Genomic DNA, 57,671 nt, shown 5'->3' with positions numbered 1-57,671 from the left:
GACTCGATGATCAATTTAATGTCATCTTCTTTAATGGCATCAATGAAGATAACAAAGCTGCTTTTATCGCCGCTCTTGCTGACGCGGAAGGCTTAATTGGCACCAGCACCAAAATGAGCTCAGAGCTATTGAGCCTTGCACCCAAGCTAAAAGCCGCATCAACAATTTCCGTCGGCACAGATCTTTATGATTTAAATTATCTCACCGAACGTGGCATTCCCTTAATGCATACACCAGGCGTACTAAACGAAACCACCGCCGACACCATGTTTACTCTAATAATGTGCACAGCTAGACGCGCTGTTGAACTATCGAACATGGTGCGAGAAGGTCGCTGGACCAGCAATATAGGTGAAAACTTATACGGTACAGATATTCATGGTAAAACCCTTGGCATTATTGGCATGGGACGCATTGGTTATGCGATTGCTAAGCGTGGGCATTTTGGTTTTGATATGAAGATTCAGTACAGCAACCGAAGCCGCAAACTAGACGCCGAACAAGACTTAAATGCCACCTATATGGAGATGGAAGAACTGCTGAAAACATCCGACTTCGTCTGTGTAATGACGCCGCTAACCGCGGAAACCGAACGTTTGATTGGTGCAAAAGAATTCGCCATGATGAAGAAAAGCGCCATTTTCATTAATGGTTCCCGTGGCAAAGTGATTGACGAAGCGGCTCTTGTCGACGCCTTAAACAATGGCACTATTCGCGCGGCGGGTTTAGACGTCTTTGAAGTCGAGCCACTACCTGGTGACTCACCGCTTTGTAAACTCGACAATGCAGTCTTGTTTCCGCACATCGGCTCAGCAACGGCAGAAACACGCCTTGCTATGATTACTTGTGCTGTGGACAACCTGATCAATGCGCTTAATGGTGATATCTCGCAGAACTGCGCCAATCTACATTTGTTAGACAGATAGCCTTTTGGCTATCTGTTCTCTACTTCTATATTAGTCTGCTCGCTTCTTTTAATAACAATATATTGATCCAAATCAGCTGCCATAAAAATGGCTAATGCTACTCTTTCATTTATGGAAACCACTAAAGTCGAGAGGGATAGCATGTCTAAATCACCTGTTTTTAAAAACGAAAAAAATAACCTTTATTTGCCATTTATGAGCAGCTTCTACAATGCCTTTGCTCAACCATTTGGCTGGGTACTGTTTCGTATTGTTATCGGCGGAATGCTTGTTGTTGAGGGCTGGCCAAAGATCATAGCTCCCTTTGCTCAAGTCGGCTTTGTTGAAAACTTAGGCTTCTATCCAGGTTGGCTTTGGTCACCAATGTTGGCGGGGATGCAATTTTTTGGCGGTATGTTCATTGCGGTGGGTTTACTAACTCGACCAATCGCTCTGGCAAATGCTGTCATGTTAGCCATCACATTATGGTTCCATTTCGCTCATCCTTATGGCGATGCTTTATTAACTCAAGCAGGCATAGATGCGCTGAACTCTGGTAGTGATTTCTTTACTCCAAATGGCATAAAACGCTTAGCAGATGGCGGTGGCGCTTTTCTTACTTCAGTACAACTAAAAGCAGAACTGGCTTCTATTTTCTGGACTGCAGGCGCATTTTTAATCGCTGCGTTCGGTGGGGCTCATTTTTCACTAGATCGTCTACTTAAAAAACAGTTCTAACGTTTTATGCCATTTAAAAAAGGAAGAGATTTACGCCATCTCTTCCTTTCATTAATTCTTATTCTATCTTTCTAAATAAAAACTACAGTACAACCATTTTGGCTTTTAGTTCAGAAAAGCCTAGCTCATCTAAGCTATTGGATACATGATTAAAGAACGCCGATTTTTTATCTCCTTCCTCGCACTGATGTAACATCACTAAAGTACGATTAACCACCGTTATCAAGTTCTCCTTAAATACCTCGATTATGGATTTACTCAATGTCATATCCGTATCAAGCGCGCGGACCAAAAGGTCGTATTTATTCAACCAACGTTCTACATACGGTTTACAAAGGTCCCAACGTTCAGCATCAATGAGAAGCTCATCCAGTGAAGAAAATACCATCGCAGCCAATGGCTTGTCGGCTTGAGAATAGCGCTCGAATGTTGAAATAACATCATCGCAATCTAGCGCTCGGCAAATGGAGACATAATCGCGGAAATAATCAAGGCTCTTTGTTTCTTCGAACAAGCTTAGCGCTTTGCCTCTCCTCACTTCTAAATGTATTTTGGCCTCTGGCAGTTTCTCTCCGAGAGCTGCCCATTCAGACAAACAATAAGATGCACGAACACCACTTAATGAAACATCTTCAGCTAAGGCATGATCAAAAAAATACTCATACTGAGCCAACGCTTCTGGGTATTTTTCACTTTTAGCTGATTCTCTTGCTTGAATAAAAACATCCCAAATATTACCACTCATTTGATTTCCTTATTTTTAGATTCAAATTTTTTTATTTAAATCTATTACTGCTTAATCTTATTACCAATTCGACTAAACTCTTTTGAAAGCCAAATATAGGTGACTATACCAATCACATCAGATTCAGGAACAGTGCCCCAATAACGGCTGTCGTTACTATTGTCTCGCCAATCACCCAACACAAATACTTGGCCTTCTGGCACAACTCTTTCTGGCATAGAAATAGAGACATCACTGCGTCTGAAACTCTCATCAACTGAAGCAGCAAATTCAGGCTTACCGTTTAACATAACTTGACCATCTTTAATCGAGACCTTGTCATTCCCTAAGGCAACGATTCTCTTCGTAAATAACACTTGTCTATTATTGGGATAAGGCAATACCACCACATCGCCAACATTTAAAGACTGATCTTGTGTGTCAACGGCAATGTAATCACCAGGCTGAAGCGTCGGCATCATAGAGCGAGAGGGGACGTTATAGAGTTCGAAGCCCAACCAAGAGCCACGATAAGACATCAGAGTTTGACCAAGCGCTAGTACTAAAGCACAAATAGCCAGATACCAATACCAACGGTTATAAGGTTTCAATTCGTAGGCTTTATTAGCTAAAGCGAGTCGCACAGCACTGAACATGGCGTACAAATACAGGCACAGCAAAAATAGAATCAAAAGCCAAATGCCATAAGCTGTCGATAGCCAACCAAGCTTTCCAAATACAAAAAGTCCACTGATTTGCAGAAAAAACAGGCATAAACCTTTTTTAAGATCGCCTGCGTACACATGACCAAAGCCCGGCGATAGGATTGATAATGGTAATGCCACAATAGGCTTTCTTTTCTTAATCACGTATTGATTCCCTTCAATTATTACTGTTTGCCTGCAATCAACTTAACTGCGTATCATAAACCCACACGAAACCGAGAAAAACGCGCAGCATCAATGATAGACCAGAGATGAAATACCGCTCCAATCAACCACATGAAAAATAAAATAACGGTCGCGCCCAAGGCATAACTCACAGCAGTTGCCACAAAAAAGAACAATGCCATAAAGATTCGGCCTTGGACCAATTGACCTAATCCAGGAATAAAAACATTACAAAGTGCAGCAATTACATTGCCGCCAGAACCTTGACCAGACATAAGAGCTCCCATCATAAAACCACTAAAAAATTAAGAATAAGGACAAAACAGATAAATGAAAAGCACCTTCTATAAACGACCTTTTAAAAATATTCTTTCTTATCCTGATACGCCTGCTTTATATGCTCTATTAATAACCTCAGTTTTTCTGGCAGGTATTTAGTAAAAGGATAAATGGCGTAAACCCCCAGTCGGCGCGGTTGATAATCAGGTAAAATGGTGACTAGCTTGCCTTGTTGCAAATCTTCATACACACAACAGCGCGGCACATAAACAATGCCGAAGCCTGCCAAAGCGGCTTTGCGTAAAGCTTGGGCGTTATTCGTGGCGAAACTACCGCTGATGCGCACACTTTCTTCGATGTTACTTCGAGTAAAGCGCCAATCAAAAGAGCCTTGTGCTTGGTAGGTATAAGCCAAGCAATTATGGTCTCTCAGGGCCTCTAGGTCACTGACTTCACCATATCGCTCGATATAACTTGGCGAGCAACAAACCACCCAATTTGATTGAATCAAAGGCTTAGCAATCAGGCTTGAATCTTCGAGCTTGCCAGTACGAATCGCCAGATCCAATCCTTCACCAACCAGATCGACAAAGTCATTTTCAAGGCGCATATCCACGGTAATATTCGGATATTTTTGACAAAAATCCGCCACTGCTTCAGCCAATAGCAACTCCCCAGAAATCGTCGGTACAGACATTTTTATCGTGCCCGTTAAGCCTTGGCTAAATGCCGACACAGAAGCAATGGCATCGCTCACTTGGCCTTCAATATTTTTGGCGTGAACGTATAAGCTCTCCCCCGCTTCGGTCAGACTGAGTCGTCTCGTAGTACGATGAATTAGCTGCGCACCAAGATCTTGTTCAAGCTTACTAATGCGCTTACTTAAGGCTGGTGTCGACAACCCTGCTTGCTGCGCCGCTTTATTAAACGAGCCGGCATCGGCTACATTCACAAAAAGCGTTAAATCGGCTGCATTCAATATCCACCCCCTTTTTTATTAAGACGTTTTAAGAAAGAGTTTATTAGTTTATGTCGTATTTATTATAAATAGAACACAGTCTATAGTTAATAAAAAATAAAAGGAGCTGAATCCATGCGTCTCAAAGACTGCCATAACTTCCAAGACTTTCGCACCCTAGCCAAGAAACGCCTACCAAGCCCGATCTTCAATTACATTGATGGTGGTGCCGACGACGAGACAACTTACCGCCGCAACACGGCCGCATTTGAAACTTGTGACCTAGTGCCCAGCGTCCTGACTGGCGTAAAAGACGTAGATTTGTCCGTTACCGTCATGGGACAAAAACTCGCCCTGCCAATCTACTGTTCGCCGACTGCCTTACAACGATTATTTCATCACGACGGTGAAAGAGCTGTTGCCAATGCCGCCGAAAAGTACGGCACCATGTTTGGCGTGTCGTCCCTTGGAACGGTGAGCATGGAAGAAATTGCCAAGCAAACCACCACACCTCAGGTCTATCAATTTTACTTTCATAAAGACCGCGAACTGAATCGCGCCATGATGCAACGCGCCAAAGATGCAGGCGTGCAAGTCATGATGTTAACGGTCGATTCCATTACTGGCGGCAACCGAGAACGCGACCTTCGCACAGGATTCGCCATTCCTTTTAAATTAAACCTAAAAGGCATGCTGCAATTTGTTCTTAAACCCATGTGGGGCATTAACTACGTCACCCACGAGAAATTTCGTTTGCCGCAGCTTGAAGAACACATAGACATGGGCTCAGGCGCCACTTCGATTGGTGACTATTTTACCAACATGCTCGACCCATCAATGAACTGGGACGACGTGGCAGAAATGGTGAAATTCTGGGATGGAGAGTTCTGCTTAAAAGGCATCATGAGCCGAGAAGACGCTCGAAAAGCGGTAGAAATTGGCTGCACTGGCGTGATCATTTCCAACCATGGCGGACGCCAACTTGACGGCTCCCGCAGCTCTTTCGATCAGCTAGCGGAAATAGTCGATGAAGTGGGTGATGAAATCGATGTCATCTTTGACAGCGGCGTACAGCGCGGCACCCACGTACTCAAAGCCTTATCCCTCGGCGCAAAAGCCGTCGGCATAGGCCGCATGTACTTGTATCCACTCGCTGCCGCAGGACAGCCTGGCGTAGAACGCGCACTCGGTCTAATGAAAGCCGAACTCGAACGAGACATGAAACTCATGGGCAAAACATCAATTGATCAACTAACAAAAGAGAACTTGCGGTTTAGGTCTTAGCTTTCCGTTTTAAAAAGAGCAGTCTCCTCCCCTTATGTCTTCCAAGGGGGGGTTAGGGAGGGGTTAATTTGTACTGGTAACACCTAAATCCCTAAACTTTTCTTCGCTTCCTCAAGTGAAACCGTATTACCATCACGAGCTTCTTCCAAACCTTGATAAACATCACGAATAAAGCCAAGTTTTTCCGCAGTTTTTTCGTAGTCTTCTAAGCTTTGAATGACCGCAACGTCACGACCTCGTGGTGAAATTAGGCCTTAATCACTTATTGTCTTAATATCTACCGACAAAAGTGGAAAGGAAAACGGAGAAATGGATAAAAAATCATCTACAAAACAGACAGTAGCTAAACACATCATTGATTTCCTTCTTTGTGAAGGGCTGACTCTAATGACAGGTGCTGCACTCGGAGCAATAATTTCACTTGCTCTAACTTGGGAAGATGCAACAAATTTTTGGAGCATGATAGGAGCACTTCTTGCCGGACTAGGCACTATCGGTCTGCTTACTTTTGGTTGGATAAAAGGCAATGAGTGGCTAATAGATCTTAAACATCAAAAAAGACTTGAGCTTTCAATTGATTCAGGAAATAGATTACTTAGTTTTTGTCACGATTTAATTGAATATACAACCACAGAGTTCAAATATCAGCTCTTCAATCTCATGGATGATTATGAAAAATTTGGCCACTATACAGTTAAAGAAAAAAAAGAATATGAAGATCAAGAAGTACAAAAAATCCTAAAAAAACTAGAATTTGAAAAACTCAAACTTTTAAACATCCTGATTTATAAATTTAGTAAGATTGACCTTGAGCTTGAAACATTTTCAATACTAATAGATAACGATGAAGTTGAAAATGAATGCTATTCTTTATATGCAGCATCAATAAACATAAATCAGAAAATTAAAGACAGCGTAAAAGTATTATTTTGCTCTCAAAATGCAGTCGAAGCATCTAAACTACTTGAAGATGATATAGGTGATTTTTGCAACAAGCTAAAGGATCTCCACAGAATAACATTCAAGAACCTTCTCTTAAAAAATTAAAAATGCTCAATATCTAGGAAACTGATTATTACTTTGAAAGCACATCTAGCGTTTGTTCCAACTCTTGAGCGTTTTGCTACCGCTCTGGGTAAGAAACTCGAAATTCGTTTGGTGTAACTTTTCCATCTACAAAACTATAGAAAACCACTAACAACACCTAATAAATTGTTCTTGTCAGTATCAGAATAAGACTTTGTTAGTGGTTTTTTAATTTGAATATAAGCCTACAACTCTCCCACCAAGTCCCGCCATTGCTGACGATAAAGGTTGAGCAGAGGTTTTATTTGTGCGTCACACATGGCGAGGCTGAGGCGGCCTTTCTTTTTATTCAACAAGCACCAAAAGTCTTTCACTTCGCCACACTCTAATCAGCGTTATAAATTCATCCTGATATTGATAAACAATTCTAAATGGTGGATAAACGAGTTCACGAATCGTAGACTGGTTAAATTCTGGCACAATACGACCAGAGTATGGGTGTGCTTTTACTATTTCGAATCTCTCTATAATCGACGAGACATATTCGATACCAACTTGAGGAACATCCTGTTCCAAATAATATTGCTTAATAGTCTGCAAATCAGCAAGTGCAGACTTAGCGATTCTCACTTCCATGTTAATTAAATCCCTAAACTTTTCTTCGCGTCCTCAAGTGAAACCGTATTACCATCACGAGCTTCTTCCAAACCTTGATAAACAGCACGAAGAAAACCAAGTTCTTCTGCGGCTTTTTCATACTCTTCTAAGCTCTGAACAACGGCAACACCACGACCTCGGCTTGTTAACAAGATAGGCCTGTGTGTTTCTTTCGTCCTGCTAACTACTTTCCCAGGATTTATCTTGAGATCAGAAAGAGGCACCACATCTTCGGAAAATTTCATTAAATCACCACATATTAAAAATCAACATAGCATTATTAGCACTAGTTTAAAGCACCTGTCAACAACACCTTATTGTTCTTACTCAAAGAAGTATAGGTTGAAAAATAGGAAATATATATTCGCGCCAGTGTCAAAGTGAGACATTGTTTGTAGCCTTTTGTCACACAGCTAAAACTACAACTCCCCCACTAAATCCCGCCATTGCTGACGATAAAGATTAAGCAAAGGTTTTATGTTTGCATCACACAGGGCGAGACTGAGGCGGCCTTTTAGTTTTAGGCTTTTGTTAGAAAGCAATGCAGCGCCGCCGGAGGTGCCGGTAACATCCCGAGAGGCGTAGATTTCATTTTGGCTGCGCATGCAGGCCAATAAGGTAAGGAAGTTGATGTTATTGCTAAACGCGCCTTCGACAATCACGGTGTCGCTGCTGTCCATCAGGTCTAAACAATAATCCGTCATCAAAGCCACATACACATCGGCCAAAGCTGACTGCTGAGCGGGCGTTAATTCCAAACCACGGTTAATAATACGCCCTTCGCAGCGGGCAAAGGGCCCGCCGCCTTTGGCAAAGGCAGGAATCGCCAAAATACCGTGTTCTAAAATAAAGCTCACATCGCTCAAGGTGGCTTTGCTGTCGCTGCGCAGTTGTTCCCATTCTCGTCCACCCATGAAGCGAATTGTCGGTGTGGCGCGACCGAGAGCGTCCACATTGGCGAGCATGTCTTTGTCTTCTTGTAATGAATCCAGCTTGCCATTAATAGTGGCGATGACCGTCCAAGTGCCACTAGACACCACGGTAAGCTTTTCCATCGGCTGTCCGATATAAGGCACCAGCGAGGCGTTGGAATCATGGATACCATTGAAAATAACACAGCTCGCAGGCAAGCCTATTTCTTTCGCTAAGTCTGGCAAGATAGCCCCCAGTTTCGCGCCTGTCTCTATGACTTCAGGAAAGCGCTCTGCCCATTTTTGCTGTTCACAAAAGCTAGAAAACTGGCAGCTATTAGGATTCCAAAGATCGGTATGACACCCTAACGAAGTCACTTCGGCTGCTTTGTTACCGCTCAATTTGAAGCCCCAATATTGCGGATACAAAAGTAATGAGTCGACTGTTGCAAACTCATCTGTAAAGCGTTTTTGTTGCCAAAATAACTGCGCGCCTAAGTTCAAACCTTGGGGCAATCTTGGGCTAAAAGATTCACTAAAATCTGGGCGTGCAGCGTCGTATTCTTCTTTTAACTCAGACACACCATCGTATTCATAATCCAGAATGGGCAAGGCGAGTTCATCGCCTTTCATACAGGCAATAGTCGCCCCATGCGTGGTAATCGCAATGCTGGCAATAAAGTAGCGCTGGACTAAATCGGCAAGGGTGTCTTTGATCCATTGCCATATTGAATCCACATCCACATGTGGATATGGCGGCGTATCAACCACACCATTAACGCGTTTTTCAATATGCAATAAGGCGCCAGTTTGTCCATCCATCAAGCAAATTTTAATATTGGTTTTGCCGATATCTAAAACCGCCACCACGCGAGTTTTATCAGGCTGCAACACATTAAAGCGAAACACCTCTTCCAAAGCATCGGCAACAGGCTCAAACGATGGTGTTTTGGTTTCCATAATGTCAGCCATGTACTCCCACCAGCGCTGCATAATCGGATGATCAGCCAAGGCTTCCGAGTCCAGATCGTCCGCATCAAAGGTGGCGTAAAGTCGGTTTGCGTTTCGGTCACTCTCATTAGCATCCAAATGAATATAATAATTGCGAATGCCATGCTGTTTAAGGTGCTCAGCAAGCTCTGGCCAGAGTTCATCATGACGCTTCTTGTATTCTTCTTCACCGCCTTTGTGTAAATACATCACTGAGGCATATCTCATAACGCTTTTGCCTCTTTTCGTTTAAGGGAAGTTTTATACATAGTAATCAGTACCGGCAAACTCACAACCGTAATCAACATCACGCCGACGATAATCGTCATCACAATGCCAGGAATGTTCAGCAGGCCCATGCCAAAGGTGACCAAGCCCATTAGAATCACCGCCAACACCACGCCAGCAATAGTACCGCTGCCGCCAAGAATGCTCACGCCCCCTAAAACCACCATGGTAATAATGCTGAGTTCCCACCCCATTGCGATACTCGGACGCGTACTGCCCAAACGAGACGTTAACAGCACCGACGCCACTCCGGACATCACACCGACCAAGGTAAACAGGATCAAACGATGCTTATCGACCTTGATACCCGAGTAATAAGACGCCGTCGGATTATTGCCAATCGCGTAGGTGTAACGGCCAAATGTGGTGCGATGTAACAACCAATAAAACACTAAGGCAAAGAAGGCAAACAACACTAGCTCGAACGAAAACACCCAGTAAACATAGCCTTGGCCAAAAAACTCAAAGCCATCAGGGTAATCTCGCACGACTTGGTCACCCAACAAGATATAGCTGATACCACGAAATAAACTCATGGTACCGATTGTCACCACAATAGACGGAATCTTGAAATGCGTCACCAGGACGCCGTTAAACAGACCACAAGCCGCACCCGCTAAAATACCAACAAATGCGACCGCATAAACGGGTGCGCCCATTTGTGCGACTAACCCCATCAAGGTACTGGAAAGCGAGATGATCGCAGCCACGGAAATATCAATTTCTTTAGCAATAATCAGCATCGCCATGGGCAAAGCGATTAGGGCTTTTTCAGTAAAATTAAAGGTTGCGTCAGATAAATTCCAAGGGTCTAAAAAGTAAGGCGATAAATACGAATTCATCACACAGACCAAAACGACAATCAGAATCAAAAAGCTTTCCCAGCGAAAAAACTTTTGTAATCTACCGGTTAATAAAGCATCTGGCGTGGCTGATTTTTTTATTGCTGTGTCCATAAAAGCCTCTTTCTCTTAATGTGATTGTGGCTGAGCCGAATCAATAGATTTATCTGGTTTACGTAGGATGATTCGCGCTTTGTCTTTATCGGACGAGGCATTAGCGATAACCGCGATAATGATCACCAAACCTGAAATGGCCATTTGCCAAAAAGGCGATACACCAATAATAGGCAAGGCGTTATTCACCACGCCAATAAACAAGGCGCCAATCACACAACCCACCACGGTTCCCAAACCACCGACGATACTGACGCCGCCGATTACGCAGGCTGCAATCACTTGCAGTTCAAAGCCATTTGCTACATCCACATACGCCACAGCGAAGCGCGACACCCACAAATACCCGCACAAACCAGATAGCGTGCCGGACACTAGAAAAGCGTAAAACTGCACCTTACCGACGTTCACACCAGAATAAAAAGCGGCCATTGGATTACCGCCAGCAGAATAGAAATTACGTCCCCAAACACTGAATTTCATCGCCCAAAACGCCAGAATAATCACCACGACCGCCATCCAACCCAACACGGGCATAGAGAGGATTTCAAAACGAGGCAGTGCAATAAAAGACTCACTCATTTGGTGAGAGTTTACCCAAGCGCCATCCGATAATAAAAAAGTCGCACCACGGTAAATACTCATGGTGCCGAGCGTAATGACGATAGAAGGTACTTTTAATAACCAAACAAACAAGCCATTAATAGCGCCTAACAAGGCACCTATCAGCAAGGATAATAAAATCAACAACACCATGCTGATCTCAGGAAAATACTGATTCACCATAGCCACAAACATGCCAGTAAACGCCACATTGGCTGCAACCGAGAGATCAATACAACGAGTTAAAATCACCAACATTTGGCCTAACGCCAGCATGATCAAAATCGACGTATCGTTAAAAATACTGATGCTGTTAGACAAGCTGATAAAATCTGGACTGATCACTCCAACCCCGAAAAACATCACCAATACAATAATGCTCAGCACACCTTCGCGGGAGTAAACAAAACGTTTTAACATGTCACACTTCCTCCCGTCGCAAGCGAAACCACCTTCTCTGGCGTCGCGTCAGCACGTGATAATTCACCGACAATTAGACCTTCGTTCATCACCAAAATACGATCTGACATGCCGAGAATTTCCGGTAACTCCGACGACACCATAATCACAGCCAAACCTGAATCCACCAGTTCAGACATAAATTCATGTACTGCCGCTTTCGACCCTATGTCGATGCCTTTGGTTGGCTCATCTAAAATGATGACTTTCGGGTTGGTGGCGAGCCATTTAGCAATAACGACTTTTTGCTGATTGCCGCCCGAGAGGTTCATCACCTTCTCGTCCCAACAAGACGCCTTCACTTGCAAGCGCTCACAATATTGACGAGCCAGCGCCATTTCACTTTCTTGATCGATTTGTCCGTGTTTCGCTAAACGTTCCATTTGCGGTAAGCTAACGTTTTGATAAATAGGCAATTCCAACACGATACCTTGTTTTTGACGCTCTTCTGGAACATACACAATGCCGTTATCGATAGCTTCTTTCGGTGAGTGAATGATCACTTCTTGACCATTCATTTTGACCGTGCCAGTCACATGATCCGTCGTGCCAAACAAGGCTTGCATGACCTCGGTTCGACCAGAACCCACCAAGCCATAGACGCCAAGAATCTCGCCCTTTTTCAAACTAAAACTAATATTGGCGAACTCGGTTGTGTGACATAAGTTACTCACTTCTAATAGTGTCTCGCCAATTTCTACGTCTTTTTTCGGATAAGTGGCTTCGATACTTCGCGCCACCATCATCTCCACCAGCTGCGCTTCGTTGGTGTCTTTAATAAAACCTTCACCTACGTAACAACCATCACGAAACACGGTGTAGCGATCAGCCAAAGTAAAAATCTCATCGAACTTGTGGGTAATAAATAGAATCGCCTTATCTTGGCTTTTTAAGGTATTTACCAGCTCATAGAGCTCGTGAATTTCATGATGAGACAAGGCCGCTGTTGGCTCATCTAAAATCACCACTTTGGCATCAACAGACAAAGCGCGAGCGATACCGACCATGTGTTTTTGGCCAATACTTAATTCGCGTAAGATTTGATTAGGGTTCATGTGAGCATTGATTGACGACAGAATTTCTTGTGACCTCGTCTCCATCGCAGCCCAATCTATTGAAAAGCGTTTAGTCAGCGGATAGTTCCCTAGGAAAATGTTTTCCGCCACCGTCAAATCGTCAAACAACACGGTTTCCTGATGAATCGCAGTGATGCCTAAAGCATGAGAATCGTGAGGGGAATGAAACTGCACAGGCTTACCGTTAAAAATAATCTCCCCACCGTCCGGCTGATAAATGCCAGTCATGGTTTTTACCAGCGTCGATTTACCTGCACCGTTTTCACCGACCAAAGCAGTCACTTGGCCAGGATAAAGATGAAGGTCGACACCATCCAACGCTTTCACACCTGGGAAAACCTTACTCACCTTTTTTAGACTGAAAATTGCATTGTTCATAACGGCAGCTCTTATTGTTATTGGTTCATTATGAAATTATTGAACGAGTCCCCCCATCCTAGCCCTCCCTTCATAAGTAGAAAGAACAAAAGCTCTTAGCTCCTCCCCCTGCTAAGGGGGAGGTTGGGAGGGGGTCAATAGCCACTAGAAAATAGAAGAGAATTCATCAACGTTTGAAGCATCGTAGATAAAGGGCTTCGCCATTGCGCCGTCGCCATTTTTATCTACTTCAAGCGTACCCATACGACCCATTGGAATCTCGGTTTTCGTACCTTTGCCTTTCACAAGGTTGTACGCCAGCATGGTTGCTGAATAACCAAGATCGATTGGGTTCCAGATTGCAAAGCTATGAATCGCACCGCTGTGCACATGACCTGCTAATTCAGAAGGTAAGCCCAAACCTGTCACATAGACTTTGCCCGTTAAGCCCATGTCGCTAACAGCTTGCGCTGCGGCCAAAATACCAACGGTAGTTGGTGCCACGATGACATCTAGATCTGGGTGATTTTTGATCAAGGCTGTTGCTTCACGGAAACTCTTATCCGCTAAGTCATCACCGTAAACGGTATCAACAAGTTTTAAGTTAGGGAATTTACTGAGAGATTTTTTCATCTCACCAATCCAAATATTTTGGTTGGTCGAGGTTGGCGTTGCGCTCAGGATGGCAAAAGTACCGGACTTTTTGTCTTTGGCTTTAATGGCGTCAGCCGCAAGCTGTACGTTCATTTCGCCAATTAGGCTATTACTGGAAGGATTTAAGTGAATTTGGCGTCCCTCTTTGCCTACGCCTGAATCCCAAGAGATGACTTTAATGCCACGTTGTTGAGCTTTTTTCAAGGAAGGAACCAAGGCATCCGCATCGTTTGCAGACACGGCAATCGCATCAACACGCTGCGCGATCAGTGAGTTGATGATTTCAATCTGGCCTTCCGCTGTGGTCGAAGTTGGCCCAGTGTAAATAACCTCCACATCGCCTAACTCTTTCTTGGCTTCTTCTGCACCGCGGTACGCCGCTTCGAAAAAGCCAATACCTAACGCCTTCACTAACAACGCCACTCGAACCTGATCCGCTGCATACGTACCAGAAGCAAATAAAGTTGCAGAAGCCAACACACATGCCGTGATGAGTTTGTTTTTCATAATTATCTCCAAGAGCGCGCTCATCGTCACACAACAAGAAGTTGTCGTATCCGAGACGCGGTTTATTGTTTTTGTTTTTCTACTATGATCAAACGACAGCCTGCCGCTTTGATCACTTCTTTACTCTTGTTATCTATTCCATCGTCCGTGATGACGATATCTATCTGTGAAAGAGGACAAATGATCATACTTGATCGGTTTTGAAATTTTGTACTATCAACCAAAAGCACCCGCTGATCTGCTCGATTTATCAATTTCATTACCGCTTGTACGATTTGTGGATCTGTCTCCATCACACCGTGAGAATTAATGCCATATGCACCGATAAAAAGAACATCAGCGTAGGTGTGGTTGGAAATATCATCTGGAAACGGACTCAAAATAATATTCTGTTCCCGATGGATTTTTCCGCTCGGCACGGTAACGCTGCACTTACTCTTTTTAATCAACTGATCAGCAATGGAAAACGAATTGGTCAGCACTTGCAGCTTTAAGCCACGCATAAACTCAGACATAGCCGCTGTCGTTGTGCCGCCGCTGATCATTATTGACATATTGTCCGATAATAAATCCACCGCCGCTTTCGCAATACAACGCTTTATGTCCATGTTAATCGTTTGACTAACCGAGTAAGGCCTTCCCAATAAACTCACATCAGAAGGAGGATTAATGGCTTCCGCCCCTCCTCGCACCCGACGTAGTTTCTTTTGCTTGTCTAAAAAGCTGATATCTCTTCGAACCGTTGCTTCTGAAGCGCCTAGCACGTCGGCTAGGTGCGCTACCGTCACAATAGGTCGAGCTTCAACTTCAGACAAGATCACTCTATGCCTTTCAATTTCGTGCATCGATTAAATCCTCGATAATCAATATAATTTATTTTCAATCATTATCAAGCACTATCGATCAAAATATATGTAAAAAGATAAAAAATGCTTGAAAATGATTATTTTTGTTCTAGTATGAACGCTATCGATCATTCTAACCCGCTGATTGTGCATAACAAAAATAAATTTAAAGTCTTTGATTAATAGCCATAAAACAACGCTTTAGGCCATTAAAAAGACGGAACTTGAGGTTAAACGATGTCTACTAACTTACTACCCAATCTTTGGAACGATGCTGACGCGTCCCTTCTGACTGAACCCGAATTATTGCAATATCGATCAAACTTGCTTGGTTCTGACATGCGCGTGACCAATTATGGTGGCGGTAATACCTCAGCAAAGCTGCAAATGGACGACCCTCTTACTGGAGAAAAGACCACCGTATTATGGGTAAAAGGTTCTGGCGGCGATATTGGTTCTATGGGGTTAGATGGTTTTTCAACGCTTTATATGGATAAGCTAAACCAACTTTTACCTCTTTATCGCGGGCTTGAGTTTGAAGATGAGATGGTCGCTTACCTTCCGCATTGTACTTACAACCTAAACTCCCGCGCCGCCAGTATAGATACACCACTTCATGCGTATTTACCTTACCTCCATGTGGATCACCTTCACCCAGATGCCGTGATTGCTATTGCGGCAAGTAAAAACAGCAAACAACTTACAGAAGAGATTTTTAACGGTGAGATTGGCTGGCTTCCTTGGCGCCGTCCAGGTTTTCAGCTGGGCATGGATTTACACAAAATCGCCACCGAAAACCCACACCTAAAAGGTGTCGTACTAGAAAGTCACGGCTTATTTACTTGGTCAAATGGCAACAAAGATTGCTACCTAAACTCGCTGAACATTATTAACAAAGCACAAACATGGCTGGAACAACAAAGCGCAGGCAAAGCGGCCTTTAGTGGCGAGTTATTTAAAACCTTGCCTGATGAAAAACGCCAACAAGTGGTTTCTAGCTTAATGCCATTGATTCGTGGAAAAACCAGCGAAAAACAACGTCAAATCGGTCACTTTAATGCCTCCGACGAAGTTTTACAGTTCGTCAATTCGAAAGACTTAGACCGTCTTGCCAAGCTTGGCACCTCTTGCCCAGACCATTTCTTACGCACAAAAATTCGTCCATTTGTGGTCAATTACAATCCAGAAACTGACAACCTTGATGAAGTGATCGAGTCACTAGACCAGAGTCTTGCTGACTACCGTGAAGATTACGCGGGTTACTACAACCGCTGCAAACGCGATAACAGCCCTGCTATGCGCGATCCTAACCCAGTGATTTATTTGATTCCTGGCGTTGGCATGTTGTCTTTCGCCAAAGACAAAGCTACAGCACGAATCGCAGGGGAATTCTACGTTAACGCCATTAATGTCATGCGCGGTGCAGACAGTGTGAGCGAATATGTTGGCTTGCCAGAACAAGAAGCTTTCGACATTGAATATTGGCTATTAGAAGAAGCCAAACTGCAACGCATGCCAAAACCCAAGTCCTTGGCTGGTCATATTTCTTTGGTCACAGGTGCGGCTGGCGGTATTGGCCTTGCGACAGCAAAACGTCTCGCCAAAGAAGGCGCTAATATCGTACTGATGGACATAGACGAAGACGCTCTGAAGACCGCCCAGGCGAATATGAACAGCGAATTTAGCAAAGATTGCGCGTCTAGTATCAAGATGGATGTGACTAACGAAGACGATGTTATCCGTGCGGTAAAACATTGCGCTGTGGCATTTGGCGGCTTGGACATTGTTGTTTCCAACGCAGGTATTGCGTCTTCTGCACCATTAGAAGAAACCACCCTTGCTCTATGGAATAAAAACCAAAGCATCTTATCAACAGGTTACTTCTTAGTTGCTCGTGAAGCCTTTAGTCTGCTAAAACAACAGAATATGGGCGGCAACATGGTGTTTATCGCCAGTAAAAATGGTTTGGTTGCCAGTGCAAATGCCAGCGCTTATTGCGTTGCCAAAGCCGCTGAGATTCAGCTTGCCCGCTGTGTTGCTCTAGAAGGTGCACCGCTTGGTATTCGCTCCAATGTGGTCAACCCAGATGCGGTTTTGCGTGGTTCAAAAATCTGGACAGGCAAATGGAAGGAAGAAAGAGCCAGCGCTTATAAACTGTCTACCGATGATTTAGAAGAACATTATCGACAACGCAGCATGTTAAAGCTCAATGTTTTTCCTGAAGATATTGCCGAAGCCATTTACTTCTTTGCGTCTGATGCGTCGTCGAAATCGACGGGGAATATTCTTAATGTCGATGCGGGTCACGCACCGTCGTTTACTCGCTAGAGCATTGATTAAAAAGAACAATAAAAAGGATTACTCATGAAACAGTTAATTGATCAAAACTTGCTGCAAGAACACAACGCGAAGCAAGAAGCCGCAGTTACTAGCGACTACAGTGCGCTGGCAGAAAAGCTGGATCGTTCCGGCGTTAAAATCGATACTATTCTGCAACAAGCTAAGCAATTTACCGTCGCTGTTCCATCTTGGGGGGTAGGCACAGGTGGCACGCGTTTCGCCCGTTTTCCGGGCTTAGGCGAACCACGCAATATATTTGAAAAGCTCGATGACTGTTCGGTTATCCAATTGCTATCACAAGCCACACCTGCGGTGTCTCTGCATATTCCTTGGGACAGACCAAAAGATCCAAAGGAACTTCGTCAGTACGCAGAACAATACGGTTTGCATTTTGACGCGATGAATTCCAATACCTTCCAAGATCAAATTGGTCAGGAAGAGTCGTACAAATTCGGCAGTTTGACGCATACCAACAAAGCAGTGCGCGAACAAGCCATTGCTCACAACATCGATGTGGTGGAATTAGGCCAAAAGCTCGGTTCTAAAGCACTAACCGTTTGGGTGGGCGATGGCTCCAACTTCCCCGGCCAACAACACTTTAAAAACAGCTTCACGCATTATTTAGAAAGCATCAAAGAGGTCTACAACAGCCTGCCAGACGACTGGAATATGCTGTTGGAACATAAAATTTTTGAGCCTGCATTCTACTCGACCGTGATTCAGGATTGGGGCAGCAGCTACCTTGCCGCGAAAGAAACCGGCGAGCGTTGTTTGTCTCTGGTGGATTTGGGCCACCATGCGCCGAACGTCAACATCGAGATGATCGTCAGTCGTCTTGCGCAATTCGGCAAGCTAGGCGGCTTCCATTTCAACGACAGCAAATATGGCGACGATGATTTGGACAGCGGTTCTATAAATCCTTATCAATTGTTTTTGATCTTCAATGAACTAACAGACATCCGCAGCCAAGATCCTGCGTACAGCCCATTTTACATGCTGGATCAATCACACAACGTGACCGATCCAGTCGAAAGTTTGATGTACAGCGCTGCCGAAGTGCAACGGGCTTTTGTGAAGAGTTTGCTCGTCGATCGTAAGGCGTTAACCCATTATCAAAACGAAAACGACGCCATGATGGCGCAAGCCACACTCAAACAGGCTTATAACTTGGATGTGGAAGTAATTTTGCAAATGGCGCGTTTACAAGCTGGCGGCGCCATCGACCCTGTCGGCTGTTATCGTGCTAGCGGCTATCGCGCAGCAATCGCAAAAGCTCGTCCATCGGATCCGAATAAAACTGGCTCAGGGATTGTGTAGTAAAACAGATAAAAAGAGCGAGCGATTAAAAAATATAGCTTTCAAATGAGGCTATATTTTTTTGATCAAATATATTTTAGAAACAATGTTTTATTAAAATATTTTAAATAGGAAATAAAATAAAATCATTCGTTTCAAGATAATGCTTTGTCGCTTATATTGAGTTAGCAGATGACAAAGTACAAAAATAAGAAAAGGATTGAAAATGCATGAATTACTAAGTCAAAAGAAGCATGTTGTTTCACGCAATCAAGTCATAGAGACAATCGATCTTTTGACTCAAAACCTCATCAACATTGAAGACACCACAGGTGACTTTTTGCTACGCCTTGAAGATGGCCGAGTGATCGACACCAAAGGCTGGGCAGGCTGGGAATGGACCCATGGTATTGGCTTGTATGGCTTGTTCAAATATTGGCAAATTACCAATAACCCAGACACTCTCAAAATTATTCACGATTGGTTCGATCAGCGCCTTAGTGAAGGCACGCCAACTAAAAATATCAACACGGTTGCACCCTTTTTAACACTGGCTTGTTTGCATGAACGTACGCCAAAAGAGTCTTGGGTTCCTTATCTAGAAGAATGGGCAGAATGGGTCATGTACGAAATGCCGCGCGTACAAGAAGGCGGTCTTCAGCACATTGTTTATAACAGCGTGAACCACAACCAAATGTGGGACGACACCTTAATGATGAGTGTTTTACCGCTCGCTAAAATCGGTAAATTGCTCAACAAACCGGATTACGTGGAAGAAGCAAAATACCAGTTTCTGACTCATATCCAATATCTGATGGATACCAAAAGCGGCCTGTGGTTCCACGGCTGGACCTTCGAAGGCAACCACAACTTCGCCGAAGCCTTGTGGGCCCGCGGTAATAGCTGGATCACTATCGTCATTCCAGAATTCATCGAATTATTAGATTTAGCTGAGAACGATCCAATTCGCCGTTTCTTACTTTCAACTTTAGAACGTCAAGTGAAAGCACTGAGCGAGCTACAACACAGCGATGGCCTCTGGCACACCTTACTAGACGATAGCAGCACTTATCTAGAAGCCTCTGCCTCCGCGGGATTTGCCTATGGCATTTTAAAAGCCGTTCGCAAACGCTATCTCTCTAGTGACTACTTACCTGTTGCCGAAAAAGCAATTAAAGCGGTCTATGGCAACATTGACGCGCAAGGCGAGCTGCAAAATACCTCATTTGGTACCGCCATGGGCGACGATTTAGAGTATTACAAAAACATCAAAATCACCTCTATGCCTTACGGGCAAGCGATGGCGATTTTATGCCTTAGTGAATATTTACGTCGCTATATCTAGCTGAGGTTAAAGGAAACTCAGCTATCAATTTCTTAAGAAAAAAATAAACATAAGAAGGATAAGAAAATGAAAATCAAACTACTTACTACAGCATTAGCACTTATTGGCTTGGGCGTGGCATCCGCGTCAGCTTACGCAGAAAACTTGCGTTTCGGTTATGCCAGTAATGCCACACCAACCGTAGAAGCGATGAAAAAATTTGCTGAATTGGTCGATCAAAAAACCAAAGGCGATGTCACCGTCACCTTTTTCCCTGATAGCCAACTAGGTGGCGAACGGGAAATGGTCGAACTACTACAAGCAGGCCTACTGGACATGACCAAAGTCAGTGGCGGCCTAATGGAAAGCTTCTCGCCTGTGTATGGCGTATTTTCTATGCCTTACTTGTTTGATAGCCAAGCGCATTTTTATAAGGTAATGGATAACCCTAAAATCACCACGCCGATTTATGAATCTTCAAAAGGCCAAGGTATTTTAGGTCTAACGTATTACGACAGCGGTGCTCGTAGCTTCTACACCTCAGAAAAGGTTATCCGAAATGTGAGTGATCTAAAGGGCCTAAAAATTCGCGTCATGCAAAGCCCAACCTCTATCAAGATGGTAAAAATGCTCGGTGGCTCGCCTATCGCGATGGGACAAGCTGATGTGTACTCGTCCATTCAGCAAGGCGTATTAGATGGTGCGGAAAACAACGAGTTCGCTTTGACCATTGCTCGTCATGCAGAAGTGGCGAAAAACTATTCCTACGATGTGCACTCTCGTGTGCCTGACATCGTTTTGATCTCTAAAGCGACAATGGATCGACTAACTCCAACGCAGCGCAAAGCCGTTCAAGAAGCCGCGAAAGAATCCACAGAGTTCCAAAAGCAAGCGTGGGCACAAGCGGTCAATGAAGCGAAAGCAACAAGTGAAAAACAATTTGGCGTCACCTTCTATTACCCAGATGTAGCGGAGTTCCAAGCGGCCGTTCAGCCGATGTATGACGAGCTAAAATCAGATCCGGAAAAATATAAGGTTTATCAGGCAATTCGCCAGCAAGCGGAGTCAAAGTAATGCCAAAAATAAGACGTTTCCTAGATATTTTTTTAGGGACAACCTGCTCACTCTTATTGATCAGTATGGTCGGAGTGTTGTGCTGGCAAGTCATTAGTCGCTATGTATTCAACGACCCTTCGACCTATACCGAAGAGATTTTGCGACTAGGATTGGTTTGGTTGTCTCTACTAGGAGCCGCTTATTCTGCTGGCCGTGGCTCGCACATGGCCATTGACTTACTGCGCGATATTGCGCGCGATAAGTTCCGCAAATTTCTTAAGCTGCTGGTTCCTATCAGTTTTATTATTTTTAGTATTTATGTACTGATTTTAGGCGGTTTACATAGCATGCAAATTGCCTCTAAACAGCTTACGGCTGTGCTGCAACTTCCAATGGGAAGTTACTACGCAGCGTTACCAGCCTGCGGTGTCTTGCTAATTTTGTATGCCATTTTGAACTTGATTGATGTTTTAAAAGAACCGACAAACGATGTGCCGGTGACAGACATTGATAAATCACTAAGCATGGGAGAATAAACATGGCTGGTGAAGCGAGTCTTGTACTTATCATTACCTTTTCTGTGTTGGCGTTATTGGGCTTGCCTCTTGCGATTGCCCTAGTCGCTTCTTCCTTAGCCGCTGTTACCATGATGGTGCCTGTGGATATGGCGCTTTTTACTTCCGCGCAAAAAATGGTTGCCAGCTTAGACAGTTTTTCTCTGTTAGCCGTACCATTTTTCATTCTCTCTGGTGTCATTATGAACTCCGGCGGCATTGCCATTCGCTTGGTTAATTTCGCCAAACTGCTCGCGGGACGCATTCCTGGCTCTTTAGCGCAAACTAACATCGCGGGTAACGTATTATTTGGCTGTATTTCAGGCTCTGCCATTGCGGCGTCGACTTCAATTGGTAGCGTCATGGTGCCGATTCAAGCCAAAGAAGGCTATGACAGATCCTTTGCAGCAGCAGTGAATATTGCCTCTGCCCCAACAGGCATGTTGGTGCCACCTACCACAGCCTTTATCATTTACTCATTAATTTCCGGTGGTACGTCTGTCGCAGCCTTGTTTTTAGGCGGCGCTGTAGCAGGTGTTATTTGGGCGTTGGGCTTGGTGCTAGTCACCGTTATTATTGCCAAAAAGCGCAAGTACCCATTGTCAGATCGAGTACCCTTTAAAGAAGCCATTAAGATAACTCTTGATGCCATTCCTAGTTTGTTTCTCATCGTGTTTATTATTGGTGGGATTGTTATGGGTGTAGTGACGCCTGTAGAAGCTTCAGGTATTGCAGTCATTTACACCATGATTTTGGCGTTCTTCATCCATAAAACCACACCGCTTCGCGCTTTGCCTAAGTTCTTAATCGAAACATCGCACATTACTGGCACCATCATGTTGCTTTTAGCAGCATCTGCCACCTTATCCTTTGCCATGGCATTCACAGGTATTCCGGCAGCGATATCCGCTTTGATCCTAGGGATTTCTAACGACCCAGTCATGGTCATGCTGATCATTAATATCTTATTACTGGTTATTGGCTGCTTTATGGATATTGGGCCGGCGATTTTGATCTTCACGCCGATCTTGCTACCGATTGCCATGAAAGTTGGCTACGATCCTGTGCACTTCGGCGTTGTCATGGTGTTCAACCTAGCCATCGGTACCATCACCCCGCCTGTCGGAACTGGCTTATTCGTCGGGGCTACTGTTGCCAAGGTAAAAGTCGAAAAAGTCATCGTCGCCCTCGCGCCCTTCTACTTGGTGCTTTTTAGCTTGCTTGCACTTATCTCCTACGTGCCAATCATCACCTTATACTTGCCAACGCTGTTTGGGCTTTGAATAAATAGCTTTGAATTTAAGTTAAATTCGGTATCAAAAAAAAACAGCATGGAAGCGCTAAACTTTCATGCTGTTTATCTTTAACAGTAGAAGCGTTACTCGCTAATTTTTTTATACAAGTACTTACGACAAGTGCTTTCATCCATTCGTTTGAGAGCAAAAACTAGAATCCCAATCACTACCACTGCAAACGCTATCCGTCCCCAGAAAATAGTCATAAAGTCCGCGCCAATTAACAGAATCAGCAGCGTATCTTCAATCAAGCTATGAAGTAGATTGAGCAGCATCATGGCGACAAAAATATCCCGTGGGGAAATATGGCCTCGTTTTGCTTCGTTAATAAGCAAACCGCCACCAAATGACACCCCTAGCGTGATACCAACAATCGTCAAATTGGTGGCTTCTCTGCTGATGCCCAGCACAGACAAAATCGGCTTAAGCAATATTGCCATGAGTTTTTCGATGCCAAGTAATTTCAGCAAACGTAACAGAGTCATTAACGCAGCGATCACCACAAAAATCATCGCAAGACTTTGAAGTTGGTCAAGCGCCCACGCTATATAGCTAGGATCACTGGTTGGTGTATGTTTCCAAACAGTGTGCGCAGTTGTGTTTAATAGATCTCCGCTTTGGTAAATGTGGTGAAGTATCCACCCCATTAATAAACCACCACCAAGACGAATCACCAGTGTTGCAACAATACCTACTCCGGCTTTTTTAGCCACCGCCACTTCTACTGGCAATGAGTGTGCTAGCAGTAATAACGTTCCTAAAATAGAGACTTGAGCGACGGTTAAGTCAGCATCTAAACTCATAAATACCACAAGCCCAGCGTACATATTGGTAACGAGCGTTGTTGCCCACACCAAGCCCATCTCACTGGGCAAACCAACTAAAGACATAACAGGACTCAACCAGTTACTTAGCAGTTCTATACCACCAAACTCTTCAATAACCTTGATCACGATAATAATCGGGATCATGATCTTATAAAGCGTCCATGTGACATCAATGATCTCTTTCCAGAGACCATTCCACAAAAGTCCAACCCAACGGGATATGCGTTTATTCACTTATCTTGCTCCAAACAATTTATAAATGAAGTCTATTGAGATAAGAAGAAATATGTCGATCAATTTAATAATTGATAACCCTAAATATTTCTAATATAAAAGCTATTAAGAAATTTTATTTCGTATAATTATTATTTTGAGAAATTTATGGAACTAGACAAAATAGACCGAAAGATCCTAGCCATCTTGCAACGAAATAATCGTATCGCAAACGTGGAACTGGCCGAAGAAGTAGGCTTATCACCACCAGCTTGCCATAAAAGAGTAAAACGACTGAGAGATGACAACATCATTGTGGGTGATGTCTCTATTGTAAATCCAGAATTGAGCGGGAATAAGCTGACTTTGCTGGTGTCAGTAGAAATGGAGCGAGACCGAAAAGATGTGTATGACGCTTTTAAGCGCGTCGTGAGCAAAGCCCCAGAAGTTAGACATTGCTACCAAATAACTGGCAGCTACGATTTTATGATGGTTGTCACTGTGCCAGATATCCAGGCTTATGAAAGCTTTGTTGATCGAGTACTTCACACCGAAGCCAACATCCGAAAATTCCAAACCTCAGTATCGCTGCGAACGGTAAAGTCCTCTACAGAAATTCATTTAAGTGAATAAAAATGCCGACTAAGAGCTGATACTAAGACAATTCACCGCGCTATTTTTTAGCTTTAGTAAATCAGCCAAGCTTAAAAACTAAATATTACCAATTTTCTTGATAATCACCGAGTACCTTGTTGAATATTTCCGATCTGCAAACTTTGCTGATCCCATTTTAGTCTTTCTGTGCATCCCACCAGAAGTGAGTAGACTACTTGTTATTTTTCAGCCTAAAGAGCATATTATTAATTTCACAGTGAGTGACTATACTTTGTGCTCTTCTGCGATCATTTTATTTGAACGCTTTAGAACACTATCATCAACATTAAGGATGACATATGAGCAACAAGGATGGGCGCATTCCACTAAATGTTAGTTTGCTAAAAGAACAAAGAAGACGCTGTGGCTTAAGCCAAGAAAAATTTGCAGAACAATGTCTTAAACAAGGGCTGTTGGTTTCTATGTCTTCGATTAAGCGTGCGGAATTGGGCATGAATGTACTTTATCGAACAGCAGCGCACATTGCTAAATTTTACGATATCCCAGTTGAGACCCTCTTAATCGATGATGCTAAAAATGCCCCTTCAGACCATCCTTCATCCTCACACACTCCCCAAAAATCGGAAAGAGTGCGAGTGAAGGAGATACAAAAATAGACTTATAAAACATTTCTATTACACGCTCACAACACTTCGTTCCAGACTGGCAAAAAGGGCGCGACGCTGCCAAAAAGGCAGGCCCACCCAACGTTGCTCCTTTTGATAAATACGGTCTTTAATTTCACAATACTCATCAAAAATCCGTTGGATATCATTTTGATAATACTGGACCACGCCCTCTTCGGCACTTATTAAGGCATGGGCACCATGACAAGCACTGCTCATGGCGAATCCAATTCCCATGGAAGATACTGGATCAAAAGACGCCACAGCATCACCAACTGCCACAAATCTTTCTGGAAAAGCGGAAGAGTAATACTGACTATTGGCCTGTTTCACCCAAAGTCTGGCTTGTGTTGAATGACTGCCTTGTAAATAGGGTGCAATGGCTTTTGTCTTGGCAAGATGGGTGTTCCATATTGCTTGACGGTTGAGCTTCATCTCTTTCATCAGATCCACATCAGTGAAACAAGTTACTACAGCAAGATCTTTAGACAGCCCCGCCATATACCACCAGCCATATTCACAGCTCTCAATTCTTTGTTGTTGCTCAAACACCCGCTGCGGATGATGAATAAATGCACCAACACCAACAAGCTGATCTGTCACAGTACGCTCAATTCCTAATTCCCCCCCTAATTTGCTTTGCCTGCCAGAAGCATCGATCAAATAATCACTTTGAAAATCTAAATCGCCTTGTGCTGGGTGTGATAATTGCACCTGCCAAACACTACCTTGCTGCGCCACTTTGATTTGTTTACAGCGGGGAATAATAGTGCCTCCACGCTCCACAACGGCCATCAATAAAGTCTCGTCAAACATAGCGCGATCAAGCTGATAGGTTTGTCCTTGCGCTGTAAATAAACTGTGGTGGCTACTCGCAATATCACTTCCCCAGTAACTGATTTTACCGTAGTTTGGAACAAAACAATCCACTCCAAAGTCCTCTGGAGAAAGACCAAGATAATCCACAAAATCAAAAATACTATGAGACACCTGCTCGCCAATTCTCTGCTGAGTAAAATCACTACGCTCTAGCAGTAAAACGCTTTTATTGTGGTGCCGCATCAGCGAAAGCGCACAAGCGGCCCCAGCGGGGCCACCTCCGATCACAATGACATCGTATTTATCCATAACTATCCCCTCATCCTAGTTCCTGAACGATGAAGGGTATTTTTAGTACGAACAGGTTTAAACGCTCGTTCCTCAAAGTACTGTGTCATTAGTTTGCCTTTTTTCGTTTCCTTCTTGTCGGTTTCACCTTTTAACTTATCCAACGACACTTTATTAGTATTGATAAAAAACACCGGTATGGTGGTATCGTTATCTTCTGAATTACCACTAATTTGCCCAACTCCCACTTCCTTAAAATCAAACAACTCATGGTTTCTTTCTGATTCCGTAAAATAAGGGAAGCCTTCATTTTTTGCATTACGATCCCGAATAAAAGCTAAAGCAGACCAGTGTTCAACCATTTGCCCATAGCTATTAATTCCGCGAGCGTAATTGATCTGTTGACCAGCAGGAAGGTGACTATTCAGTTGGCCTGTCACATCCAACTCCCCTGTTAATACATCCCAAGGGCTTTGTGGTGGCCACCAATAGCTGTAATATGCTGGCGGAAGTGGCGTTTTCTCTTCCACATCTTGTGTCGCTAACACTTGGTATTCTTTAGGTACTTTCACGCCATCGGGCAAATCCTTCCAGTTGTACTTCGTAAGCGATAAGGACGTTTCTACCTGTGTCGCTTTGTTCACTTTAGGTTCACTGAAATTAACCACCTGTACCGTGCAATTAAAGAAGTCAGCTTGCCAAGGGCACGCCATACGTTTCGTTAAATCACCCGGTTCGCAACCTCCACCTCCACCTTCACATTCATCTCGACTCGGTGATAACCCTTGTTGAGAATAATCGCCCTTAAAATGCTTTATCTGATAAGCAGATTCATACAATTTGGAGTTTTGTAAGCTCCAAGTCACTTCAATACCTGGACACATTGGCAGACCAACACAATTGCCAATACTTGCCGCATCCATTTCATTGACAAGTAAAACGTCTGTAGCACCTAAGGTAAATTTACCTTCAGCCCACTGCTTCAACAAAAACATCTGTGTGGCATCTAAAGCGAGAAACTTCTCAACCACATTGTCAGTTAAATCATAGGCATTAGCACTTTTCACCGAATTACTACCTGAATTCATAGGCATCATAGGTAGCATTTCACCTTCTGATGAAGAGCTCATAAGAGTCTGTTGTGGCTGATCGTAATCGCCAATAACTTTATTATCTAGTTGCCGAAAGTAATTGTAGTACTTCATCCTATTCGGCTTATTGCCATCGCTGTTATCGCGGTAATCAAACTGATAAGAAAAGAAACCACTCATCGACTGAACATTGGCAACCCACTGGTATTGGCTAATACGATGAATGATGGGTTGAATGTCTCGTTCAAAATTGGCAACAAAACCATTATTAAATTCCCCATGAGCATACATATTTGGGACTAAATCGAAATGACGGACACCCACATCAAAAAACGTGTCATTGAGCGTAGAAATATTAACAATTTCAGGGGCAAAATCAGGCGAACCAACAACAACCCAAGCTTTCATTGTTTGCGCTGGAGAGCCATCAGTGTAAGTTACTACGCAAGTAACAGGACCATCAGATATATCGTCAAACCATTCGTCACCACCGCCATACCCTTCTAAATCGGTATTACCTCCGGCACGGCCATAACCGCCCAGCACTATGAGTCGCCCCTTATCATCCGTCAACAAGGTGCCTAAGCTCTTAAAATCTTCCCCTTGCAGCACAGGACCAGGATAAGATGCTTTCGTATAGTTGCTCGGGATATTGTCTTTATCAAACTCAGCGCTTTTTAAGCTACCTGAAACAGTGCGAGGGCCTAGGTCAATAATCAGCTTTTGTCTCTCAGGTTCACTGGTCACAGAGGGATTTCGCCACTCAATGCCGCGGTTTTTATAGCTATTTGCTTCGCCGTACAGCAAATTTCCGTTCAGCTCACTAAACGCATACCATGCTGCCTTTTTATTAGCTAAATGAACATTCCACTCAATGCTTTTAACGTTCGCGGAATCCAAGGTTATTTCATGATCCTGTTCATCCAACACTTTAAATACCTGTCCCTGACGACGAACACGTCCGGCTTCATCTTTAAAATAAATAACTTCCGTTGTTGGCTGCAAATTATCATCATGCTCATAAGGCAAGCCGCCAATTTTGATAGGGTTTAAAACAAAATCATTGCCATCTGCATTGCCCAAACGAGCAATACCAACCGAAGGGTGAATTGAAAGCGCCATTTTGATACTCCTGTTTTGAAACTGAAATCCGTCAATGTCTTAGTTGAGACCATTTCAGTTAAACAGGCAAAAAGGCTTTCCACAGTGTCACTTTGGTGTCAGTTACGTCTGAAAGAAGATTATAAATGAGGGGGATTTTTTACTACTGACCCAATCTATTAATTAGAATTTGCATTAAATGCTTAGGCTCAACGAATGTTAGCATCACAGAATCACATTGTTGGAATTCGCTAAAAGCTTTAATGGCTTCAACGAAGGCGCTAATCACCATGTCATCATCAAAACTCTGTTTTTCTAGGTATAGTGATTTGATTTCGAGACGGCGTTCTTTTCGGTGGGCTTTGCAATCCATACGACCGATAAATTCCCCTCGAAACAATAGTGGCAGACAGAAGTAACCATACTGGCGTTTGGGCTCTGGCACATAACATTCAATCTGATAATCGTATTGAAACAGGCTTTTTAGCCGGTCTCTCTGAATCACGCTGTTATCAAAGGGCGAGAGTATCAATAGACGATTATTCAATCGAGGCAAGCGGCGTTCCAGTGCGTCCGGTTCTATTACAAACACATCGCCATTAGGGATTTTTACCAGCTCTAACAAGCCTTGCACCAAGCGCTCATCAACTAAGTTTTTCACAGCGTTGCGAAGCCCTGTATTACGACGTAAATAGGTCAGCCCTTTTAAGGTAACAAGACCGTGACAACGTAATTGCTGATCAACTAAATGGTTCGCAAATTCTTCCAAACTAGGCATTGTAGTATCAACATGGGAAGGCAAAACTCGCTCGGTTAAATCGTAGGTTTTCTGAAAGCCTTCACGATTACAAACCATGAGATCCCCTTGCATATAAAGTTGCTCAAGGGCTTTTTTTGCTGGCTTCCAATCCCACCAGCCGGCTCCATTATTACTAGATTTGGTTTCGATATCTCGTGAACGTAACGGTCCGTCAGAAGCAACACGAGCCAACAACTCAGCCATCAGTTTTTCATCTGGATCTTTGTACCAATGGGTTTGACCGCTTTTAATCGCGTGCTTGTAAGGCAAGGAAAAACGAAAATCGTCTATAGGTAAAAATGCCGCCGCGTGAGACCAATACTCAAATACATCCCCATCCAGCAACATCTTATTCAGCATCGCTGGCGTGAACCTAGGTATTCTTGAATACAGCACATGGTGATGCGCCCGCTCCACCACAGAAATAGTATCAATCTGCACGTAACCTAAATGACTCATGGCTTTACGCGCGCCAGCCAAACCGCTACCAAACGGACTCGCCTGAGACAAACCTTGGGATGCCAAAGCAAGACGACGAAGGCGAGCTAGATCTTTGGTGGATTTAAGTTCAATCATACTGATGCCAAGCCTTATTCAATTATTAAATTCGGCAAACAATCTGGCCTGTTTCACGCTTTTCCCAATTTTTCAAAGTAACGGAACGATATTTCTGCATGACGTCATCCGCAACGAAAGATGTAATGCCAACATGATCCAATAATGCCGTCATTACGGACTCCGCCGCTCGAACCGCGCCATCTTCACATTTCAGCGCTATGGCGAGTTTTAGCTCAGGAATCGCAGCGATATAAACACCTTCTGCACCAACTTTAAGGAACACACGTTTTTGCAATATCGTCATCATATCGGTGCAATAACGATCGGTTCCCGCCACCATAAAAGGATGTTTCACTACAGCATCATATAAGGTTTTACAGGCCTTTTGGCGCTCTTCCGATAAGTTTTCAGGACTCGCAAACTTAGCAAACGCTAAAGCAAGATTGGTCAGTGGCATCGCCCATGTTGGCGCAGAGCAACCATCTGGCGACCAAGGTGCTGTACTGTAATCGTACTCGCACATTTCTGCCATGGTATCGGCAATTTTCTGTTGTACGGGGTGATCAATACCTATGTAACCCTGTGATGGAACACCGAGCAATTTCGCTAACCCCAACATTCCAGCATGTTTACCTGAGCAATTATTGTGTAATTGATTCGGCTTTTTTCCTTCGCCTGCTAGCGCATAACTTGCCTCAGCGCGGGATGGCCAATGACAGCCACATTCAAAGTCGAACTCAGACGATGCCAACTTATCCAACATGCTCTGTACTGTTGCCACATGCTCTGGCTCGCCACTATGAGACGCACAGCAGATAGCAATTTCCTCATCACTAAAAGCAAAGCGTTCAGCACCGCCCATCTCGATAAAGGCCAATACTTGCATGGCTTTTATCGCGCTGCGAGGATAAACCAATGTATCTACATCGCCCCAAGATTCAACCACTTCGCCACTACTTGAAACAATAACCGCCTTAATACTGTGTTCGCTTTCAACAATACCGCCGCGTGTCACTTGCACGGAAAGAGGAGCATGCTGCATATGATTGTTCCTTTAACTAAAAATGGAAGTGAATATTAAATAGTGACTATTAAATGAGTACTTACACCGACTCGGGATGGCGACTAATGTGGCCTGTTACATTGTTGCCAATAATCAAATTGTTTAGTTCTGATATCGGCAGAGGGCGACTAAACAAATATCCCTGATAGGACAAACAGCCTATTGATTTCAGCGCCATTAGCTGTTTCTCGTCTTCAACCCCTTCGGCAATCACCGCTAAGTTCAAATTTTGGCTTAGATCAATAAGCGTAGTAATAATGGCCAAGCTGCGTTTATCTGACAACAAATCGCTAACAAAGGACTTATCAATCTTCAGCTGATCCAAAGGTAAGCGCTTGAGTAAACTTAGCGAAGAATAGCCTGTCCCAAAGTCATCTAGTGACCAAGTGACGCCTATGTCTTTCAAAGCATGCATTTTTTTCACCACAACGTCGATGTCATCAGCCAATGCAGTTTCAGTCAATTCCAACTTCAACTTAGAAGGCGCGGCACCACTCAACAATAAAATACTCTTCACTTCCTGAACGAAATCTGGCTGACGAAATTGCGTGGCACTGACATTGACCGCGATAATAAGGTGAGAGGTCTGTGGTGACTTGGCCCATTCTGCTAGCTGAGTACAAGCCATACGCAACCCCCATTCGCCGATGGGAATAATTAGCCCGGTTTCCTCAGCGAGTGGAATAAACTCCATTGGAGAGATACTACCCCGAGTAGGATGGCGCCAGCGCAAAAGCGCCTCTACGCCAAAAATACTACCAAATTCATCAATCTGTGGTTGATAGTGAAAATGGTATTCGCCACGTGCAATCGCTTGGCGCATATCGCTTTCCAAAGCACTACGTGCATTCATATTCGCCTGCATCATTGCGAGAACAATGCTGACACCAACTATTCCAGTGATATGGTTTATCCACACGCCAACTAAACGCCCCTCTATAGGAGCTGCCAAATCAGACGAGGGAATTGGCATCACGTTAAGCGCCAAAGCAAGAAAAAAAACCAGACCAATAATCGGTAGAAGCAAACGTAGATAAATCCCTTCTCGATGGAAAATAAGAAAGGTAGCTGCGACGACTGGTAGCAAGTTCATATGAACAGAGCGAGGAATACCATTCATAGGAATATCACTCAAAGAAGCGAGAACCACCGTAAACAACAGAGCATGACACATAATAATTGCGGCACTACGCAGATGGTTGCCATAAGCCAGCACAAGTATTGTGACTCCGGTAATGACTGAAATCAGATTGATAACAAAATGTGGCCAGTTTCCTCGACTCAAATAATATAATCCCCAGATAACACTACAAAAAAGTGTCGCATAACCGCCAAAAAAGATGAGGCTCTTCACTCGTTTATTATGGCGGCCAATAGGTGTCCATTTAGAGATGTCGTCTTTCGTGAGACGAAAGAGTTTACTGCATAGGCGTCTCAACTAAAGATCCTTCTAAATTAAATAAAAATTGAAAGCTAACCATTTATAAAACCTCGGATATCACTCCGATGCTACAGAGGTTTGCAGGTAATCATCACAGACTTCCAGTTCGTAAACTGTTTTGGATTGAACTAAGCAACGGCGCATTTCATTACGTGCACGCTGGTAACCCTCATCAGTAAGGTCACTGATCTTTTCCCACTGCTCTCGACTTGGCCATTGGGCATAACCCACCAAAATATTGGGTTTATCTGACGTGTGAAGTCTTGAACCATAACTGCCACAGTTTTTATAAATCGCTTTTGTGACCTCAAGCCATGAGTTACGAAAAGAAACTTCTGTACCTTCTTTGATTTCAAATTCATAAACCGCGATAAACATCCGTTTCTCCTCGGGTTAATAATATTTTTATAATTTTACTTTAACCAAACACAGGTCTAAAAAAGCTGCGTTCATAACTGATAATACAGTCTGTTTTATCCGCGAACGCAAAAGATTTATCAAACCAAAGCTTTCAATCGACTAGAAATTGAATGATTGTCTTTGAGTTGCAACAAGTCCCACAAGTTACCGTATAGGTCTTCGAATACAGCAACTGTGTCGTATTCCTGTTCGGCGGGTGGTCGAGCAAAGTGAATGCCTGCTACGACCATGTGTTTATAATCTCGCCAGAAGTCGTCGGTGTTTAAAATATGCACTATGTCTTGCTTCATAGGTTTAATACTCGTCTCAATAGTGGAAATACTATAACGCCAATGAAATCGCATCGAAAACGAAATTTAGTATTTAAAAAAAATAGACGACCTAGGTGAGCAAAAAAAATAACAACGTCATTTGACCAGCAAGAATAAGATCGCGAGAAACAAAGCAAAAGACACACCTTGCCAAAACATAACGGGGTTACGTTGCATTAATGGCGGTCGAGTTCGATCTAGAAAGGTTTGATTCGGATGATGTAGATCGTAGACGAATTCAGAGACTTCTTCGTAACGTTTTAGTGGGTTTATGTTTAATGCTTTGTGCAATGCGTCGTCGATCCAAACTGGCAGTTCAGAGGCTTCGGTAATAACACTGCGATAAGTTAAACGTTGTTGAGCTGCAATGCTTCTGGCTTGGGCTATTTTGGGGCTGTAAGGGAATTGATTGCCGGATAACATTTGATAAGCAATAACACCAAGCGCGTAAATATCGGAACGTTCTGACCCCGCGTGACCAAGAAAGTATTCTGGTGCGGAATAGCGCATGGTGCCCCGTAGGACTTCTTCGCCTTTGGTGTTGCTCACGCCAGCGATGTAGGTGGAACCAAAGTCGATGATTTTCACCGTATTGTGTTTATCGATCATGATGTTCGCCGGACGAATGTCTTGATGAATCATGCTTTTACGATGGAAAGCCTGTAGTCCATTGGCGATTTGCGAAATGATGTCTCGGGTTTGTTCTAGTGTTGGTTTAGGGTTATCTATCATCCACTGAGCAAGAGATTGGCCTTCTATGTATTCCGTCGCCAAATAGAGAAAATGCCGTTGTCTTGGCGATTCCATGGCTTTGACCACATGAGGATTATCCAGCCGTTTCGCTATCCAGTCTTCCAGCATAAAGCTTTCTAGATACGCCCCATCGTCGCTTAATTCTGCCGACGGTGTTTTGATCACCACACGTTCATTGCTATCCATATCACGAGCCAAGAACACATGACTTCGACTGCTCACATAAATAGAACGAAGTATCTCGTAGCCATCAAACGACATTCTTTCTCTTAATGGCGGTGGCAAAGGCAATAGGCTGACGCCCTGCTGAACATCCTCCAGCTGATAACTTGGCACTTCCTCTACTCGGGCGATTTGAATACTGAGGTTATCGTCACTGCCGTTTTCCAAAGCCAGTGCAATAAGGTGTTCTGCGGCCTGATCCAAACTCTCAGACTCGGCAATACAGGTAATCATTTGCTCAGCCGTGACGAATTCATACACACCATCCGTCGCCATCACAAATATGTCGCCTTTGTTCATCGGTACAGTTTGATAATCCAGCTCTATAATCGGCTCTATGCCTAAGGCACGAGTCAAATAGCTCTCGCTGACGGATACTGTGCGACGATGATCTTGCGTCAATTGCTCGAGTTTTCCATCGACTAGTCGATAGACTCGACTGTCGCCTAAATGAAAGATGTGAACCGCATTGGCGCAAAGTACAATAGCGGTAAAGGTACACACATAGCCTTTGTCTTTGTCGAATCGGCTTGGGCCGTTTTGTGTTTGAGAATATAGAGCAGCATTGATGGATTTAATGACCTTCTCACCCGATGTCTTAACCGACCACGCATCAGAGGTGTGGTAAAAATCTTCGAAAAATCGCGTAATGGCAAATTCACTGGCAGCTTGGCTCACTTGACTCGAACTGATGCCATCGGCGATAGCAAGCGAGGCACCTCTGGTCGTTAACAGCGGTTCTGGTGGTATCTGACAACCCAAGAGATCTTGATTGATGTCTTTTTTACCCTTGTTGGTCGCGCTGCCGATGCTGATGCAGAGTGCCTTCATCCTCCCCCCTTAAATAAAGCAAAACTCCGCAAGCACCAATACTTGCAGAGTTGAGAGCTTTGTTTAGCAAAACGAGCGTTATGCGAGTTTACGTGATGCAGATGTTTTCACATGGGTAAGGTAAAGCGGTAAACCGACCAATAACAAACCGCCTGCAAGGTTACCCAATACCGTTGGAATTTCGTTCCAGATCAAATAATCCATGAAGGTAAAATCACCACCCATGATCATAGAGAATGGGAACAAGAACATATTAACGATAGAGTGCTCAAACCCCATGAAGAAGAACAGCATCACCGGCATCCACATGGCGGCCATTTTGGCTCCCGCAGAAGTAGAAATCATCGCGCCAACAACGCCCATAGACACCATCCAGTTGCACAACATACCGCGAATAAAGATGGTAAACCAACCGCCCGCACCATGAGATTGATAACCCAAGGTACGCGATTCACCGATAGCGCTTACTTTTGCAGCCAACTCGCCGCCGTCCGTCGAGTAACCGTAAGTTAGAATAAACGACATCATGAACGCTGTAGTTAATGCTCCACCAAAGTTGCCTATAAACACCAACCCCCAGTTACGCAGCACTTGCGCTGGAGTCACACCCGGACGCTTATCCAGTAAAGCTAAAGGCACTAAAGTAAACACGCCAGTCAGTAGATCAAACTTCATCAAGTACAACATGATAAAGCCAACAGGAAACAGGATTGCTCCGATCAATGGACTGCCCGTTTTAGTCGCTACTGTGATCGCAAAGATTGCCGCTAAACCCAAAATCGCCCCCGCCATAAACGCACGAATAATGGTATCTTTGGTCGACATGTAAACTTTTTGCTCGCCTGCGTCGACCATTTTGGTGACAAATTCACTTGGTTCTATATAAGCCATTTTCACGCCCTCTTATCTTTAAATTGCAAAAAACCAAAACGCTCTAAATCAACACCCCCTAAATCAAGAAATCTATATCACCATGATTTATAAGGTAAAAACTTTCCGTTCAATGTCAAAATCACGCGATCACCTTTTGGGTTTTCTTCCTTATCTACCTTCATTGAAAAATCAATCGCGCTCATGATGCCGTCACCAAATTTTTCCTGAATCACTTCTTTTAATGTTGGGCCGTAAACGCCGACTACTTCGTACAATCGATAGATAAGCGGATCTTGTGGAATTGCTTGATCCCAGGTTTTGGTTGGATATTCCATAAGGATGGATTTTGCTTCTGCAGGTAAACCCAAAAACGCTACCAGCTTTTCAGCGACTTCAGCAGTACAGCTATTCATACCCAAACATGCGGATGTTATCCAAACGTCTGTCATACCTACTGCATCAGCAATGGCTTCCCAAGTTAAGTTTTTCTCTTTCTTAATGGCAAAAATAGCTTCCGTTACATCAATCTTTTTCATTTTTTACTCCTAAAAAATTAGACCAAGATAAAAATCAACAAATGCCCCCGTAAATCTATGTCTGATAAATAAGCAAACACGTTTTGCCAATAACACGATCAGCATTGAAAAAATCAAATGGCTTTTTGAGAAGGAAGAAGAAAAGAGAGAATATAGAGACACGCCTCCCTAATCAGTAACTTCCTTTCTAAAGGAGCCTGACCGAGTGCTACCAAAAGGATTAGTAGCGGGCGACGATGCCATTGACTAAGTTGACCGACATTGGCCACTTATAAAATTCCTGCAGGAAATACCTACACGAACATATAATTTAGCAAAGATAATGCCAAACAAAAGAATCCCAAAAAACGCTTAGAATTTTATCCTTTAAAATCAACACATAGAATAAATTCATAACCATTTAACAAGATCAAATGCCTTTAAAATGCACAATAAAGCGGCTACCAATTTTACTATAATGCCCTTTTTATACACACCCTCTGCACCAAGACTAAACACAAAAGATTTACTTGGTTAGATATTTTGAAATAAGCCAAAAATCATTCCTCTTATTGCACTATTTTGATATTTTCCATAAGAGTCTTTCACTTAATCAATGATTTTAAAAATAGTAAGGCAACTTTCATGGACAAGATTGATAAAAAAATCCTGCGCTTATTGCAGCAAGATGGTCGTCTAACCAATGCGGATTTAGCTGAACAGGTCAACGTGAGCCCTGCCACTTGCCACCGCAGAACGCATCAACTTTTTAAAGACGGCTATATTAGCGAAGTACGAGCCATCATTGCCCCAGAAAAAGTCGAGCGCAGTGCCTTAGTATTGGTGGGAGTGGTGTTGGACAGGTCGACACAAGAAAGTTTTGCGACCTTTGAGAGTGCTATTGCTAATCTACCTTTTATTTTAGATTGCCACTTAGTAGCGGGAGATTTTGATTATTTCCTCAAGGTGCGAGTCAAGGACATGGCCGACTTCAATAAACTGCACAGTGATCAGTTACTGGCTTTACCAAGCGTAAGACAACTGCGTACTTTTTTCGTAATGAAAGAAGTTAAAGATAACGCGCCATTGTCATTTTAGTTTTTTAATTTTTAATCTCAAAACGACAGAAAATAAATCTGCATAAAAATATCAAATAAATAATTTTATCTACTAGAGTTAAGGATCATGGCATCCTTATTTCTGGAGAAAGTTAATGGCGATAAAAACTAAGATTTATCTGGGTATATTTCTATTCATGTTTATCGTTATCAGTAGCTCGATAATCGGCATTGTCTCTATAAAAAAATTAGACAAAGAAATCGAATACATTACCGGCAATGCGTGGGATGCGGCAGATGGCGCAATGGAAGGAACAATAGGTATACAATCACAAATAATTACCCTAGATGCTTTCATCAATAATGAACTGTCATTAGCAGATGCTAGAAATAAAATTATAGAAACAAATAAATTCACCTTAGAAGCTCTAGGTAGGATGAAAGCATCTGGACTAATGGGAAGCCAAGCATTAACTACTTTAGACAATTATTTAGCAAAGCTAGAAACCTTAAAGGGAAAAATTCTTTCTGACAACAAAGAGACCTCAATGAATGCCGTTGCCGAGTTCGACCAACATGTCGAAACGTTATTGGGATTTATTGAAGTTTTAGAAGAAGAAGGCGACAGTAAAGTTGAATCTAGTGCAGAGAATTTAGAGACTGTGATTCATGATATTGAAATAACAAACTATATCAGTTTGGCCATTATTTTAGTTATTTCAGCCTTTATTATCTTTGCCGCAAATCGTCTGATTATTCGCCCTCTTCGTCAAATGATTACCGTTTTAGAAGGTTTAAACAGTGCCGATGGCAATTTAACGACTCGTCTCGACAGCTCAGGAAAAGACGAAATGGCCGAAGTAGCAAAACACCTCAATGGATTTATCGAACTTGTCCATTCCGTAATCAAACAAGTTGCTAGTACTGTGTCTACCACTCAAGGTTTTGCCGCACAAATTGATGACGCACTTCAACAAGTTGATCGTTTATCCAAACATCAGCAGCAGGGCACCAACGAGATATCCAATTCCGTCAACGCTATGACAAGCTCTTTAAGCGAAGTATCTGCTGATGCCAGCAAGTGTGGCGACATGGCAATTGCAGCCAATACCAGCTCAACACAAGGCCAAACCAATCTATCGCAGACACTCAAATCCCTTCACAACGTCGTTAATGAAATGGACAAAGCTTCGTCTGTTGTTTCTACCTTAGAAACCGACGGTCAAAACATCGGTAATGTTCTGAATGTTATTCGAGGTATTGCCGAACAAACTAACCTATTGGCACTGAACGCTGCCATTGAGGCCGCCCGCGCGGGGGAAACAGGTCGAGGGTTTGCTGTCGTCGCAGATGAAGTGCGTAGTTTGGCAAATAGAACACACGAATCTACGTTAGAGATCGAAACCGTTGTAGAACGCATCCAGAAAGGCTCTGCTGATGCGGCACAGGTTATGCGCTCTTCCCAGAAATTGACCGAAGATGTATCAACACAAGCAAAAGAAAGCATCGAAATGTTCACGGCGATTATTGCATCGATCAATACATTGAGTCACACCAACCAACAAATATCAGCCTCTATTCAGGAGCAAAACCAGCAAGCTGGCGAGATAGCAGAACAAGTCAATGATGTCACAAATACGGCTTCTTCAAACGTGGAATACACGCAAAAAGCCGTCGACATTAAAAACCGTTTAATTAACGATGTGCAACAGCTAAGTAAATTAGTCGATCGTTTCCGTATCTAGTATCAATGTGAAAACGCCTCAACGAATTTTATTAAATTCGTTGAGATCAGCTCAGAGGAGAACTTATAAGTTCTCCTCTTTTGCCATAAGCGCCGTCAGATAACGCTCTTCCATTTCAACATAGCTTTTTTGGACGGATTCTATTTTTTCATCTAGCTCGGCAATTTTTGTCTGTAATCGATCAAACTCTTTAGATTGATCTTGTCCGTCAAATAATTCTGCTTCTAGACGTTTTCGCTCTTCTTCTAACTCTTCATTAATTTCTCGAAGGTTTTCAATTTCCTCTTGATCTTGAATGACTAAAAGATCTTCTTCGTCCTCACCTATTACCGCCGCTTTAATCGCTTCGGGATGAAGCAATTTATGCTCAAGATTTTCACGTAAATCTCTCGCTTTATCTAAATCCCGCTCAAGCATTTCTACATACAACTCAGACTCATTGACCATTAAACGCAAAGAGCTTAACTTTGAAGCTTGCTCATTGGCAAAAGCATCAGATTCTTCGGTAAACGAATCCTGATGAAGCAAGTCTTCCATATTTTTCATGGTGTTACGCTCTTCGTCCATAACCCCATATATATCAATGCCCTGCGCAAAACCTTCACCTTGTTCTTCAAGTAACGCTTTTTTTCGTTTAAGGGCCTCATCACGCTTAATCACGTCAATATTAAGGTTGTATCTAATAGCCTGTAAACTTTCAAGCTTGCCTTCTAAACGCTTAATCACTCGACTGCTTTCTAATAGTGTCTTTTCAAGTCGCGCAATTGAAATATCATAGACACCAATATGCTTCCCATCACCTTCATGATCTATTTTCACTTTGCGCACTTGCTCTTTCAAGTCGGCTATAATTGTTTTCTGGTAGGCCGCTAACTGTTTGAGATCAGATACTTTATCATCCAACTCTGACCGAACAGAATGTAAGAAGTCAGGCTGATCTGCGCCATTTAAAAACGCCTCTAAGGCATCGACATAAAGAGCGTTATCACCTTCTTCCTTCACTTCCGCGAGATGCAACTTTAAGCGTTCCGCAAACTCGTACATGCTCGCCATCTCTGCTCGAAGTATGGCAAGCGATTCATCAAGCTCTGCTTCTTTATCTAATTGTTTATGAAGCTTTTCGAGCTGTAGATTTAACTCAGATGTAATGTTCACTTGGGCAAATACTTTTTCACCCGCCTTCTGAATCACTTTATTTAACTCTCTCAATAAAGACTGATTCACTTTCAACGACTTCAATAGCGCATCAATTTCCTGTGCTCGATCCACCTTATCCAAAAGACTTTTAAATGCTTCTAACAACTCTAGTACTTTCGCGTTAGGTACAGAGTGCTCAATGATATGTATTTCAACATCTAAAAAAATGGCCCAGCACGACAAAGCTGCTCGCCCCTGAAAGTCAGACTTCGGCAACTCAACAAGCAATTGAGCGCAGATATTTCGCTGCTGTTCAAGCAAAGCCAACCACTGCCTTTTTTCACTTTTTGATGCATCTTGCTTGCTATTGCTATTATTAAGACTCGTAAATTCTGACTCATCAGCAACATTCGCCTCTGATACTTTTCTCTTCAGAGAAAAGTATCTCAACAAAACAAATATAAACACCACAAGCAAAAGTACACTTGATGCAATAAGTCCCCATTGCCAAATCAACATAGTGTGACAGTCCTATTTAATGCAAAGTCTTTAAAGAAATAATCATAGAGGGATATGTCTTAAGAAACCATCAAACCTACATTTTTTAACGTACTCTCTACAAAAACAAAAAAAGCAGGTACAAGACCTGCTTTTAAAAAGTATTATGTTTGCTAGAAAAGTTTAGAAATCTAGTTGTTCTGCTTCTTCGTCTGCTTCAACGTCGGTTTCTTTGCCGTTAGGTTTGGCGTCTGCCTTAACTGTTTTAGGCAATAAATCTTCACGGATCTTAGCTTCAATTTCTTTCGCCATCTCAGGGTTATCAGCTAAAAATTGAGCTGCGTTCGCTTTACCCTGACCAATTTTATTGCCATTGTAAGCGTACCAAGCGCCCGCTTTATCAACAAAGCCTTGCTTAACCCCTAGGTCGATGACTTCGCCCATGCGGTAAATACCAGCACCATACATGATTTGGAATTCAGCCTGTTTAAATGGCGGCGCAATTTTGTTTTTCACTACTTTAACGCGGGTTTCATTACCAATCACTTCATCGCCCTGCTTCACTGAGCCTATACGACGAATATCCAAACGGACAGAAGAGTAGAACTTAAGTGCGTTACCACCCGTAGTCGTTTCTGGAGAGCCGAACATCACACCAATTTTCATACGAATTTGGTTGATGAAGATAACAAGGCAGTTGGCGTTCTTGATAGAACCGGTCAATTTACGCATTGCTTGAGAAAGCAAACGTGCTTGAACACCAACAGAAGAACTCCCCATTTCGCCTTCAATTTCAGACTTAGGAACCAAAGCCGCTACAGAGTCGACGATAATAACGTCAACGCTGTTTGAACGTACCAACATGTCAACGATTTCAAGCGCTTGCTCACCCGTGTCTGGCTGAGAGATCAAAAGATCGGCAATGTTTACACCAAGCTTTTCTGCATAAGAAGGGTCGAGAGCGTGTTCAGCATCAATAAAGGCACACGTTTTACCTTGCTTCTGAGCTTCTGCAATAACACTCAGTGTTAATGTTGTTTTACCTGAGGACTCTGGTCCGTAGATTTCACAAATACGACCATAAGGAAGACCACCCGCACCTAGCGCAATATCCAGACCTAACGATCCAGTAGAAACCGTATCAATATCAAGCTTGGCACCTTCGCCCATCTTCATGATGGCGCCTTTACCAAATTGACGCTCGATTTGAGACAGCGCTGCATCCAGCGCCTTTTTCTTGTTGTCTGCAATAGATGACATTATGAAATCCTTGTGGCTACTTTTCGTTGTGACTAATTGTCGTTGTTGGTAACTCTATCGTTTTTTTTAGGTAATCTCAAGAAATACTGTATATAAAAACAGTATTATTTTTCACCGCTTTCAAGCATCTCTTCCACACCATGAAGAGCAGCTAAAACAGTCGCTTCTCTTACCGCTTGACGATCCCCAGAAAACTGAAAACGCTCAACTTTGGCTTCTTGTCCGCGTAATTGCCAGCCAATATAAACACAGCCTACAGGCTTTTCTAGCGAGCCGCCCCCAGGACCTGCCACACCACTAACAGCAACAGAAATGTCACCGCCTAATTGTAAGGCGCCAGCACACATCTCTTTCACTGTTTGCTCAGACACGGCGCCAAAAGATGACAGGGTTTCTTCTTTTACCGACAAACCGCGTATCTTAGCTTCATTGGCATAGCTGATCACACCACCAAAAAACCACGACGAGCTGCCAGCTATTTCCGTGCATACCGCACCAATCAACCCACCAGAGCAAGACTCCGCCGTGACGAGTAAAAACCCTCTTGCTTGTAAGAGTTCGCTGGCTTGTTGCGCAGCTTGTGTCATTTTTTGCATTTGATTCATTATCATTATCCCTTAAATCCTAGGAAAATATCCCGTAGAATACCCGTCTATTTTTTGGATCACAATCGAGCTTCCCGAATGAGCAAAACACCAGCAGATAATCATACACCGATGATGCGCCAATACTTCGGCCTTAAGTCTCAGCACCCAAACCAACTGCTATTTTATCGCATGGGAGATTTTTACGAGCTTTTCTACGATGACGCCAAACGCGCTTCCCAGTTGCTTGATATTACACTCACGGCTCGCGGTCATTCTGGTGGCATGCCGATTCCTATGGCTGGTATTCCCTATCACGCTGCGGAAAACTACATTGCGCGCTTAGTTCGTATGGGCGAGTCCGTTGTTGTGGCTGAGCAGACGGGCGATCCAGCCACCAGCAAAGGTCCAGTTGAACGCCAAATCGCTCGCATCGTAACGCCAGGTACCATTAGTGATGAAGCATTCCTGGAAGAGAAACGCGAAAACCTTCTGCTTTCACTTGCTCATCAATCCCGCAAAGGGCTCGATATTTTTGGTTTCTCTTATTTAGATATGGCCAGTGGCCGTTTTTGCTTATTTGAAGTAGATGGTCACGAAGCGCTTTCTAGTGAATTACAGCGTTTGTCACCGAGAGAAATTTTGATCTCTGAAGATTTCCCTGCACGAAAGACACTGAAGCTGGAAAAAGGCATCTCTGAACTTGGCCCTTGGCACTTCGATTATGAATCCAGTTACCGCCAATTGATTCAGCAATTCAACACCAAAGATTTGTCTGGTTTTGGTTGTGAGGCCATGACAGCCGCTATTGCGTCTGCAGGTGCTTTACTTCAATACGCTAAAGATACTCAACGCTCTGCTTTACCGCACATTCAATCCATCATGGTAGAGCATAAAGACGATTCGGTTCTGATTGATGGAGCGACTAGACGCAACTTAGAAATCGATATCAACCTTACTGGCGGTACCAGCAATACAGTCGTAGAAGTTCTCGATAAATGCTCTACACCAATGGGCAGCCGCTTGTTAAAACGCTGGTTACACACGCCAATTCGTGATTTGAACGAAATTCAGGCTCGCCAACAAGTCGTCGCGGAGTTACAACAAAACCAAACCTATGATGTTTTTGAAGCGCCGCTTAAAAAAGTCGGCGATTTAGAACGCATATTGTCACGAGTCGCCTTACGCTCTGCCCGTCCGAGAGATTTATTGCGTCTGCGATTTGCCCTTGAAGCTGCACCAGAAATAAACAATTTACTGGCAAACGCAACATCTGAACGCTTACAAGAGCTCAATCAGCGCATTCTGGCACAACCCACTGTCACAGATACGTTGGCAAAAGCCCTTGTCGAAAACCCACCATCGGTTGTTCGTGATGGCGGTATTTTTGCCAAAGGCTACGATGAAGAGTTAGATGAGCTTCTAGCGCTATCCACCAATGCTACAGACTTTCTTGCAGAAATGGAGCGCAGCGAAAAGGCCCGTACAGGCATCAGCTCATTAAAAGTCGGTTTTAATCGTGTTCATGGCTATTACATCGAAATTAGTCGTCTGCATTCCGATCAGGCACCGGTGGAATACATTCGTCGCCAGACGCTAAAAAATGCCGAACGTTTTATCACACCAGAATTAAAAGCTTTTGAGGACAAAGCACTGAGTGCTAAATCCAAATCTCTTGCTAGAGAAAAAGAGCTTTACGAAGCACTTCTAGAGCAACTTAATGAAATTTTAGGTGAGCTACAAACCACCAGCCAAGCCTTGGCGCAACTCGATGTACTAAACAACTTTGCAGAAAGAGCTAACGTGCTTAGCTTTACCTGCCCTGAATTACACAATCGAGGTGGTATTCAAATCATCGGTGGACGCCATCCTGTGGTGGAATCAGTTATTTCAGAACCTTTCGTGCCAAACGACCTTGATCTGAATGATAAACGCTCACTACTGATGATTACTGGCCCTAACATGGGTGGTAAATCGACTTACATGCGCCAAATCGCTCTCATCACATTGTTAGCGCATACAGGTTGTTTTGTGCCAGCTGAATCGGCGTCTATTTCAGTGGTCGATCGAATCTTTACGCGCATGGGCTCATCTGACGATCTTGCTGGCGGTCGTTCAACCTTCATGGTGGAAATGACAGAAACGGCAAACATCCTCAATAACGCCAGCAAAAACAGCTTGGTCTTGATGGATGAAGTCGGACGCGGCACCAGTACATTTGATGGTTTATCATTGGCTTGGGCTGCAGTCGACTATTTAGCCAATAAGTTAAAATGCTACGTGTTGTTCGCAACGCATTATTTTGAACTTACTACATTAGCTGACCAATTAGAAAACGCGGCCAACGTTCACTTAACAGCAACAGAGTACGAAGATGAAATCGTCTTCTTACATAAGGTACATGAAGGCCCAGCAAGTCAATCATATGGCTTACAAGTTGCGCAACTGGCAGGCGTTCCTCGTGATGTTATTGGGCACGCCAAGCAAAAGCTTAAAGAGCTAGAAGTGGTTACTGGCATTGATCTCGATACAAAGACCATAGAAACCAAGACAGATTCAAGCTCAACTAAAGTTAACGCCAAGCAGCACTTGATCAAAGAAAGCAAGAATGGCTATCAGCCCCAACAAGTGGATATGTTTGCTCAAGCAGAACAAAATGCCTTGAAAAATGCCCTTGAAGAGCTAGATTTAGATAATATGACGCCGTTAGAAGCCATTAGCGCCCTTTACAAACTAAAATCTCAGCTGTAATACGTTATCGAGACCTTTACAAAAGGTCTCGATATAAGCTGCTGTCGATATAAGCTAATAGCAGATAAATGTAGACTTTTTACGATTGTTGCTTGCCGCCAAATGGCCTATACCTCTAAAATAGTGCGCAATCATTTTTATACCTTGTAAGGAGAAGTCGAATGGCTTTCATCGTTACCGATAACTGCATTCGCTGCAAATACACTGACTGTGTTGAAGTTTGTCCTGTGGACTGCTTCTACGAAGGCCCTAACTTTTTAGCCATCAATCCTGACGAGTGTATCGACTGCGCATTGTGTGAACCTGAATGTCCAGCCAATGCCATCTTTTCTGAAGATGAATTGCCTGAAGACCAAGAAGTGTTCGTAGAATTGAACAGAGACTTATCTTTGATCTGGCCAAACATTGCAGAGAAAAAAGACGCACTCCCTGATGCCGCTCAGTGGGATGGTGTTGAAGATAAATTAGAGCATTTAGAGCGCTAATTTAACTGTGTAGCAAATTTCAAAGCCAAGAATGTAAAAAAGCGACTCTTGAGTCGCTTTTTTTATGCTTAACTTTCATACCGATGAAAATCGACGTATGATAAATTTTAGACAAAAAAAAGGGCGCCTATTGGCAACCCTGCTTTTTGCTAACATCCTGTCAAGCAACTCTTCCGATGAGTTAAAACATCACTGTTCGCTTCATCATGAAGCATCCAAACTATCCTTATCGCATGGTGCAATCCATCAAACCACGTTATTCCTTTGAACAATCCATTGTTCTTGAACATCCAAGCTCAATCCTCAACACCATCTATGGTATATCAATAAGCACTTCATGCGCTTTTCATCCATGAATTCCGTTTGGATAAGACTCAATTTACCAGCTTGAAAAAATATATCAACTTTTCAAAAAAACGATAAAACAGAAATATTTACTTAAAAATCAACAAGATAAACAAAAATTACAGAGAGATATGACATTTAGCCACGTAACAAACGGGAAACGCCTACAGGCATGTAAGAAAAGGACTACAAACCTTGATTATTCATTCAACCATACAGAGTCATATAGCAACAAGAAACTCGTCAGTCCACTTGATCGCGTCTAAATAGGTCTGTTTCAAATCTTCTAAGTCTTGAGGATTCTTGATGGTATGACCGTTACCATAGTGCTCAACCAGATCAAGCGCATTACCCACTCTTCCAGATCGGTGCACAATGGCGTTGATAAACTCGCTAGGCAAAGGCAGCTCACCAAGTACTTCGTCTAATTGCATACCTGTGCAAACATCAATCATCGATAACATTCCCGCTAAGAAATATTTATCCTGATTGTTATAACCTCGGCTTTGGGCAAACAACTCAGCATGTTTTGCACGCACCATGATTTGCTCGAGCAAAACATGTCTATCACCTACCATCTCAGACATTAATAGCAAATTTGTTAGCGATTTTAGTTTCTCCACACCGATCAGCATAATAGCCAAACGCACAGAATCAACAGAAGCAACAAGCCCTGTCACTGGAGAATTCAAATAACGCAGTAACTTATGAACCAGCCCCGCATCTTGACTAACGATTCGCTCTAGATCGTCGACACTTAAAGTAGAAGTATTTAAAAGCGATGACATCAAGCGCAATAGTGTCATGCTGTTCACTTTAGACGCTTTGCTAGATACCAGCTCAGGCTTTTCAAAAAAGTAGCCCTGAAAATATTCAACGCCTAGCAAACGGCAAAATTGATAGTCTTCCCACGTCTCAACTTTCTCAGCAATAATTTTAATACTAAAGCCCCTTAGCGCCTCAACTTGCTGATGGAAATTATCTCGACCTAAAGCCTGAACATCTAATTTAATGTAGTCCGCTAGTTCAATAAAAGGTGTTAACTTACTATCAAACACAAAATCGTCTAATGCGATGGAGCAACCATCTTTTACCCAGCGACGTAAAGACGACAATAAAATGGCATCAAAGCCCGAACCTTCCAACACTTCAACCACGATATTTTCTTTATTGATAGGCATACCACTGTGGCTTAACAGATAAGCCCGAGGAAAATTAATAAACGCCTTACTTGTCCCCACAAGGTTTTCCATACCAAGCTCAAAAAGACTAGCAGCAATAACCTGAGCCGTTGCGCCAACCTCATCAATGACATCAGCCTGCGCCGCAAAAATATTTTTGCGGTAAAGAAGTTCATACCCCATTACAGCAAGGCGACTGTCTACTATTGGCTGTCTTGCCAATGCGACATTAGAGTGGGCTGATAGTACATTTTCGGCCATATCGTTTCCATTTCAATAAAAGTATCAGTATTGATTTGTACAGTGTCTCAATATTGCCTAAAAATTGCCATTGGGCATAGGCAATAATCTTGGTAACATGGACTCATTAAATGTGGACAACTACATAAAGCACAATAAAGCAAAAATCTGTGGGGAAAATAATGCCAATATACCGTTCCAAGACAACCACCTCAGGCCGTAATATGGCCGGAGCTCGCGCTCTATGGCGTGCAACAGGAATGACAGACGATGATTTTCAAAAGCCAATCATAGCAGTGGTCAACTCTTTCACTCAATTTGTACCAGGTCATGTACATCTTAAAGACATGGGCCAACTGGTCGCTCGTGAAATTGAAGCCGCAGGTGGTGTAGCGAAAGAATTTAACACTATCGCTGTCGACGACGGTATCGCCATGGGTCATGACGGCATGCTTTACAGCCTTCCATCTCGTGATCTGATCGCAGATTCTGTTGAATATATGGTTAATGCCCATTGCGCCGATGCCATGGTTTGTATTTCTAACTGTGACAAAATCACACCTGGGATGCTAATGGCCGCTATGCGCCTAAACATTCCGGTAATTTTTGTATCTGGCGGTCCAATGGAGGCGGGCAAAACCAAACTTTCCGAGAACAAACTTGACCTAGTCGATGCCATGGTTATCGCTGCTGACCCTACGGCAACAGATGAAAAAGTTGCCGAATACGAACGCTCAGCGTGCCCAACCTGTGGTTCTTGTTCTGGCATGTTTACCGCGAACTCAATGAACTGCTTAACCGAAGCACTTGGTCTAAGCTTGCCGGGCAACGGCACAACATTAGCGACCCATTCAGATCGTCGCCGTTTGTTTTTAGATGCTGGTCGTCGCATCGTAGACATCACTAAACGTTTCTACGAAAACGATGAAGCAAACTGGGCACCACGCGCTATTGCAAGCTTCGAAGCCTTTGAAAATGCCATGACTTTAGACATCGCCATGGGCGGCTCAACCAACACTATCTTGCACTTATTGGCAATTGCCAATGAAGCAGGTGTTGATTTCACCATGCAAGACATTGATCGCTTGTCTCGTAAAGTGCCTCAACTATGCAAAGTAGCGCCAAACTCACCGAAATACCACGTTGAAGACGTACACCGTGCCGGTGGTATTTTTGCCTTGCTAGGTGAGCTGGATCGCGCAGGGATTTTGCATAACCAATGTAACACTGTGCATTCAAAAACCATGCTCGAAGCATTAGAGACATGGGATATTATGCGTTCACCGACTCCTGAGGTCATAGAGTTTTATAAAGCAGGACCTGCTGGCATTCCAACGCAAACCGCGTTCAGCCAATCTACTCGCTGGCCTTCTCTAGATGGTGATCGTGCAGAAGGCTGCATTCGCTCTATCGAAAACGCTTTTTCCCTCGAAGGTGGCTTAGCCGTACTTTATGGCAACATCGCTCTTGATGGTTGTGTTGTAAAAAGTGCCGGTGTAGACGAATCAATTCTTGTGTTTGAAGGCCGTACTCACGTAACGGAATCTCAAGACGAAGCGGTTAAGAACATTCTCGATGATAAAGTGGAAGCTGGTGACATTGTCATTGTTCGCTACGAAGGCCCTAAAGGCGGCCCAGGCATGCAAGAAATGCTTTACCCAACGTCTTACATTAAGTCTAAAGGGTTAGGAAAAGCCTGTGCACTACTAACCGACGGCCGTTTCTCTGGTGGTACATCTGGCCTGTCTATCGGCCACGTTTCTCCTGAAGCGGCTGCTGGCGGCGCAATCGGTCTAGTTGAAAATGGTGACCGTATTTTGATCGATATTCCAAACCGTACGATAAATGTTTTGCTTAGCGATGAAGAGCTACAAAACCGCCGCGACGTCATGAATGCTAAAGGCGCGAGCGCATGGAAACCAGTTGAAGTGCGCCCACGTAAAGTTTCTCCTGCACTAAAAGTGTATGCTCACTTTGCAACTAGTGCGGACAAAGGAGCGGTACGTGATATTAGTCAAATCGACTAATATCTAAAAAGTAATACGCAAAAGGCCGCTTTGCCAAATACAGGCGTTGCGGCCTTTTTCATTCACAACCCAATATCTTACCACAGGAAAAACAATGCTCAGCTATCGCCATATTTATCATGCAGGCAACCACGCTGATATTTTAAAACATTTGACGGTCAGTCAAATATGTCGCCATTTTATAAAAAAAGACGCGCCCTTTTTCTATTTGGATACACACGCTGGCATTGGTCAATATTCGCTAAACTCTGAGCAGGCGCAAAAGAACAAAGAATTTCACTCAGGTATTGCACGACTGCTAACCGAAGATAACCTTCCTGAACCATTGGAAAATCTATTAGACATCGTCCGCGAGATGAACCCAACAGATACCTTAGAGTTTTACCCAGGCAGCCCTAAGATTGTCGATTATTACGTTCGTCAAAAAGACAAACTACACTTATGTGAGCTGCACCCAAACGATTACCCAATTTTAGCGGCGCTTTTTCCAAATAAGCGTAAAGCCAATGTCGTCAAAGACAATGGTTTTGCTGCAGTAAAAGCCATGTTGCCACCACCGCAAAAGCGTGGATTCGTTCTAATGGATCCGCCTTATGAGGTGAAAAAAGATTACCAATATGTGGTTCAAGCATTAGAAGATGGTTACAAACGCTTTCCTCAAGGCACTTATGCCATTTGGTATCCGGTATTAAACCGCAGACAAGCTGACGATCTCTTAAAATCGGTGAAGACAACCAATATTCGTAATGTGCTTTTGCTTGAGTTGTGCATTAGAAACACAGAAGAAGAGCGTGGTATGGCAGGAAGCGGTATGATTATCGTCAATCCACCTTGGACTCTAGAAAAAGAAGCCAAGGAATTTTTGCCAGTGCTCAGCAAGTTGCTAGCAGAAGATAATGAAGCGGGTTACCAAGTAACTTGGATTACCCCTGAATAGCTATATTATAGAGGAGCGCGTCATGAACACGCCTTTCGAACTCGCGTTTAAGTACATGCCAACGCCCGCTTTTATAATAGAAAGCAGCACAGGCAAGCTAATATCATACAATCGCAACTTTGAAATTTTATTTGAAAATTTTAATGCGACACCTTCCAACACATGGGAATCCCTTTGCGAGGACGCCGTCTCTTCAGAAGATTGGCAGACACTCAACAACAAGGTTAAAAGCGGTAGCATTGAACGCTGTGAAAGCTTAATCCGTGTTGGTGATAAGCTAATCAATATGCAGCTTGAGATGCGTCATCTTGGCGAAACGGTTTTGGCCTGTGTTTACAATACTGATCATATGGATCTTTCTGCTGCCGAAAACACCCTACTCAAATTCGCACTGACTGAATCTTCTGCGGGATTATGGATATGGGAAACTGAGTCTGATTTAGTATCTTGCTCAAAATCCATTGCGACACTATTGAATTATCCACTTGATAAAACACCACGCTCAACCACTGAATGGCACGCACTCGTTCATCCTGATGATGTAAAAAAATTGGCCACCATAGTCAATGAACATGTCGCGCTAAATCAGGATTACTATGAAGTAGAATATCGAATCTTGACTGGTGACCAACGTTACCTGTGGGTAAAAGAGCGCGGCAGAAGCTACACAAAAGGACCAGATGGTAGCATCAAGAAGATCATTGGCTTCATGGTAGATATTAGCCACCAGAAAGCATTAGAAGAACATCTTCGCAATCAAGCCACCTTTGATGAACTAACAGGGCTATTGACTCGTGGCGCAGCGCTGACACATTTTAAAAAGCAACTAGGCTTAGCGAAACGTCAATATACGCCTTTAACCATGGCGAAAATCAACCTTGATGCTAATGATCGCCTAAGCAAGCTCCCAATGGAAGCACGTAATATAGCCATTCAAACTTCCGCTCGCTATATCTATAAAAAGATACGCGAGGCCGATGTATTAGCACGAGTAGAGCCTGATAAACTGCTGTTGTTGCTACCTAATACCAGCGTAAAAGATGCGAAAAACCTGCTAAAACACATCATCAACCCGACAGAAAGTGAAAGTTCAGCTTTGTTTGAAGGCAATTCAGATCCTATGGATTTCTGCATTGGTATCGCAGCCTTTCCAGAAGATGGTGAAACGATAGAAGAACTAGCACTTAGCGCAAACCAAGCTGTTGAAGACGGGCAAGCCTCTTGTAAACAGATCGTCGTTAACTAAATTCAAGCTATCAAAACAAAAACGCCGCATTCTCAAATGCGGCGTTTTAATTTTTATCGAAGAACTGCTGTCTATTTAAACAATAAATAGAGACCTGCTCGTGGAGTCTCTAACAAGGCTCACCTTGCAGCGTTAAAACAATCCGCCTAGCCCCACCATGATCACGGTGTTCGCCTAAATAAACGCCTTGCCAAATACCTAAACACAGCCTCTTATCCCGAATAGGAATCGTCAGGGATGAGCCCAACATGCTAGCCTTAATGTGCGCAGGCATGTCGTCGCTGCCTTCATAAATATGCTCATAATAGGGCTGATCTTCTGGCACCATATGAGAAAAATGTTTTTCCATATCTCGGCGAACAGAAGGATCGGCATTTTCGTTTATCGTCAAAGATGCCGAAGTGTGAAGCAATTGAACATGCAACAAACCAATGGAAACTGGCGATAGCTTCGCTAGGGCTTCTTCCACCTGATCAGTGATCAAATGAAAACCTCGACGCATCGCTGGCAATTGAACTTCTACTTGCTGCCACATAATGAATTACTCTGCGCTGGTTCTTTGGTAAACAGAAAAACGGTAGTCGTAAGGATTTGGTCCTTCAGCGGCGAACGCTTCTTCACCTATTAGGGTAAACGATGGCCAATCTACTTCTGGAAAAAACGCATCGCCTTTTACTTCAGCATCCACATGAGTAATGTACAAACGATCTGCGCGCTCAAGCGCAAGTTGATAAATTTGCGCACCGCCTATTACCATGACTTCTTCTTGACCATTGACTAAGCAAATATCTTCACCAAGGGAAATGGCATCTTCCAATGTCGTCACCACATCAATCCCCTCTGCTTGATAAGCTGGATCACGACTAATGACAATATTGCGACGACCTGGCAATGGCTTGCCAATCGATTCAAAAGTTTTACGTCCCATGACAATGGGCTTTCCCATCGTCGCTTGCTTAAAGTATTTAAGATCATTTGGCAAATGCCAAGGCAAGGAGTTATTAATACCGATGGTTCGGTTCGTAGACATAGCAACAATAAGTGACAACATAAAACAACCTGCGTAAAAATCTTGGCTCTTCTTTGCTCTGACAATCCAAGAGCAAAGGCTTCTGATATAATCAATGACATTTATTATACCCATGACGATCCAGATTGCATTTCTTAACCTGCACTAGCAAACGTCATCCGGAAAAACAGACAAGGCATTTTTTATGAAACAGTATTTAGATCTTTGCAACCGCATCGTCAACGAAGGTGAATGGGTGAGTAACGAGCGAACTGGCAAGCGCTGCCTGACCGTTATTAATGCCGACCTCACCTATGATGTAAGCAAAGGCGAATTCCCTCTCGTCACCACGCGCAAAAGCTACTGGAAATCGGCCATTGCGGAAATTATTGGTTATTTAAGAGGCTACGATAACGCGGCAGACTTTCGTGCGCTGGGCACAAAAACATGGGATGCCAACGCCAACGCCAACGAAGCTTGGCTAAATAACCCTTACCGTAAAGGCGAAGATGACATGGGACTTTGTTACGGTGCTATTGGCCGTCACTTCCCAAAACCAGACGGTGGTCATATCGACTTATTAAAACAAATTATTGATGACCTAAGCCGTGGTGTGGATAACCGTGGGGAAATCCTCACTTTTTATCACCCTGGCGCGTTCCACATGGCTTGTCTTCGTCCTTGTATGTACAGCCATCACTTTTCATTGCTTGGTGATACGCTTTATCTAAACAGCACACAGCGCAGCTGTGATGTGCCGCTTGGGTTAAACTTCAACATGGTTCAGGTGTACGTATTGCTTGCCATCGTTGCGCAAATCACTGGTAAAAAGCCGGGCAAAGCCTTTCATAAGATAGTAAACGCTCACATCTATGAAGATCAGCTAGAACTAATGCGTGACGTACAACTAAAGCGCGAGCCTTACCCTCTGCCAACTTTAAAAATCAACCCAGAGATAAAATCTTTAAAAGACATAGAAACTTGGGTAACCATGGGTGACTTTGAAATCGAAGGCTACCAATTCCACGAGCCTATCGCCTACCCTTTCTCAGTGTAAGCGACTCTTGGCTCAAGAGACCTAAAAGCAAAACGGCAAACCAATATTGGTTTGCCGTTTTTTTATTGACGTTATTTTTTGTGGATAGATTAATCCTATAAGAACTTTTCTATCAAAATCTCATCAATGTATTGACCACAAACTTTAGCATGCTTTTTTGCAGTTCCAACGACTTCAAAGCCTTGTTTTAAATACGTCGCTAAAGCGTTTGGATTATCCTCTCTGACGTAGGCAAATAACTTCTCATAACCTTTTGATCTCGCTAAGTTGAAAGTCGCTTCGAATAAACTCGATGCAACGCCTTGCCTTCTGCAGCTAGCATCAACGAAAGTGCCGATAATACCAACATGATCAAAAGCATGAGTATAGGCAGCAAACGGCTCGACATTTTGAAAGCCAACGACGTTTGAAGTCTCTTTATTTAACGCCACATGAAACACACCTCTCTCAGGGAAGTCTTGAATAAATTGCTCTTCCTCTTCTACCGAAAAAGTAATATCAAGTATGGTAAAAATGCCTTCCTCGATAATAGGGTTCAAAATATTGACTATGCCTAGTGCATCTTTTACTTGCGCTTCTCTAACTAGGAGTGTCATATTTTTTCCTAAATGGTTTTCTGGTATTCAATACAATTAATGCTTTTACCCTGCACTTCAGCAAAATTTGCATATTGCTTTACGTCTACAAATCCGTTGTATGTCAGCACTTTCTGCGAGGCAATATTGTCTACTGAAGCAAAGGCTATTAAGGTTTCCACATTAAGCTCTTTAGCCTGTTGAATAATTTGCTCAACAGCACATTTGGCGATACCGCGTCCGGCAAATTTTTCGCCCAACCGATAACCTAAATAAGCCTCGCTCAATACCAAATTGATATCGGTTAAATTGATACGGCCAGCAATCTCGCCATTGTCGTCAATAATAAGCATCGGCAACATGGCTTTTCTTTGATGTTGCGAAAGAAATTCTTCAATATGTTTTTTTATACCTTCATCGCTGTAAAAACCAACTTCCCGCGGATTGATATGTGATTCAAACCACGCTTGGTTTTTTGTTTCAAATAACAGCAAAGGTTTAGAGTCAGACCGAGATAATAGACGCAGTTCCATTTCAAGCTGAGTGTGTGGTGAAGCGAAAATTTAGTGCCTGCATGATTTTAAAAATCGTGTCGAAGCGCGGCTTTGTTTTACCACTAATGGTTTTATATAAGCTTTCTCTGTTCAGTCCAGATGCTAAAGCAATATCGGTTACGCCATGCTTTTTAACCAACAATCCCAATGCTTCAATAAAAGTATTTGGGTCATCGTCAGCCAAACATTCCTGTAAGAAAGCCTGCACTTCTTCTTGTGTCTCAATATAATCAAACGGATTAAAATCGCTTGTCTTTAATGTCATGATGTTTGCTCCCACTCACTAAGCAAGATCTTCGCTTGCTCTATATCTTTGCTCTGCGTGCCTTTATGGCCACCATTAATGAGCAAGATAATTTCGTTATTACGCACGTTGTAATAAACTCGATAGCCTTTTCCTACAAAAACACGCATCTCTAAGAGATTACTCGCAATCACTTTGCTATCACCAAAGTTGCCGTTAATCGCCCTAATAATTCGCATGTTTATCGCCAAAAGAGCTTGTCGATCCTTTAGTTTAGACAGCCATTGATCAAAAACATCCGTTTTCTTGATTCCATACTTCATAAAAACAATTGTAGCCATCAAGCTACAATGATGCAATTTTAATCTGCTATTTTATATCTTGGAAAAAATACACAGAAATCACAATTAGCTTTATCCGTCCAAAAAAAACCAGCCGTATGGCTGGTTTTAATCTAACGCTAAACCTGTTGAGCTATTTTGAAGTACTTGCTTTTGGAAATGTATTCAGCTTAAGGCCTGCCATGATTAAGCCTGCGCCAATTATCACCATTGGTAAAGACAAGAGCTGTCCCTCTGTCAGCCAACCAAAAGCAAGATAACCAATTTGTATATCTGGCTCACGAACAAATTCTACTAGGATTCGGAAAATACCGTAGAAAAGTAGGAACATACCAGAAACACAATAACGAGGTTTTGTTCTTTGCGAGAAGAACCACAAAATGCAAAATAGCGCGACACCTTCTAATGCAAATTGATACAACTGCGAAGGATGGCGAGCAAGTTGCAGCGGATCATTAGGAAAAACCATTGCCCAAGAAACGTCTGTGGGTTTGCCCCATAGCTCACCGCCAATAAAGTTCCCTAAACGCCCAGCACCTAAACCAATTGGTACAAACGGCGCCAAGAAGTCGGTTACATCAACTAGGTGCTTGTTGTAACGACGAGCGAAGAAGAACATAGCGGTAATAACGCCTAGTAATCCGCCATGGAAAGACATACCACCTTCCCAAATACGAACTAAAATAAGCGGATTATCAATAAACGCAGAGAACTGATAAAACAAGATATAGCCAACCCGACCACCTAATATGACGCCAAGAGCGCCATAAAATATAGCATCGCTAACCATTTCTGGAGTCCAAAGTCCGTTAGAGCGTTTGGCGCGATACATGCCACATAGGTAGGCACCAGCAAAGCCAATCAGGTACATAATACCGTACCAATGCACGGAAATTGGCCCAATTGATACGGCAATAGGATCAATGTTTGGATATGAAATCATAATGAGACCTTTTCAACGACTACTGCGCTCGCCAATACCGTGTTAAAAACAGATTCAAAATGCTCATTTATAACCCATAGACTCCGCTTTTTCGTCTGTTTTTGCCTTGTCTTGGCTTCGCTCATGACGTCGTGTAAATATCTCATAATATTGAAAAAATCTCTGGTAGGTATTAGTCCACGTTGGTGGTTTTAGATGGTCGAATCAAACGCTCAATATTCGCTTCGCGCATGAGTCGTGTCATGGTTTGTGTGACCGCTTCGGCATGAGATAGTTTCATCACTTCGTTCAGCATAGCTTGTGATTGTTCCATTGAAATATTACGAATAACCGCTTTTACCTTAGGAAGACTAGTCGAACTCATAGACAACACATCGTAGCCCATGGCCATTAACAAAATAGCGCCCATCGGATCACCTGCCATTTCACCACATACGCTTAAACCAACACCTTCATCTCTGACCTGATCGACGATGCTAAGCAGTGCACGTAACACAGAAGGATGGAAAGAATTATATAAGTCTGCCACACGCGGGTTATTTCGATCTACAGCAAGCAAATATTGCGTTAAATCGTTGCTTCCTACGGATAAGAAATCAACCAATTCAGCTAACTCTTTGACTTGATAAACCGCGGCTGGAATCTCTATCATCACGCCAACTTGCGGCATTTTGACGTCGTAACCTTCTTCTTTCACTTCAGCATAACCCCGACGAATCAGCGCCAACGCCTCTTCGACTTCTGCAACATTGGAGATCATAGGCAGCATGATTTTTAGATTATACAAACCTGCGCTGGCTTTTATCATGGCGCGAATTTGCGCCATAAAAATTTCCAAATGATCCAGAGTAACTCGAATACCACGCCAACCTAAGAAAGGGTTCGCTTCGTTTATAGGGAAATAAGGCAGCGCTTTATCACCACCAATATCTAAGGTGCGAACCGTTACTGGAGAAGGCGCAAAGCCTTCTAATTGCTGACGATAAATAACCACCTGTTCCGCTTCAGTAGGGAAACGATCCCGCACCATGAAAGGCACTTCTGTACGATAAAGACCGATACCTTCCGCACCACGAT

General features: G+C 43.3%; 54 protein-coding genes and 1 pseudogene (2 of these 55 cut by a window edge). 20 read left to right on the top strand and 35 right to left on the bottom strand.

The genetic code is table 11. The features are described 5' to 3' along the window. Nucleotides 1-926, top strand: partial view of a 2-hydroxyacid dehydrogenase gene (locus KPL72_RS10325; RefSeq protein ID WP_219702676.1) — the 3' portion only. Its footprint begins 52 nt before the window's first position; 926 of the gene's 978 nt are visible here — the last part of the coding sequence; its start codon lies off the left edge, out of view; the stop codon is at nucleotides 924-926. Nucleotides 927-1,067: 141 nt separating this feature from the next. Beyond that, entirely contained in the window at nucleotides 1,068-1,643 is a 576-nt protein-coding gene (locus KPL72_RS10320; RefSeq protein ID WP_219702675.1) for a DoxX family protein, read from the top strand. Between the two features lie 82 nt (nucleotides 1,644-1,725). Here KPL72_RS10320 and KPL72_RS10315 read toward each other — a convergent pair whose 3' ends face one another. The 4 genes from KPL72_RS10315 to KPL72_RS10300 all read right to left on the bottom strand — a co-directional run bounded on the left by KPL72_RS10315 (nucleotide 1,726) and on the right by KPL72_RS10300 (nucleotide 4,515). Next, nucleotides 1,726-2,388 carry a hypothetical protein gene (locus KPL72_RS10315; protein WP_219702674.1) on the bottom strand — a complete coding sequence of 221 codons (663 nt, stop codon included), beginning with the start codon at nucleotides 2,386-2,388 and terminating at the stop codon, nucleotides 1,726-1,728. 44 nt (nucleotides 2,389-2,432) lie between these two features. Further along, nucleotides 2,433-3,236, bottom strand: a complete 804-nt coding sequence (gene lepB / locus KPL72_RS21435; protein ID WP_219702673.1) for a signal peptidase I — start codon at nucleotides 3,234-3,236, stop codon at nucleotides 2,433-2,435. 53 nt (nucleotides 3,237-3,289) lie between these two features. Further along, on the bottom strand, nucleotides 3,290-3,532 hold the full coding sequence (locus KPL72_RS10305) for a hypothetical protein (RefSeq protein WP_212916395.1): 243 nt from the start codon (nucleotides 3,530-3,532) through the stop codon (nucleotides 3,290-3,292). Nucleotides 3,533-3,615: 83 nt separating this feature from the next. Continuing rightward, entirely contained in the window at nucleotides 3,616-4,515 is a 900-nt protein-coding gene (locus tag KPL72_RS10300) for a LysR family transcriptional regulator (protein ID WP_219702672.1), read from the bottom strand. A 114-nt stretch (nucleotides 4,516-4,629) separates the two neighbouring features. Here KPL72_RS10300 and KPL72_RS10295 point away from each other — a divergent pair, with 114 nt between their 5' ends. Further along, nucleotides 4,630-5,778 carry an alpha-hydroxy acid oxidase gene (locus tag KPL72_RS10295; protein WP_219702671.1) on the top strand — a complete coding sequence of 383 codons (1,149 nt, stop codon included), beginning with the start codon at nucleotides 4,630-4,632 and terminating at the stop codon, nucleotides 5,776-5,778. A gap of 309 nt (nucleotides 5,779-6,087) precedes the next feature. Further along, complete coding sequence (locus KPL72_RS10290; RefSeq protein WP_219702670.1) at nucleotides 6,088-6,825, top strand: hypothetical protein; 738 nt, start codon at nucleotides 6,088-6,090, stop codon at nucleotides 6,823-6,825. Nucleotides 6,826-7,149: 324 nt separating this feature from the next. Here KPL72_RS10290 and KPL72_RS10285 read toward each other — a convergent pair whose 3' ends face one another. From KPL72_RS10285 to KPL72_RS10250, 8 genes are all read right to left on the bottom strand, one after another. Continuing rightward, complete coding sequence (locus tag KPL72_RS10285; RefSeq protein ID WP_219702669.1) at nucleotides 7,150-7,440, bottom strand: type II toxin-antitoxin system RelE/ParE family toxin; 291 nt, start codon at nucleotides 7,438-7,440, stop codon at nucleotides 7,150-7,152. Between the two features lie 5 nt (nucleotides 7,441-7,445). After that, nucleotides 7,446-7,706 (bottom strand): type II toxin-antitoxin system Phd/YefM family antitoxin, encoded by a 261-nt coding sequence (locus tag KPL72_RS10280; protein WP_219702668.1) that lies wholly within the window; start codon nucleotides 7,704-7,706, stop codon nucleotides 7,446-7,448. A gap of 174 nt (nucleotides 7,707-7,880) precedes the next feature. Further along, the gene (locus tag KPL72_RS10275; protein ID WP_219702667.1) at nucleotides 7,881-9,590 is read right to left on the bottom strand and encodes an L-rhamnose mutarotase; all 1,710 of its coding nucleotides are present in this window, start codon (nucleotides 9,588-9,590) and stop codon (nucleotides 7,881-7,883) included. Beyond that, nucleotides 9,587-10,606, bottom strand: a complete 1,020-nt coding sequence (locus KPL72_RS10270; protein ID WP_219702666.1) for an ABC transporter permease — start codon at nucleotides 10,604-10,606, stop codon at nucleotides 9,587-9,589. Before KPL72_RS10270 ends, KPL72_RS10275 begins: the two co-directional genes overlap by 4 nt. Before the next feature lie 15 nt (nucleotides 10,607-10,621). Next, nucleotides 10,622-11,629, bottom strand: a complete 1,008-nt coding sequence (locus tag KPL72_RS10265; protein ID WP_219702665.1) for an ABC transporter permease — start codon at nucleotides 11,627-11,629, stop codon at nucleotides 10,622-10,624. Further along, the gene (locus KPL72_RS10260) at nucleotides 11,623-13,122 is read right to left on the bottom strand and encodes a sugar ABC transporter ATP-binding protein (protein ID WP_219702664.1); all 1,500 of its coding nucleotides are present in this window, start codon (nucleotides 13,120-13,122) and stop codon (nucleotides 11,623-11,625) included. Before KPL72_RS10260 ends, KPL72_RS10265 begins: the two co-directional genes overlap by 7 nt. A gap of 144 nt (nucleotides 13,123-13,266) precedes the next feature. Further along, nucleotides 13,267-14,262 (bottom strand): rhamnose ABC transporter substrate-binding protein, encoded by a 996-nt coding sequence (rhaS, locus tag KPL72_RS10255; RefSeq protein ID WP_219702663.1) that lies wholly within the window; start codon nucleotides 14,260-14,262, stop codon nucleotides 13,267-13,269. A gap of 62 nt (nucleotides 14,263-14,324) precedes the next feature. Then, nucleotides 14,325-15,107, bottom strand: coding sequence for a DeoR/GlpR family DNA-binding transcription regulator (locus KPL72_RS10250; protein ID WP_169459278.1), 783 nt, complete (start codon nucleotides 15,105-15,107; stop codon nucleotides 14,325-14,327). Nucleotides 15,108-15,344: 237 nt separating this feature from the next. On the opposite strand from KPL72_RS10250, the gene KPL72_RS10245 reads away from it, so the two are divergent. The 6 genes from KPL72_RS10245 (at nucleotide 15,345) to KPL72_RS10220 (ending at nucleotide 22,960) form a co-directional block, all read left to right on the top strand. After that, on the top strand, nucleotides 15,345-17,435 hold the full coding sequence (locus KPL72_RS10245) for a bifunctional rhamnulose-1-phosphate aldolase/short-chain dehydrogenase (RefSeq protein WP_219702662.1): 2,091 nt from the start codon (nucleotides 15,345-15,347) through the stop codon (nucleotides 17,433-17,435). A gap of 36 nt (nucleotides 17,436-17,471) precedes the next feature. Continuing rightward, the gene (gene rhaI / locus KPL72_RS10240) at nucleotides 17,472-18,764 is read left to right on the top strand and encodes an L-rhamnose catabolism isomerase (RefSeq protein ID WP_219702661.1); all 1,293 of its coding nucleotides are present in this window, start codon (nucleotides 17,472-17,474) and stop codon (nucleotides 18,762-18,764) included. Nucleotides 18,765-18,969: 205 nt separating this feature from the next. After that, nucleotides 18,970-20,088 carry a beta-galactosidase BglB gene (gene bglB, locus KPL72_RS10235; RefSeq protein WP_219702660.1) on the top strand — a complete coding sequence of 373 codons (1,119 nt, stop codon included), beginning with the start codon at nucleotides 18,970-18,972 and terminating at the stop codon, nucleotides 20,086-20,088. A 66-nt stretch (nucleotides 20,089-20,154) separates the two neighbouring features. Next, the gene (locus KPL72_RS10230) at nucleotides 20,155-21,141 is read left to right on the top strand and encodes a TRAP transporter substrate-binding protein (protein ID WP_219702659.1); all 987 of its coding nucleotides are present in this window, start codon (nucleotides 20,155-20,157) and stop codon (nucleotides 21,139-21,141) included. Next, on the top strand, nucleotides 21,141-21,659 hold the full coding sequence (locus KPL72_RS10225; RefSeq protein WP_219702658.1) for a TRAP transporter small permease: 519 nt from the start codon (nucleotides 21,141-21,143) through the stop codon (nucleotides 21,657-21,659). The genes KPL72_RS10230 and KPL72_RS10225 overlap by 1 nt, the downstream gene beginning before the upstream one ends. Nucleotides 21,660-21,661: 2 nt before the next feature. Continuing rightward, nucleotides 21,662-22,960 (top strand): TRAP transporter large permease, encoded by a 1,299-nt coding sequence (locus KPL72_RS10220; protein ID WP_212916413.1) that lies wholly within the window; start codon nucleotides 21,662-21,664, stop codon nucleotides 22,958-22,960. 95 nt (nucleotides 22,961-23,055) lie between these two features. On the opposite strand, the gene KPL72_RS10215 is transcribed toward KPL72_RS10220, so the two are convergent. Continuing rightward, nucleotides 23,056-24,033, bottom strand: a complete 978-nt coding sequence (locus KPL72_RS10215) for a hypothetical protein (RefSeq protein WP_219702657.1) — start codon at nucleotides 24,031-24,033, stop codon at nucleotides 23,056-23,058. A 147-nt stretch (nucleotides 24,034-24,180) separates the two neighbouring features. Between KPL72_RS10215 and KPL72_RS10210 the strand changes: the two genes are divergently transcribed. Both KPL72_RS10210 and KPL72_RS10205 read left to right on the top strand, forming a co-directional pair. Continuing rightward, nucleotides 24,181-24,645, top strand: a complete 465-nt coding sequence (locus tag KPL72_RS10210) for an Lrp/AsnC family transcriptional regulator (protein WP_212916415.1) — start codon at nucleotides 24,181-24,183, stop codon at nucleotides 24,643-24,645. A 320-nt stretch (nucleotides 24,646-24,965) separates the two neighbouring features. Beyond that, nucleotides 24,966-25,283: a helix-turn-helix domain-containing protein gene (locus KPL72_RS10205; RefSeq protein WP_219702656.1), complete on the top strand. Its 318-nt coding sequence runs from the start codon at nucleotides 24,966-24,968 to the stop codon at nucleotides 25,281-25,283. Nucleotides 25,284-25,301: 18 nt separating this feature from the next. Here the strand turns inward: KPL72_RS10205 and lodB are convergent, their stop codons facing one another. From lodB to cynS, 10 genes and pseudogenes are all read right to left on the bottom strand, one after another. After that, complete coding sequence (lodB, locus tag KPL72_RS10200; RefSeq protein WP_219702655.1) at nucleotides 25,302-26,420, bottom strand: lysine-epsilon-oxidase maturase LodB; 1,119 nt, start codon at nucleotides 26,418-26,420, stop codon at nucleotides 25,302-25,304. 2 nt (nucleotides 26,421-26,422) lie between these two features. Beyond that, nucleotides 26,423-28,612: a CTQ-dependent lysine 6-oxidase LodA gene (gene lodA / locus KPL72_RS10195; RefSeq protein WP_219702654.1), complete on the bottom strand. Its 2,190-nt coding sequence runs from the start codon at nucleotides 28,610-28,612 to the stop codon at nucleotides 26,423-26,425. 142 nt (nucleotides 28,613-28,754) lie between these two features. Next, complete coding sequence (locus tag KPL72_RS10190) at nucleotides 28,755-29,966, bottom strand: winged helix-turn-helix domain-containing protein (protein WP_219702653.1); 1,212 nt, start codon at nucleotides 29,964-29,966, stop codon at nucleotides 28,755-28,757. A gap of 25 nt (nucleotides 29,967-29,991) precedes the next feature. Further along, nucleotides 29,992-30,990: an asparaginase gene (locus tag KPL72_RS10185; RefSeq protein WP_219702652.1), complete on the bottom strand. Its 999-nt coding sequence runs from the start codon at nucleotides 30,988-30,990 to the stop codon at nucleotides 29,992-29,994. 61 nt (nucleotides 30,991-31,051) lie between these two features. Beyond that, nucleotides 31,052-32,449 (bottom strand): putative bifunctional diguanylate cyclase/phosphodiesterase, encoded by a 1,398-nt coding sequence (locus tag KPL72_RS10180; RefSeq protein WP_212916421.1) that lies wholly within the window; start codon nucleotides 32,447-32,449, stop codon nucleotides 31,052-31,054. A 60-nt stretch (nucleotides 32,450-32,509) separates the two neighbouring features. After that, nucleotides 32,510-32,830 carry an antibiotic biosynthesis monooxygenase gene (locus tag KPL72_RS10175; RefSeq protein WP_219702651.1) on the bottom strand — a complete coding sequence of 107 codons (321 nt, stop codon included), beginning with the start codon at nucleotides 32,828-32,830 and terminating at the stop codon, nucleotides 32,510-32,512. Between the two features lie 119 nt (nucleotides 32,831-32,949). Continuing rightward, nucleotides 32,950-33,138, bottom strand: a pseudogene (locus tag KPL72_RS10170) (VOC family protein); the annotation flags it as partial. 141 nt (nucleotides 33,139-33,279) lie between these two features. After that, nucleotides 33,280-34,989 carry a bifunctional protein-serine/threonine kinase/phosphatase gene (locus KPL72_RS10165; RefSeq protein WP_219702649.1) on the bottom strand — a complete coding sequence of 570 codons (1,710 nt, stop codon included), beginning with the start codon at nucleotides 34,987-34,989 and terminating at the stop codon, nucleotides 33,280-33,282. 78 nt (nucleotides 34,990-35,067) lie between these two features. Continuing rightward, nucleotides 35,068-35,880 carry a formate/nitrite transporter family protein gene (locus KPL72_RS10160; RefSeq protein WP_212916425.1) on the bottom strand — a complete coding sequence of 271 codons (813 nt, stop codon included), beginning with the start codon at nucleotides 35,878-35,880 and terminating at the stop codon, nucleotides 35,068-35,070. Nucleotides 35,881-35,957: 77 nt separating this feature from the next. Then, the gene (cynS, locus tag KPL72_RS10155) at nucleotides 35,958-36,398 is read right to left on the bottom strand and encodes a cyanase (protein ID WP_219702648.1); all 441 of its coding nucleotides are present in this window, start codon (nucleotides 36,396-36,398) and stop codon (nucleotides 35,958-35,960) included. Nucleotides 36,399-37,022: 624 nt separating this feature from the next. Between cynS and KPL72_RS10150 the strand changes: the two genes are divergently transcribed. Together KPL72_RS10150 and KPL72_RS10145 are read left to right on the top strand one after the other, a co-directional pair. After that, a complete protein-coding gene (locus tag KPL72_RS10150; protein WP_219702647.1) occupies nucleotides 37,023-37,475 on the top strand; it encodes an Lrp/AsnC family transcriptional regulator in 453 nt (150 codons plus the stop codon). Nucleotides 37,476-37,590: 115 nt separating this feature from the next. Then, nucleotides 37,591-39,180 (top strand): methyl-accepting chemotaxis protein, encoded by a 1,590-nt coding sequence (locus KPL72_RS10145; protein WP_219702646.1) that lies wholly within the window; start codon nucleotides 37,591-37,593, stop codon nucleotides 39,178-39,180. A 63-nt stretch (nucleotides 39,181-39,243) separates the two neighbouring features. On the opposite strand, the gene KPL72_RS10140 is transcribed toward KPL72_RS10145, so the two are convergent. From KPL72_RS10140 to KPL72_RS10130, 3 genes are all read right to left on the bottom strand, one after another. Further along, nucleotides 39,244-40,836, bottom strand: coding sequence for a coiled-coil domain-containing protein (locus KPL72_RS10140; RefSeq protein WP_219702645.1), 1,593 nt, complete (start codon nucleotides 40,834-40,836; stop codon nucleotides 39,244-39,246). Nucleotides 40,837-40,998: 162 nt separating this feature from the next. Then, entirely contained in the window at nucleotides 40,999-42,075 is a 1,077-nt protein-coding gene (gene recA / locus KPL72_RS10135) for a recombinase RecA (RefSeq protein WP_212916429.1), read from the bottom strand. A gap of 104 nt (nucleotides 42,076-42,179) precedes the next feature. Continuing rightward, on the bottom strand, nucleotides 42,180-42,680 hold the full coding sequence (locus KPL72_RS10130) for a CinA family protein (protein WP_219702644.1): 501 nt from the start codon (nucleotides 42,678-42,680) through the stop codon (nucleotides 42,180-42,182). Between the two features lie 78 nt (nucleotides 42,681-42,758). On the opposite strand from KPL72_RS10130, the gene mutS reads away from it, so the two are divergent. Together mutS and fdxA are read left to right on the top strand one after the other, a co-directional pair. Beyond that, entirely contained in the window at nucleotides 42,759-45,410 is a 2,652-nt protein-coding gene (mutS, locus tag KPL72_RS10125) for a DNA mismatch repair protein MutS (RefSeq protein ID WP_219702643.1), read from the top strand. 161 nt (nucleotides 45,411-45,571) lie between these two features. Then, nucleotides 45,572-45,895 (top strand): ferredoxin FdxA, encoded by a 324-nt coding sequence (gene fdxA / locus KPL72_RS10120; protein WP_012071401.1) that lies wholly within the window; start codon nucleotides 45,572-45,574, stop codon nucleotides 45,893-45,895. A gap of 566 nt (nucleotides 45,896-46,461) precedes the next feature. Here fdxA and KPL72_RS10115 read toward each other — a convergent pair. Beyond that, the gene (locus tag KPL72_RS10115) at nucleotides 46,462-47,682 is read right to left on the bottom strand and encodes an EAL and HDOD domain-containing protein (protein WP_219702642.1); all 1,221 of its coding nucleotides are present in this window, start codon (nucleotides 47,680-47,682) and stop codon (nucleotides 46,462-46,464) included. A 161-nt stretch (nucleotides 47,683-47,843) separates the two neighbouring features. Here KPL72_RS10115 and ilvD point away from each other — a divergent pair, with 161 nt between their 5' ends. The 3 genes from ilvD to KPL72_RS10100 all read left to right on the top strand — a co-directional run bounded on the left by ilvD (nucleotide 47,844) and on the right by KPL72_RS10100 (nucleotide 51,871). Next, entirely contained in the window at nucleotides 47,844-49,688 is a 1,845-nt protein-coding gene (ilvD, locus tag KPL72_RS10110) for a dihydroxy-acid dehydratase (RefSeq protein WP_219702641.1), read from the top strand. Between the two features lie 94 nt (nucleotides 49,689-49,782). After that, nucleotides 49,783-50,625 (top strand): 23S rRNA (adenine(2030)-N(6))-methyltransferase RlmJ, encoded by an 843-nt coding sequence (locus tag KPL72_RS10105; protein WP_212916434.1) that lies wholly within the window; start codon nucleotides 49,783-49,785, stop codon nucleotides 50,623-50,625. Between the two features lie 22 nt (nucleotides 50,626-50,647). Beyond that, nucleotides 50,648-51,871 (top strand): PAS domain-containing protein, encoded by a 1,224-nt coding sequence (locus KPL72_RS10100; protein ID WP_219702640.1) that lies wholly within the window; start codon nucleotides 50,648-50,650, stop codon nucleotides 51,869-51,871. A 109-nt stretch (nucleotides 51,872-51,980) separates the two neighbouring features. Here the strand turns inward: KPL72_RS10100 and KPL72_RS10095 are convergent, their stop codons facing one another. Together KPL72_RS10095 and folA are read right to left on the bottom strand one after the other, a co-directional pair. Then, the gene (locus KPL72_RS10095) at nucleotides 51,981-52,406 is read right to left on the bottom strand and encodes a secondary thiamine-phosphate synthase enzyme YjbQ (RefSeq protein WP_219702639.1); all 426 of its coding nucleotides are present in this window, start codon (nucleotides 52,404-52,406) and stop codon (nucleotides 51,981-51,983) included. A 6-nt stretch (nucleotides 52,407-52,412) separates the two neighbouring features. Then, entirely contained in the window at nucleotides 52,413-52,922 is a 510-nt protein-coding gene (gene folA / locus KPL72_RS10090) for a type 3 dihydrofolate reductase (RefSeq protein ID WP_100187632.1), read from the bottom strand. A 163-nt stretch (nucleotides 52,923-53,085) separates the two neighbouring features. On the opposite strand from folA, the gene KPL72_RS10085 reads away from it, so the two are divergent. Continuing rightward, nucleotides 53,086-53,937: a thymidylate synthase gene (locus tag KPL72_RS10085; protein ID WP_219702638.1), complete on the top strand. Its 852-nt coding sequence runs from the start codon at nucleotides 53,086-53,088 to the stop codon at nucleotides 53,935-53,937. Nucleotides 53,938-54,032: 95 nt separating this feature from the next. Here the strand turns inward: KPL72_RS10085 and KPL72_RS10080 are convergent, their stop codons facing one another. The 6 genes from KPL72_RS10080 to ptsP all read right to left on the bottom strand — a co-directional run. Beyond that, complete coding sequence (locus KPL72_RS10080) at nucleotides 54,033-54,533, bottom strand: GNAT family N-acetyltransferase (protein WP_219702637.1); 501 nt, start codon at nucleotides 54,531-54,533, stop codon at nucleotides 54,033-54,035. An 8-nt stretch (nucleotides 54,534-54,541) separates the two neighbouring features. Then, entirely contained in the window at nucleotides 54,542-55,045 is a 504-nt protein-coding gene (locus KPL72_RS10075) for a GNAT family N-acetyltransferase (RefSeq protein ID WP_219702636.1), read from the bottom strand. A gap of 1 nt (nucleotide 55,046) precedes the next feature. Then, nucleotides 55,047-55,331: an addiction module antidote protein gene (locus tag KPL72_RS10070; protein WP_111608168.1), complete on the bottom strand. Its 285-nt coding sequence runs from the start codon at nucleotides 55,329-55,331 to the stop codon at nucleotides 55,047-55,049. Beyond that, entirely contained in the window at nucleotides 55,328-55,633 is a 306-nt protein-coding gene (locus tag KPL72_RS10065) for a type II toxin-antitoxin system RelE/ParE family toxin (protein ID WP_219702635.1), read from the bottom strand. The genes KPL72_RS10070 and KPL72_RS10065 overlap by 4 nt, the downstream gene beginning before the upstream one ends. Before the next feature lie 151 nt (nucleotides 55,634-55,784). Further along, on the bottom strand, nucleotides 55,785-56,594 hold the full coding sequence (lgt, locus tag KPL72_RS10060) for a prolipoprotein diacylglyceryl transferase (protein WP_212916441.1): 810 nt from the start codon (nucleotides 56,592-56,594) through the stop codon (nucleotides 55,785-55,787). A gap of 172 nt (nucleotides 56,595-56,766) precedes the next feature. Next, nucleotides 56,767-57,671, bottom strand: partial view of a phosphoenolpyruvate--protein phosphotransferase gene (ptsP, locus tag KPL72_RS10055; protein WP_212916442.1) — the 3' portion only. The gene runs 1,384 nt beyond the window's last position; the window shows 905 of its 2,289 coding nt (coding positions 1,385-2,289); its start codon lies beyond the right edge, outside the window; the stop codon is at nucleotides 56,767-56,769.

The organism is Marinomonas lutimaris, from assembly GCF_019426345.1.
Taxonomy (GTDB): Bacteria; Pseudomonadota; Gammaproteobacteria; order Pseudomonadales; family Marinomonadaceae; genus Marinomonas; species Marinomonas lutimaris.
The sequence above is the reverse complement of the archived record's forward strand: the minus strand, read 5'-3'. Positions and strand labels throughout refer to the sequence as shown.

Excerpts from the sequence above, each read along its gene's own strand:
- KPL72_RS10105 (WP_212916434.1), top strand. The coding sequence starts at position 49,783 with ATGCTCAGCTATCGCCATATTTATCATGCAGGCAACCACGCTGATATT.
- bglB (WP_219702660.1), top strand. The coding sequence starts at position 18,970 with ATGCATGAATTACTAAGTCAAAAGAAGCATGTTGTTTCACGCAATCAA.
- KPL72_RS10225 (WP_219702658.1), top strand. The coding sequence starts at position 21,141 with ATGCCAAAAATAAGACGTTTCCTAGATATTTTTTTAGGGACAACCTGC.
- KPL72_RS10320 (WP_219702675.1), top strand. The coding sequence starts at position 1,068 with ATGTCTAAATCACCTGTTTTTAAAAACGAAAAAAATAACCTTTATTTG.
- KPL72_RS10100 (WP_219702640.1), top strand. The coding sequence starts at position 50,648 with ATGAACACGCCTTTCGAACTCGCGTTTAAGTACATGCCAACGCCCGCT.
- fdxA (WP_012071401.1), top strand. The coding sequence starts at position 45,572 with ATGGCTTTCATCGTTACCGATAACTGCATTCGCTGCAAATACACTGAC.
- KPL72_RS10280 (WP_219702668.1), bottom strand. The coding sequence starts at position 7,706 with ATGAAATTTTCCGAAGATGTGGTGCCTCTTTCTGATCTCAAGATAAAT.
- cynS (WP_219702648.1), bottom strand. The coding sequence starts at position 36,398 with ATGAAAAAGATTGATGTAACGGAAGCTATTTTTGCCATTAAGAAAGAG.
- mutS (WP_219702643.1), top strand. The coding sequence starts at position 42,759 with ATGAGCAAAACACCAGCAGATAATCATACACCGATGATGCGCCAATAC.
- KPL72_RS10265 (WP_219702665.1), bottom strand. The coding sequence starts at position 11,629 with ATGTTAAAACGTTTTGTTTACTCCCGCGAAGGTGTGCTGAGCATTATT.
- lgt (WP_212916441.1), bottom strand. The coding sequence starts at position 56,594 with ATGATTTCATATCCAAACATTGATCCTATTGCCGTATCAATTGGGCCA.
- rhaS (WP_219702663.1), bottom strand. The coding sequence starts at position 14,262 with ATGAAAAACAAACTCATCACGGCATGTGTGTTGGCTTCTGCAACTTTA.
- KPL72_RS10085 (WP_219702638.1), top strand. The coding sequence starts at position 53,086 with ATGAAACAGTATTTAGATCTTTGCAACCGCATCGTCAACGAAGGTGAA.
- KPL72_RS10080 (WP_219702637.1), bottom strand. The coding sequence starts at position 54,533 with ATGACACTCCTAGTTAGAGAAGCGCAAGTAAAAGATGCACTAGGCATA.
- KPL72_RS10075 (WP_219702636.1), bottom strand. The coding sequence starts at position 55,045 with ATGGAACTGCGTCTATTATCTCGGTCTGACTCTAAACCTTTGCTGTTA.
- KPL72_RS10305 (WP_212916395.1), bottom strand. The coding sequence starts at position 3,532 with ATGTCTGGTCAAGGTTCTGGCGGCAATGTAATTGCTGCACTTTGTAAT.
- KPL72_RS10210 (WP_212916415.1), top strand. The coding sequence starts at position 24,181 with ATGGAACTAGACAAAATAGACCGAAAGATCCTAGCCATCTTGCAACGA.
- lodA (WP_219702654.1), bottom strand. The coding sequence starts at position 28,612 with ATGGCGCTTTCAATTCACCCTTCGGTTGGTATTGCTCGTTTGGGCAAT.
- KPL72_RS10095 (WP_219702639.1), bottom strand. The coding sequence starts at position 52,406 with ATGTGGCAGCAAGTAGAAGTTCAATTGCCAGCGATGCGTCGAGGTTTT.
- KPL72_RS10140 (WP_219702645.1), bottom strand. The coding sequence starts at position 40,836 with ATGTTGATTTGGCAATGGGGACTTATTGCATCAAGTGTACTTTTGCTT.
- KPL72_RS10290 (WP_219702670.1), top strand. The coding sequence starts at position 6,088 with ATGGATAAAAAATCATCTACAAAACAGACAGTAGCTAAACACATCATT.
- KPL72_RS10175 (WP_219702651.1), bottom strand. The coding sequence starts at position 32,830 with ATGTTTATCGCGGTTTATGAATTTGAAATCAAAGAAGGTACAGAAGTT.
- ilvD (WP_219702641.1), top strand. The coding sequence starts at position 47,844 with ATGCCAATATACCGTTCCAAGACAACCACCTCAGGCCGTAATATGGCC.
- recA (WP_212916429.1), bottom strand. The coding sequence starts at position 42,075 with ATGTCATCTATTGCAGACAACAAGAAAAAGGCGCTGGATGCAGCGCTG.
- KPL72_RS10315 (WP_219702674.1), bottom strand. The coding sequence starts at position 2,388 with ATGAGTGGTAATATTTGGGATGTTTTTATTCAAGCAAGAGAATCAGCT.
- KPL72_RS10190 (WP_219702653.1), bottom strand. The coding sequence starts at position 29,966 with ATGATTGAACTTAAATCCACCAAAGATCTAGCTCGCCTTCGTCGTCTT.
- KPL72_RS10205 (WP_219702656.1), top strand. The coding sequence starts at position 24,966 with ATGAGCAACAAGGATGGGCGCATTCCACTAAATGTTAGTTTGCTAAAA.
- KPL72_RS10260 (WP_219702664.1), bottom strand. The coding sequence starts at position 13,122 with ATGAACAATGCAATTTTCAGTCTAAAAAAGGTGAGTAAGGTTTTCCCA.
- KPL72_RS10245 (WP_219702662.1), top strand. The coding sequence starts at position 15,345 with ATGTCTACTAACTTACTACCCAATCTTTGGAACGATGCTGACGCGTCC.
- KPL72_RS10250 (WP_169459278.1), bottom strand. The coding sequence starts at position 15,107 with ATGCACGAAATTGAAAGGCATAGAGTGATCTTGTCTGAAGTTGAAGCT.
- KPL72_RS10150 (WP_219702647.1), top strand. The coding sequence starts at position 37,023 with ATGGACAAGATTGATAAAAAAATCCTGCGCTTATTGCAGCAAGATGGT.
- KPL72_RS10065 (WP_219702635.1), bottom strand. The coding sequence starts at position 55,633 with ATGAAGTATGGAATCAAGAAAACGGATGTTTTTGATCAATGGCTGTCT.
- KPL72_RS10160 (WP_212916425.1), bottom strand. The coding sequence starts at position 35,880 with ATGGCTTATATAGAACCAAGTGAATTTGTCACCAAAATGGTCGACGCA.
- rhaI (WP_219702661.1), top strand. The coding sequence starts at position 17,472 with ATGAAACAGTTAATTGATCAAAACTTGCTGCAAGAACACAACGCGAAG.
- KPL72_RS10185 (WP_219702652.1), bottom strand. The coding sequence starts at position 30,990 with ATGCAGCATGCTCCTCTTTCCGTGCAAGTGACACGCGGCGGTATTGTT.
- folA (WP_100187632.1), bottom strand. The coding sequence starts at position 52,922 with ATGTTGTCACTTATTGTTGCTATGTCTACGAACCGAACCATCGGTATT.
- KPL72_RS10145 (WP_219702646.1), top strand. The coding sequence starts at position 37,591 with ATGGCGATAAAAACTAAGATTTATCTGGGTATATTTCTATTCATGTTT.
- KPL72_RS10165 (WP_219702649.1), bottom strand. The coding sequence starts at position 34,989 with ATGAAGGCACTCTGCATCAGCATCGGCAGCGCGACCAACAAGGGTAAA.
- KPL72_RS10130 (WP_219702644.1), bottom strand. The coding sequence starts at position 42,680 with ATGAATCAAATGCAAAAAATGACACAAGCTGCGCAACAAGCCAGCGAA.
- KPL72_RS10275 (WP_219702667.1), bottom strand. The coding sequence starts at position 9,590 with ATGAGATATGCCTCAGTGATGTATTTACACAAAGGCGGTGAAGAAGAA.
- KPL72_RS10230 (WP_219702659.1), top strand. The coding sequence starts at position 20,155 with ATGAAAATCAAACTACTTACTACAGCATTAGCACTTATTGGCTTGGGC.
- KPL72_RS10285 (WP_219702669.1), bottom strand. The coding sequence starts at position 7,440 with ATGGAAGTGAGAATCGCTAAGTCTGCACTTGCTGATTTGCAGACTATT.
- KPL72_RS10220 (WP_212916413.1), top strand. The coding sequence starts at position 21,662 with ATGGCTGGTGAAGCGAGTCTTGTACTTATCATTACCTTTTCTGTGTTG.
- lodB (WP_219702655.1), bottom strand. The coding sequence starts at position 26,420 with ATGGATAAATACGATGTCATTGTGATCGGAGGTGGCCCCGCTGGGGCC.
- KPL72_RS10295 (WP_219702671.1), top strand. The coding sequence starts at position 4,630 with ATGCGTCTCAAAGACTGCCATAACTTCCAAGACTTTCGCACCCTAGCC.
- KPL72_RS10115 (WP_219702642.1), bottom strand. The coding sequence starts at position 47,682 with ATGGCCGAAAATGTACTATCAGCCCACTCTAATGTCGCATTGGCAAGA.
- KPL72_RS10270 (WP_219702666.1), bottom strand. The coding sequence starts at position 10,606 with ATGGACACAGCAATAAAAAAATCAGCCACGCCAGATGCTTTATTAACC.
- KPL72_RS10070 (WP_111608168.1), bottom strand. The coding sequence starts at position 55,331 with ATGACATTAAAGACAAGCGATTTTAATCCGTTTGATTATATTGAGACA.